The 57,373-nt window shown below is 53.3% G+C and carries 53 protein-coding genes (2 of these 53 cut by a window edge); 22 read left to right on the forward strand and 31 right to left on the reverse strand.

From position 1 onward, the window contains the following. Both KP702_RS11680 and KP702_RS11685 read right to left on the reverse strand, forming a co-directional pair. A protein-coding gene (locus KP702_RS11680) for an FGGY-family carbohydrate kinase (protein WP_202207892.1) crosses the window boundary here: on the reverse strand, positions 1 to 819 show its 5' portion. 813 nt of this gene lie to the left of the window's left edge; only the first 819 of its 1,632 coding nucleotides appear in the window; its start codon is at positions 817 to 819; the stop codon falls past the left edge of the window. 311 nt (positions 820 to 1,130) lie between these two features. Next, entirely contained in the window at positions 1,131 to 2,159 is a 1,029-nt protein-coding gene (locus KP702_RS11685) for an aldo/keto reductase (protein ID WP_202207891.1), read from the reverse strand. A gap of 259 nt (positions 2,160 to 2,418) precedes the next feature. Here KP702_RS11685 and KP702_RS11690 point away from each other — a divergent pair, with 259 nt between their 5' ends. Next, complete coding sequence (locus tag KP702_RS11690; protein ID WP_215768987.1) at positions 2,419 to 3,543, forward strand: class I SAM-dependent RNA methyltransferase; 1,125 nt, start codon at positions 2,419 to 2,421, stop codon at positions 3,541 to 3,543. Here the strand turns inward: KP702_RS11690 and KP702_RS11695 are convergent. Next, positions 3,522 to 4,430 (reverse strand): LysR family transcriptional regulator, encoded by a 909-nt coding sequence (locus KP702_RS11695; protein WP_237390001.1) that lies wholly within the window; start codon positions 4,428 to 4,430, stop codon positions 3,522 to 3,524. The two genes, KP702_RS11690 and KP702_RS11695, sit on opposite strands and share 22 nt — an antisense overlap. Before the next feature lie 510 nt (positions 4,431 to 4,940). Here KP702_RS11695 and KP702_RS11700 point away from each other — a divergent pair. Further along, positions 4,941 to 7,340, forward strand: a complete 2,400-nt coding sequence (locus KP702_RS11700; RefSeq protein ID WP_215768988.1) for a TonB-dependent receptor — start codon at positions 4,941 to 4,943, stop codon at positions 7,338 to 7,340. Between the two features lie 468 nt (positions 7,341 to 7,808). Here KP702_RS11700 and KP702_RS11705 read toward each other — a convergent pair whose 3' ends face one another. The 8 genes from KP702_RS11705 to KP702_RS11740 form a co-directional block, all read right to left on the reverse strand. Then, the gene (locus tag KP702_RS11705; protein WP_202207888.1) at positions 7,809 to 8,576 is read right to left on the reverse strand and encodes a cysteine hydrolase family protein; all 768 of its coding nucleotides are present in this window, start codon (positions 8,574 to 8,576) and stop codon (positions 7,809 to 7,811) included. After that, positions 8,573 to 8,998: a cupin domain-containing protein gene (locus KP702_RS11710; protein WP_202207887.1), complete on the reverse strand. Its 426-nt coding sequence runs from the start codon at positions 8,996 to 8,998 to the stop codon at positions 8,573 to 8,575. The genes KP702_RS11705 and KP702_RS11710 overlap by 4 nt, the downstream gene beginning before the upstream one ends. A 5-nt stretch (positions 8,999 to 9,003) precedes the next feature. Then, the gene (locus KP702_RS11715; protein ID WP_237390000.1) at positions 9,004 to 10,593 is read right to left on the reverse strand and encodes a CocE/NonD family hydrolase; all 1,590 of its coding nucleotides are present in this window, start codon (positions 10,591 to 10,593) and stop codon (positions 9,004 to 9,006) included. Between the two features lie 32 nt (positions 10,594 to 10,625). Continuing rightward, positions 10,626 to 11,912: a cytosine deaminase gene (locus tag KP702_RS11720; RefSeq protein ID WP_215768989.1), complete on the reverse strand. Its 1,287-nt coding sequence runs from the start codon at positions 11,910 to 11,912 to the stop codon at positions 10,626 to 10,628. Further along, positions 11,909 to 12,673: an ABC transporter permease gene (locus KP702_RS11725; protein ID WP_202207884.1), complete on the reverse strand. Its 765-nt coding sequence runs from the start codon at positions 12,671 to 12,673 to the stop codon at positions 11,909 to 11,911. The genes KP702_RS11720 and KP702_RS11725 overlap by 4 nt, the downstream gene beginning before the upstream one ends. Further along, a complete protein-coding gene (locus tag KP702_RS11730; RefSeq protein ID WP_202207883.1) occupies positions 12,670 to 13,467 on the reverse strand; it encodes an ABC transporter ATP-binding protein in 798 nt (265 codons plus the stop codon). The genes KP702_RS11725 and KP702_RS11730 overlap by 4 nt, the downstream gene beginning before the upstream one ends. Further along, on the reverse strand, positions 13,464 to 14,465 hold the full coding sequence (locus KP702_RS11735; protein ID WP_237389999.1) for an ABC transporter substrate-binding protein: 1,002 nt from the start codon (positions 14,463 to 14,465) through the stop codon (positions 13,464 to 13,466). The genes KP702_RS11730 and KP702_RS11735 overlap by 4 nt, the downstream gene beginning before the upstream one ends. Positions 14,466 to 14,588: 123 nt before the next feature. Beyond that, positions 14,589 to 15,113: a DUF2165 family protein gene (locus KP702_RS11740; protein ID WP_202207882.1), complete on the reverse strand. Its 525-nt coding sequence runs from the start codon at positions 15,111 to 15,113 to the stop codon at positions 14,589 to 14,591. Between the two features lie 219 nt (positions 15,114 to 15,332). On the opposite strand from KP702_RS11740, the gene KP702_RS11745 reads away from it, so the two are divergent. Further along, entirely contained in the window at positions 15,333 to 16,169 is an 837-nt protein-coding gene (locus KP702_RS11745) for a creatininase family protein (protein WP_202207881.1), read from the forward strand. Further along, on the forward strand, positions 16,166 to 17,512 hold the full coding sequence (locus KP702_RS11750; protein WP_202207880.1) for an FAD-binding oxidoreductase: 1,347 nt from the start codon (positions 16,166 to 16,168) through the stop codon (positions 17,510 to 17,512). The genes KP702_RS11745 and KP702_RS11750 overlap by 4 nt, the downstream gene beginning before the upstream one ends. Here the strand turns inward: KP702_RS11750 and KP702_RS11755 are convergent. The 6 genes from KP702_RS11755 to KP702_RS11780 are packed head-to-tail and all read right to left on the reverse strand — an operon-like array spanning position 17,504 to position 25,132. Further along, positions 17,504 to 17,830, reverse strand: a complete 327-nt coding sequence (locus KP702_RS11755; protein ID WP_202207879.1) for a hypothetical protein — start codon at positions 17,828 to 17,830, stop codon at positions 17,504 to 17,506. The genes KP702_RS11750 and KP702_RS11755 overlap by 9 nt on opposite strands. A 15-nt stretch (positions 17,831 to 17,845) precedes the next feature. Further along, on the reverse strand, positions 17,846 to 18,739 hold the full coding sequence (locus KP702_RS11760; protein ID WP_202207878.1) for a TauD/TfdA family dioxygenase: 894 nt from the start codon (positions 18,737 to 18,739) through the stop codon (positions 17,846 to 17,848). Continuing rightward, the gene (locus KP702_RS11765) at positions 18,736 to 20,031 is read right to left on the reverse strand and encodes an MFS transporter (RefSeq protein WP_202207877.1); all 1,296 of its coding nucleotides are present in this window, start codon (positions 20,029 to 20,031) and stop codon (positions 18,736 to 18,738) included. Before KP702_RS11765 ends, KP702_RS11760 begins: the two co-directional genes overlap by 4 nt. Position 20,032: 1 nt before the next feature. Beyond that, entirely contained in the window at positions 20,033 to 22,483 is a 2,451-nt protein-coding gene (locus tag KP702_RS11770) for a TonB-dependent receptor (protein ID WP_215768990.1), read from the reverse strand. A 52-nt stretch (positions 22,484 to 22,535) separates the two neighbouring features. Continuing rightward, complete coding sequence (locus KP702_RS11775) at positions 22,536 to 23,903, reverse strand: LLM class flavin-dependent oxidoreductase (RefSeq protein ID WP_202207875.1); 1,368 nt, start codon at positions 23,901 to 23,903, stop codon at positions 22,536 to 22,538. Beyond that, complete coding sequence (locus KP702_RS11780; protein ID WP_202207874.1) at positions 23,903 to 25,132, reverse strand: acyl-CoA dehydrogenase family protein; 1,230 nt, start codon at positions 25,130 to 25,132, stop codon at positions 23,903 to 23,905. Before KP702_RS11780 ends, KP702_RS11775 begins: the two co-directional genes overlap by 1 nt. Before the next feature lie 631 nt (positions 25,133 to 25,763). Here KP702_RS11780 and KP702_RS16215 point away from each other — a divergent pair. Further along, complete coding sequence (locus tag KP702_RS16215) at positions 25,764 to 26,219, forward strand: acyltransferase (protein WP_252348685.1); 456 nt, start codon at positions 25,764 to 25,766, stop codon at positions 26,217 to 26,219. Continuing rightward, positions 26,206 to 26,937, forward strand: coding sequence for an acyltransferase (locus KP702_RS16220; protein ID WP_252348686.1), 732 nt, complete (start codon positions 26,206 to 26,208; stop codon positions 26,935 to 26,937). Before KP702_RS16215 ends, KP702_RS16220 begins: the two co-directional genes overlap by 14 nt. A 160-nt stretch (positions 26,938 to 27,097) precedes the next feature. On the opposite strand, the gene KP702_RS11790 is transcribed toward KP702_RS16220, so the two are convergent. The 4 genes from KP702_RS11790 to KP702_RS11805 form a co-directional block, all read right to left on the reverse strand. Next, the gene (locus KP702_RS11790) at positions 27,098 to 27,823 is read right to left on the reverse strand and encodes an SDR family oxidoreductase (RefSeq protein ID WP_202207873.1); all 726 of its coding nucleotides are present in this window, start codon (positions 27,821 to 27,823) and stop codon (positions 27,098 to 27,100) included. A gap of 63 nt (positions 27,824 to 27,886) precedes the next feature. Further along, the gene (locus KP702_RS11795; RefSeq protein ID WP_202207872.1) at positions 27,887 to 28,225 is read right to left on the reverse strand and encodes a DoxX family protein; all 339 of its coding nucleotides are present in this window, start codon (positions 28,223 to 28,225) and stop codon (positions 27,887 to 27,889) included. Further along, entirely contained in the window at positions 28,218 to 28,877 is a 660-nt protein-coding gene (locus tag KP702_RS11800) for a TetR/AcrR family transcriptional regulator (RefSeq protein ID WP_215768991.1), read from the reverse strand. The genes KP702_RS11795 and KP702_RS11800 overlap by 8 nt, the downstream gene beginning before the upstream one ends. 484 nt (positions 28,878 to 29,361) lie before the next feature. After that, positions 29,362 to 30,768, reverse strand: coding sequence for a coniferyl aldehyde dehydrogenase (locus tag KP702_RS11805; RefSeq protein ID WP_237389995.1), 1,407 nt, complete (start codon positions 30,766 to 30,768; stop codon positions 29,362 to 29,364). A gap of 100 nt (positions 30,769 to 30,868) precedes the next feature. On the opposite strand from KP702_RS11805, the gene KP702_RS11810 reads away from it, so the two are divergent. Then, positions 30,869 to 31,477: a TetR/AcrR family transcriptional regulator gene (locus KP702_RS11810; RefSeq protein WP_215768992.1), complete on the forward strand. Its 609-nt coding sequence runs from the start codon at positions 30,869 to 30,871 to the stop codon at positions 31,475 to 31,477. A gap of 350 nt (positions 31,478 to 31,827) precedes the next feature. Here KP702_RS11810 and KP702_RS11815 read toward each other — a convergent pair whose 3' ends face one another. The 4 genes from KP702_RS11815 to KP702_RS11830 all read right to left on the reverse strand — a co-directional run bounded on the left by KP702_RS11815 (position 31,828) and on the right by KP702_RS11830 (position 35,638). Then, positions 31,828 to 32,436, reverse strand: coding sequence for a superoxide dismutase (locus KP702_RS11815; RefSeq protein ID WP_202207868.1), 609 nt, complete (start codon positions 32,434 to 32,436; stop codon positions 31,828 to 31,830). Between the two features lie 33 nt (positions 32,437 to 32,469). Beyond that, positions 32,470 to 33,012 carry a DUF2753 family protein gene (locus KP702_RS11820; RefSeq protein WP_215768993.1) on the reverse strand — a complete coding sequence of 181 codons (543 nt, stop codon included), beginning with the start codon at positions 33,010 to 33,012 and terminating at the stop codon, positions 32,470 to 32,472. 976 nt (positions 33,013 to 33,988) lie between these two features. After that, on the reverse strand, positions 33,989 to 34,873 hold the full coding sequence (locus tag KP702_RS11825) for a bifunctional 5,10-methylenetetrahydrofolate dehydrogenase/5,10-methenyltetrahydrofolate cyclohydrolase (protein ID WP_202207866.1): 885 nt from the start codon (positions 34,871 to 34,873) through the stop codon (positions 33,989 to 33,991). 9 nt (positions 34,874 to 34,882) lie between these two features. After that, positions 34,883 to 35,638: an IclR family transcriptional regulator gene (locus KP702_RS11830; RefSeq protein WP_215768994.1), complete on the reverse strand. Its 756-nt coding sequence runs from the start codon at positions 35,636 to 35,638 to the stop codon at positions 34,883 to 34,885. 153 nt (positions 35,639 to 35,791) lie between these two features. Between KP702_RS11830 and KP702_RS11835 the strand changes: the two genes are divergently transcribed. Genes KP702_RS11835 through KP702_RS11855 form a run of 5 tightly spaced genes read left to right on the forward strand, consistent with a single transcriptional unit; the run spans position 35,792 to position 40,665 of the window. Beyond that, positions 35,792 to 36,373, forward strand: a complete 582-nt coding sequence (locus tag KP702_RS11835; RefSeq protein ID WP_202207864.1) for an NAD(P)H-dependent oxidoreductase — start codon at positions 35,792 to 35,794, stop codon at positions 36,371 to 36,373. A 28-nt stretch (positions 36,374 to 36,401) separates the two neighbouring features. Beyond that, complete coding sequence (locus KP702_RS11840) at positions 36,402 to 37,256, forward strand: bifunctional 5,10-methylenetetrahydrofolate dehydrogenase/5,10-methenyltetrahydrofolate cyclohydrolase (RefSeq protein ID WP_202207863.1); 855 nt, start codon at positions 36,402 to 36,404, stop codon at positions 37,254 to 37,256. Continuing rightward, positions 37,253 to 38,122 carry a methylenetetrahydrofolate reductase gene (locus KP702_RS11845; RefSeq protein ID WP_202207862.1) on the forward strand — a complete coding sequence of 290 codons (870 nt, stop codon included), beginning with the start codon at positions 37,253 to 37,255 and terminating at the stop codon, positions 38,120 to 38,122. The genes KP702_RS11840 and KP702_RS11845 overlap by 4 nt, the downstream gene beginning before the upstream one ends. Beyond that, a complete protein-coding gene (locus KP702_RS11850) occupies positions 38,119 to 39,426 on the forward strand; it encodes a lipase family protein (protein WP_202207861.1) in 1,308 nt (435 codons plus the stop codon). Before KP702_RS11845 ends, KP702_RS11850 begins: the two co-directional genes overlap by 4 nt. Before the next feature lie 57 nt (positions 39,427 to 39,483). Further along, entirely contained in the window at positions 39,484 to 40,665 is a 1,182-nt protein-coding gene (locus KP702_RS11855) for an MFS transporter (protein ID WP_202207860.1), read from the forward strand. 3 nt (positions 40,666 to 40,668) lie between these two features. On the opposite strand, the gene KP702_RS11860 is transcribed toward KP702_RS11855, so the two are convergent. Next, positions 40,669 to 41,706 (reverse strand): isopenicillin N synthase family oxygenase, encoded by a 1,038-nt coding sequence (locus tag KP702_RS11860; protein ID WP_202208012.1) that lies wholly within the window; start codon positions 41,704 to 41,706, stop codon positions 40,669 to 40,671. Between the two features lie 297 nt (positions 41,707 to 42,003). On the opposite strand from KP702_RS11860, the gene KP702_RS11865 reads away from it, so the two are divergent. From KP702_RS11865 to nadC, 7 genes are all read left to right on the forward strand, one after another. Next, the gene (locus tag KP702_RS11865) at positions 42,004 to 43,011 is read left to right on the forward strand and encodes an ABC transporter substrate-binding protein (protein WP_215768995.1); all 1,008 of its coding nucleotides are present in this window, start codon (positions 42,004 to 42,006) and stop codon (positions 43,009 to 43,011) included. After that, a complete protein-coding gene (locus tag KP702_RS11870) occupies positions 43,008 to 44,366 on the forward strand; it encodes an amidohydrolase family protein (protein WP_202207859.1) in 1,359 nt (452 codons plus the stop codon). The genes KP702_RS11865 and KP702_RS11870 overlap by 4 nt, the downstream gene beginning before the upstream one ends. Positions 44,367 to 44,471: 105 nt before the next feature. Then, complete coding sequence (locus KP702_RS11875) at positions 44,472 to 45,542, forward strand: NAD(P)-dependent alcohol dehydrogenase (RefSeq protein WP_215768996.1); 1,071 nt, start codon at positions 44,472 to 44,474, stop codon at positions 45,540 to 45,542. Positions 45,543 to 45,643: 101 nt separating this feature from the next. After that, positions 45,644 to 46,525 carry an NrtR DNA-binding winged helix domain-containing protein gene (locus tag KP702_RS11880; RefSeq protein WP_202207857.1) on the forward strand — a complete coding sequence of 294 codons (882 nt, stop codon included), beginning with the start codon at positions 45,644 to 45,646 and terminating at the stop codon, positions 46,523 to 46,525. 81 nt (positions 46,526 to 46,606) lie between these two features. Beyond that, positions 46,607 to 47,590 (forward strand): quinolinate synthase NadA, encoded by a 984-nt coding sequence (nadA, locus tag KP702_RS11885; RefSeq protein WP_202207856.1) that lies wholly within the window; start codon positions 46,607 to 46,609, stop codon positions 47,588 to 47,590. A 2-nt stretch (positions 47,591 to 47,592) separates the two neighbouring features. Then, complete coding sequence (locus KP702_RS11890) at positions 47,593 to 49,062, forward strand: L-aspartate oxidase (RefSeq protein ID WP_202207855.1); 1,470 nt, start codon at positions 47,593 to 47,595, stop codon at positions 49,060 to 49,062. An 11-nt stretch (positions 49,063 to 49,073) separates the two neighbouring features. Continuing rightward, positions 49,074 to 49,931 carry a carboxylating nicotinate-nucleotide diphosphorylase gene (gene nadC, locus KP702_RS11895; protein ID WP_202207854.1) on the forward strand — a complete coding sequence of 286 codons (858 nt, stop codon included), beginning with the start codon at positions 49,074 to 49,076 and terminating at the stop codon, positions 49,929 to 49,931. Between the two features lie 61 nt (positions 49,932 to 49,992). Here nadC and KP702_RS11900 read toward each other — a convergent pair whose 3' ends face one another. Further along, entirely contained in the window at positions 49,993 to 52,071 is a 2,079-nt protein-coding gene (locus tag KP702_RS11900; RefSeq protein WP_215768997.1) for a phosphocholine-specific phospholipase C, read from the reverse strand. A gap of 243 nt (positions 52,072 to 52,314) precedes the next feature. On the opposite strand from KP702_RS11900, the gene petA reads away from it, so the two are divergent. From petA to KP702_RS11915, 3 genes are read left to right on the forward strand one after another with little or no spacing between them, the layout of a single operon-like run. Further along, on the forward strand, positions 52,315 to 52,971 hold the full coding sequence (gene petA, locus KP702_RS11905) for a ubiquinol-cytochrome c reductase iron-sulfur subunit (protein ID WP_202207852.1): 657 nt from the start codon (positions 52,315 to 52,317) through the stop codon (positions 52,969 to 52,971). Positions 52,972 to 52,979: 8 nt separating this feature from the next. Further along, entirely contained in the window at positions 52,980 to 54,176 is a 1,197-nt protein-coding gene (locus tag KP702_RS11910) for a cytochrome b N-terminal domain-containing protein (RefSeq protein WP_202207851.1), read from the forward strand. Beyond that, a complete protein-coding gene (locus KP702_RS11915; RefSeq protein WP_202207850.1) occupies positions 54,173 to 54,859 on the forward strand; it encodes a cytochrome c1 in 687 nt (228 codons plus the stop codon). Before KP702_RS11910 ends, KP702_RS11915 begins: the two co-directional genes overlap by 4 nt. Before the next feature lie 74 nt (positions 54,860 to 54,933). Here the strand turns inward: KP702_RS11915 and KP702_RS11920 are convergent, their stop codons facing one another. From KP702_RS11920 to KP702_RS11935, 4 genes are all read right to left on the reverse strand, one after another. After that, the gene (locus KP702_RS11920) at positions 54,934 to 55,392 is read right to left on the reverse strand and encodes a cytochrome c (RefSeq protein ID WP_215768998.1); all 459 of its coding nucleotides are present in this window, start codon (positions 55,390 to 55,392) and stop codon (positions 54,934 to 54,936) included. A gap of 150 nt (positions 55,393 to 55,542) precedes the next feature. Then, complete coding sequence (locus KP702_RS11925) at positions 55,543 to 56,439, reverse strand: cytochrome-c peroxidase (protein WP_215768999.1); 897 nt, start codon at positions 56,437 to 56,439, stop codon at positions 55,543 to 55,545. Beyond that, positions 56,439 to 56,957 carry a hypothetical protein gene (locus KP702_RS11930; protein WP_202207848.1) on the reverse strand — a complete coding sequence of 173 codons (519 nt, stop codon included), beginning with the start codon at positions 56,955 to 56,957 and terminating at the stop codon, positions 56,439 to 56,441. Before KP702_RS11930 ends, KP702_RS11925 begins: the two co-directional genes overlap by 1 nt. 155 nt (positions 56,958 to 57,112) lie before the next feature. Beyond that, a protein-coding gene (locus KP702_RS11935; protein ID WP_202207847.1) for a neutral zinc metallopeptidase crosses the window boundary here: on the reverse strand, positions 57,113 to 57,373 show its 3' portion. The gene runs 597 nt beyond the window's last position; the window shows 261 of its 858 coding nt (coding positions 598-858); its start codon lies off the right edge, out of view — the gene reads right to left on this strand; it ends in the stop codon at positions 57,113 to 57,115.

Below are 57,373 nucleotides of genomic sequence, written 5' to 3' on the forward strand. Positions count from 1 at the left end.
GGCATCAGAAATTGTGCCTTCCGCTTCGATACCCAGAATGCCAAGCCCCCCAGCATGAGCATCAATTGCTGAAACACCAACGGGAATACCAACTTCTAACCCTAGCTCCGCCGCGGCCTGAGGGCTCAAACCATCCCCGACGACACCCCCAAGCGGGCGAATATCATTGCCGATCCGGGCGTAGTTGTCAGCCGTGAGGTCTTCCAGACCGATAGCCTTGAAATATGTGTCATCCCATCTGTCTTCATGGGCCAGATAGGTCCATTTGCAAGCTGTTGAGCAGGCTGAACGGGACAGGGATCCGGTTGCGCGCCAGGTCAGGAAGTCGGGGAGGTCAAAGAAATGGCTGGCTCTGGCGAAAATGTCGGGAAGGTTACGTTTCAGCCACAGGAGCTTCGGCGTCTCCATTTCCGGAGAAATTTTTCCCCCGACATAGCGCAGGACATCGTATCCACCGTTATTAATTTCGGCAGTTTCATTCAATGCACGGTGATCGGCCCAAAGAATAATGTCCTGCTCTGGTGCACCTTGCGGGTCCACCGAGAGCGGCTTGCCGTTCCTATCAAGTACGACAAGGGAACAGGTTGCATCAAAGCCGATCCCGATGATGCGGAAAGGTTCAGTGAGTGTCGCGAGCGCAGTGCGGGTGGCTGTACAGACCGCAGCCCAGATATTTTCGGACGACTGCTGTGCAAAATCCGGGGCCGGTGACCACGTTCTGGTTGGCTGCACCGCAGAGGCCATTTTCTGCCCGGTCAGGGTGAAAATGCCAGCGCGTGCACTGCCAGTCCCAACGTCAATTCCAAGAACCAGATCCATACAGCACACCTAAAGCTGACAAACACACATAAAACACGCTGTTGGGTGGGGATAATCCAGAAAGAAGGACCGTCAAATCTCAAAGCGAACATTCTGGAATGTTACGTTCAATAAATCTGAGGTGTGCTTCTTTCGGCAGGAATAACGGCCACACAACAACATATAACGTTATTCATGTTACATATATCATTTTCACTGTCCAGCATACGAGATGGGATTTTCATCAACCAAAGGTCTGTCTCGCAAAAAGATGATGTTTTAACGCTCAGGATCCTCCGGGAACGCCAGGAAAAACCCTGAGCAGACAGATACTAGGATTGAGCCATTGCAGGCACTGGAGCACGTTCTGCAAGCAGGCCTTGTGACTTGAGTTCAGCCCAGAAGTCTTCAGGGATAGGCTGAGCAAACCACTCCAGGTTCTGCTTGAGTTGGGTCACATTTCGAGTGCCCGCGCAAAATGAAGAAATCGAGGGGTGTGCCACCACAAACTGAAGTGCGGCGGCAGGGAGTGAAACGTCATAATCGTCGCAGACTGCCTCGATTTTCTTGACGCGGTCCAGAATGTGTTCGGGTGCAGGGGAATAATTGTACTTCGCGCCCGGAACCGCTCCTGTTGCAAGAATTCCTGAATTGAAACCTCCGCCAACAATAAGGGTGGCGCCTCGCTGTTCACAGAGAGGTAGGAACTCGTTCAGCGCGTCCTGTTCCAGCAAAGTGTATCGACCTGCCAGAAGGAAGCAGTCGAAATCTCGTTGCTGGAGAGCGTTATGGCAGACTTCCCATTCATTCACACCAACACCGACGGCTTTGACGACACCTTCTGATCGAAGTTTTTCCAAAGCGCGCCAACTCCCATCCATTGCCTGCCGAAAGGCTTCAGGTTGATCGGGACCATGCGTAAATCGGTCGATATCGTGGATGAAAGCGACATCGATGTGCTCGAGCGCGAGCCTTTGAAGGGAGTCTTCAAAAGCTCGCATCGTTCCGTCGTAGCTGTAGTCAAAGGTCATTTTGTTGGGGGCTGCATTAACCCACGGAGCAAAGTCAATCTCAGTCCTGCGAGCAGAATGCAGCGTTCGCCCAACTTTTGTCATGACGATGAAATCATCTCTGTTTTTCCAACGGAGGGAGTGCCCGAGCCTGAGCTCTGCCAGCCCATGGCCATACATGGGGGACGTGTCATAAAGGCGAATGCCAGCACTCCAAGCCTGTTGGATCATTTCATCTGCCTCCTGATCTCCAACCTTCTGAAGAAAATTCCCCAGAGGGGCAGTGCCGAAGGCAAAAGCTGTAACGCTAAAGTCTTTTCGTCCGAATTTACGACGCTCTGAAGGGTTCATGGTCGCTCCTCCTGATGGGATGATCGTGCTGTGCGTGGGATCGTGATGGGGAAAGGCCGCTGGTCACAGGAGATCATCAGGGGGCTTCCGAACATCTGCAGTTTACGTTGTGATGAGGGGCTCGTTCGCGTGAGCACAGAAATTTTATTGCCGGGAAGGTTAAACTGTTGGAGTGGTTTTTAATGCTTCGGTTTTTGCTGTTAGCTGGAATGCGGAACTGGCGATTGCTGTTTGGCGCTCTTCCTGCCATTCAGGGCCCATGACGAATAACAGGCACTTTGAGATCTTTCTTGCTGCTCCTCCGGGACTGGAAGAAACCCTTTGCTCCGAAGTCCGGATGAAGGGCTTTCGCCAGCCAAAAGTCGTACCCGGCGGGGTGACACTGCGAGGAGGGTGGCCTGAAGTCTGGCGAGCTAATCTCTGGATCCGGGGAGCTAGTCGGGTACTGGCACGCGTGGCGCAGTTCAAGGCGGAGTATCTGTCTCAACTTGAAAAACGAGCACGGGAGATTAAGTGGTTGGAAGTGCTGCGTCCGGACGTTCCGTTCAAGGTGGACGTCTCCTGTTCGTCTTCACGGATCTATCATAGCGGTGCGGCGGCAGAGCGGATTTCCAAGGTTGTGACGGAAATCTTGGGTGCATCTGCTGATGCTGATGCTGATGCTGATGTAGTTCTACGTGTCAGAATTGATCAGAATTTCTGTACAGTCAGTGTCGATACGTCGGGGGATCTTCTGCACAGGCGAGGGCATAAAGAGGCGGTCAATCGCGCTCCCATGCGAGAAACCCTGGCTTCGCTTTTCTTGAGGAAATGTGGTTACGACGGTCAGGAAGCAGTGGTGGACCCCATGTGCGGTTCCGGGACCTTCGTGATTGAGGCCGCCGAGATCGCGTCTCGCCTCAATCCTGGGCGCTCAAGACACTTTGCCTTCGAGCAACTCGCGACGTATGACGAAGCTGCGTGGCAGACAATGCGCTCCGTCAAAAGTGAGCGTGCACCCGGTTTCCGCTTTTATGGAAGTGACAGGGATGCCGGTGCGATTGCCATGAGCGAGGCTAATGCTTTGCGGGCTGGGGTTGCGGAGTGCACGGAGTTTCGTCAGGCCACAATCAGTGAAATCAGCCCGCCTGATGGAAGTGCCCCCGGATTGGTTATTCTAAATCCTCCTTATGGGACACGTATCGGCGATAAGGCGAAGTTATCTGCGCTATATCGCGCTCTGGGGCAAAGACTTAAAGAACACTTTAAGGGATGGCGTGTAGGTATTCTAACGACGGAAGTTTCACTGGCCCACGCAACTGGGCTTCCGTTTCTCCCCACCGGGGCTCCAATTCCGCATGGTGGTTTGAAAGTGTTTCTTTTTCAGACAGAGGCGCTCGTGTAATCCTGGAGAAAGTACTCTACCCGTTCAATGAAGAGCGCGGTGAAGGGATTGGAAATCTTTGACCGCGCCACGATTGAGAGGGTCTGGGGTTGGGTCCCGTGCTCGTTGAGAGACAGGAACTTGAGCTTTCCTTCGGCTTTCTCCTGAATGATGTCCAATGGTGTCAGGAAAGTGATATGCCCAGGGGAGAGAGCCATCTGGCGCATTAGCTCAATCGAGTTGGTCTCGATGGCCGGCGTCAAGGTCAGATTTCGAGCTGCATAGAGATCTTCGAGGTGGGGTCGAATAGCCATACTGGCGTCAGCTACGGTTAGTGGCCACGCGTTGCATTCTTCGAGGGTAATGGATTCCTGATGGGCGAGGGGGTGATGGACGCCCATCACCACGCCTAGGGGAACCGTGCGCGACGTCTGCACAACGAGGCTGTTGTCCACGGGAATATCAAACCCGATGCCAATATCGGCCTGCCCATTTTTGACAGTCTCGACGAGATCATGCGTGCCGTAGGTGCTGACATGGATCCGCACGTTTTGATGTGTGTTGTGAAAATCAGCCAGAGCAAGCGGCAAAAAGGTCGAGATGGGACCTACCATCGTAGCGATAGAAAATTCCCCGCGTTTGAGACCTTTCAGATCTTCCAAAACTTGCCGCGTGAGGTTCATGTTTTTGAGCGTCTCGCGGACGTGAGCAAGCAGGATTTCTCCTGCGGCCGTCAAAACCAGTTTGCGGGGAAGTCTCTGGAATATGGGAGTGCCCAGATTATCTTCCAGCGTCAGGATCTGCCGATTAATCGCCGTTGAGGCAACGTTTAGCTGTTCGCCTGCCTTTCGGATGGATCCGCAGCGGGCAACCGTATCCAGATAGATGAGAAGGCGGCTATGGAGCATCGTAGTTTTCGCACCGAAAAGATGCAGACTAAGAACGTTCCGAAGATCTTTCAAGGAAAGATGGAAAACATCTTTAACGCCTCTGATAGCGACAGTTTTCGTAATTGGAAGAGAATGTGTTGCATTAAGAGCACACCCTGGAAGCCGTTCGCCTTATGCTGCCATTATGATTGTGATCAGCACACATCTGATGCGAAAAACAGCGAAAATTTTAGAGCTAAAAATTCCTATAATGGATTGAAATAAAACATATATTTTAAAAATAGAAGAGCAAGGTATGATCTATCGGGGGAATGTTGCAAAACATGTGGAGGCGTGTGTAAAAGACACATCAAATGCTCGGGATCTGCCTTGTGTCCTATTTTTGATGTCGGTGCGAGGCAATTATTCGCCTTCTGAGGTAGCGCTCGATTATGTTACGTTTTCGTTATGGGAAAGGATCTCTTCTGTACAGAGATCAGGTCCTGGCAGGAACGAAAATCGTTTTGCAGCAGGAGAAGCCAAAAGGTTATGTGTCCGTACCGATTTGAAAAACACTCGTCCAGGAAGGCGCTTCTTCTTCTTGTAACGTGTTTGGCTGGCTTTGGTTCGTCGTCTCTTGTTGCTTCCGCGCAGGCAGCTTCGAGTAACGCCGCTGTCCACCATAAAGCTCATGCGCATCACCCGCAGGCTGTGACGGGTCAAAAAGCTGAGATTGCAGCTGTTCCTGCTCATCCAAAAATGCGTCGCCCGGCATCGATCAACTCGACGGGGGATGAACACGTCACAGTGTCCACGTCCCGCCTGGCCAGAAGCCGTGGTGGCGGCATGATGCGTGTCGAGACTGCGCCTTACGCTATCCAGACAATCACGAAGGCATTTATCGAGGCTAAAAGCCCGACAAGCACAGCACTTGATCTTATCAAGAACCTGCCGAGCGTGAACGTTTCGACGCCTGATACGTCTGGTATGCAGGGTGGGCGTATTCAGAGCCGAAGCCTGACCGATGCTGATATGGCTCTTATGGTCGACGGTGCACCTGCAGCCAGTGCGGCTTATATGGCCGAAGACATTGATTCAGAAAATCTGGATAGTGTCAGCCTCACGCCGGGTTCGTCCGCCGTTGATCTGCCCGCCACGTCTGCTGCCGCGGGCGTCATGAACGAAGTATCTCATGATCCGTCGCATACATTCGGCGGCTTGATGGATTTTTCGTACGGCACGAATAACCTGTCTCGCGAATTCATGCGCTTAGAGACCGGTGATATCGGCAAGAGCGGCATTCGTAGCTACCTGTCGTTTTCGAATACACATGCTCGTTCATGGATGGGGGCGGGTATCAACGAGCGCCGTCATCTTGATTTCGGTATTCGCAAGGACTGGGAGAATGGTTCGTTTGCGAAGCTCTTCATGTCTTGGAACTTCGAAGACTTCACAATTGATCGGTATCCCACTGCTGCACAGTTCCACAAGTATAAGGACACAGGTGAGGGATACGGTCGTAAGGCTGGATTTGATGCAACTGGAAACGACTACTGGAAAAACAATATCGATCATTGGAACCAGCTCTTTCTGAGCGCTCCAATTCATATCGTCCTTACAGATAAGCTCCAGTTCGATCTGCGTCCGTATTATAACTGGGGCCAGGGATGGGATGGTTCGTCAGGTGGCTTTGCCAATGGTACAACAACATTTAAGTCTGGTCAGACCATTGCTGCTGGTACGCCGCTAACAAGCTACTTCCAAGAGAATGGAGCTCTTGACGTCGGTGCTACAGCCAAGTTGGGCTATGATATCGACAAGCATAACCATTTTGAGCTCGGGTACTGGTACGAAAACCAGGATTATACTCAGCACTTTCCTGTTAGCGTGACGAAGGCTGATGGTTCCAACCCGAGCCCGAACGATTCAACCTATCAAGTCTATTCTGGTGGTTCCCGCTCGTATTTCGGCAACACCACTGGTTATGAAATTCACTCCCTCTTCCTTCAGGATACAGCGAAATATTTTCATGACCGTCTGCTGGTCAATGGTGGTTTCAAATATGTGATGTCCAATGTCTGGTACACGACATATCCGGCACACAAGCAAATGGGCCAGAACCTGACGGCACCTCTGCCGCACCTGTCCGTCAGTTATCATTTCAACGAGCACCATCAGGTTTACATCAATGCTGAGGGTGACTTCCGTCAGCCTTCTGCATCGGCTCTTGGGAACACTACCCTCACTGGAAAGCTGCCCAAGAACCAGTATTCCATCAAGGAAGAGCTTGGATATCGGTATAATGATAAGTACGTTATCGTTGATCTTGATCTCTTCAACTATAACATTACGAACCGTCTCCTGAGCACGTACCTGGGCAATAATCAGTCGGGTGTAGTTAATGCAGGCAACCAGACTGCGCGTGGTTTTGATGCCATGTTCTCTACGCAGCCGATCTATGGTTTTAGCCCGTATGTTTCGTTCGAATACCTTAACGCGCGAATGGACACGAATATTGCCGCGTCCGATGCAAGTGGAAACCTGACCGCCTTCAGAACAAAGGGCACGCAGGCACCTCTGTCACCGCATGTTATGGCAAACTTCGGCCTGACCTATGTGAATAAAGGCTTCTTCGCTAACGCAACGGTTCATTACACAGGTCCGCAGTCCGTTTCGATTGCAGGCGATCAGCGTATTCCGGGATACGTAACGAACACACTATCTCTGGGTTATCATTTCAAGCCAGTTTGGTATGCAAAGTCTCCTACCATTCGTTTGAACTTCACCAACCTAACAGGTTCGATTGTTCGGACAGGCGTGGTTGGTGTAGGTACCAACGCTTCTGCCGTCCGGCTGATGAATGGGAATCTTTCAGGCGCTGGGTCTAGTGCTCAGTTCTACGTTGAACCGCGTTTCAGCATGACGGGAACGATTTCTACAGGGTTCTGATTTCTCTTCCGGCCTCACAAAGCCCTCAGGACATGATGTTCTGAGGGCTTTTTTTATGGTGATGTCTTTCCAGCAGGTTAAGGAGCGGTTGACGCCGTTCGAATTAAGCTGCAGTCAAATATAATTCTCTTTGCTCTAATTAATCAGAGGGATTGTAAAGCATTTTGAATTGGTGGCTGACGACATAGGCTTAATCTAAGCGTAGGGGCCTTCAATGACGGGCCTGTCATGAAGTTTTGAAGAGAAGAACTACAGACATGTCATCTTCTCTTTCAAAAAATTTAATACGGGTAACCCGCCTTCATAATACTAGAAAAAAGAAATTAAAGTATTCCGTGGATGGATAATTATACTAATTTAATATGAATAGGCGCTAATAATGTCACTGGAATGTATTAATTACATACACTCCAACGACATTTGACATGATCAGCTTTCGGGTGTCTTTAATCCTGAAAGCCGCTCATTTCATGTTTGGCTAGTAAGACGTTTTGTGAGATCTGAGCCTGATGCTACAAATCCATAGCACTGGCGAACGTTATAAACTGTTGCCTCTTGGCAGAACTCAGGAGAGGTCGTTGCGGAGCAATCGTCCAAAAAGATGCAGTCGTATCCGAGGCAGGCTGCATCTGTCAGCGTGCTCAGAACGCACTGATCGCTGTTCACCCCGGAGAAAAGCAATGTGTCCACGCGTAGGTTCTTGAGGATGCCTTCGAGGGGGGTGTCCCAAAATCCACTCATTCGATACTTGGAAACGTGAATATCTTCCGGATACACCGCGAGTTCGTTAACGATCGCAGCATTCCAGCTGCCATCTTCCAGAACTTTGCGATCTGCAGAACCTATAGCCGCTCCGATGCCCTTGTCTTCACCTGCGGGGTCATAAACATGCAGGATAGAAGGAGGAAGGTTGAGCTTATCTGGCCGATTTCCCCAGTTCAGCCAGATTACAGGGACATTATGCTCTCGCAGCGCGGGAAGGAGAGACTGAAGAGGCTTGATCGGACGACGGGCCGCCGTGATATCGACACCAATAGATGCTAACCAGCCATCAGGATGGCAGAAGTCGTTCTGCATATCGATCACGATAATGGCGGTACAAGCGAGATCGAAAGTCAGAGCCTGAGGCTGGGACGGAACGCTGACAGGCCGGGAAGGACGCTCAGGCCGTAAAAGGCTGATGGAAGACGTCGTGGCCCCCCAACTGTTGACGTGTGTACTGCCCAGACGTCTCATTGACTCCCTCCACACAGGACCGCCAAATCCTCCGCATCAAGCTTGACTGGAATTCCGCTGCGGATCAGCTTTCCGAAGTCTTCGTCTGGGGTCATCACTGTCAAAGTATAGAGTTTGTTGCTGCCTGTGTTTTCCAGAACGTGCTCGGATCCCGGCTTGACCAGAAGCGCGTCGCCAGCCTTGAGTTCGCAGCTCTGACCATCACACCAGGCGCGGCCTGTGCCGGACAGAACGAAAAACATTTCGTCCGCATCCGTGTGTGTGTTGGGCGGTGTTGCGCCACCAGGTTCAAAAATTTCGACAACGGCAATAGACGCGTAATCGCCAGCTGTCTTGTCAAACAAAATGGCAAAGTAATTGGTTGAATCCGGAGCAATCCGGAAGGCTTCAACGCTATCAGGGCTGCATTTTGCGAAAGGCATGAGAATTATCTTTCCTGTTTGATCCAAGGAAGAAGAAGGTAGGTTCCGGAGCCGCATTTGAAGTGAACTGTCGTCACCTGTTGTTGGTCCAGAGTGGCGGTAATAGGGCTGGCCCCTGTGCCGGGGTTGATCGGAAACACGGGAAAGCAGGAGAGAGACAGGGACAGCCTCAATCTTTCTCCGGCTTTCAATGTGACGCATGTTCCCCGCAACGGCAGAGATGTCTGACCAGGGGCAGTCAGCGCATATCCTTCTGCGAGAGGGTGTACTTTGCCGTTCTGATCGATACGCGAGACGCAGGCATGAAGGTCAAAACCGGCGTATTCACTTTCGATTTCAAAGCACCCTGTGATCGTTCCTGCGAGCAGCTGATCGAATTCGAGCGGGAGCGTCGTGAATGTCAGGACGTCCGAACGCGCATCGGTGCGGGCGCGATCTACGGGGCCTCCCGGAAACCCGAAGCTTCCACCACACGGACCCGAAGGGCGCCACGGATCGAGAGTAAGGCTCTCTGACGGTGCTGTAGGAGCTGTCGACGCGCTCAGAATGCCATCGCGTGTGTCAATCGCGGAGCGACCCGTCCCAACTGGATAGCTTGGAACTGTCCCTGTCGAGAGTGTCGGGAAGTTCTGCCAGCAACAGGCGCCCATATCGAAAAGGCGTACTGGGTTCGCGTCGGGTATAGGGGCAGCTTTTAGATATTGATCGAAGAATGCGATCTGCTGCTGATCGATGTCTGTAATGGCAGCCTCGCCGACGTCCACATCCCCGATATGTCGATCCCACGGAAAGTGAGACCAAGGGCCAACAATCAAGCGTGTTGGCATGTGGGGGGACAGAGCTCGATATGCTTCCAGCGTGCCAGGCAGGTGGCTGTCGTACCATCCCCCAATCAGTAGAACTGCGGGTGCTAGCTCCGAGATTTCGGTCAACCGCGATGCGGGAGAGATTTTGTCCCAGTAGGCATCTCCCGGAGGTGTCTCTCTCCAGCGGGTATAATGGCTATATTTCGCAAGAAGCGCTTCATGCGCAGGCACTGTGGGTTGTCGCCCATTGAAAGACATGCCCCGACTAGCCGCAAAGAGCGCCTGCTGGGCTTCGTAGTCTCCCTGAAGCCTGGCAGTTTCTGCTGCCAGTTGTGTCGCCCAACCAAGGTTGGCGCGCATCGGGAACGCCCCATTTTCATACGCCCAGTCCTGATCCAGCTGCCAGCCGATCATGGTAGGCGCTACCGCTTTGAGTGCTTCTGGTTTTTCTCCGGCTGCCAGAAGTTGGTTGCTCCCCTGAAAGGAGAAGCCAAACATCCCCACGCGACCATTGCTGCGCGGTAAGGATGCGGCCCAGGCGATCGTATCTGCGCCATCTGTCGCTTCATATTCGAACAGGACAAACTCACCACCAGAATCTCCGCGTCCCCGCACGTCCTGCATAATGACGATATAGCCGTGACTGGCATACCATTCTGGTGGTGCGTAGCAGAGCGACGTACCAATTTTGCGGCCGTAAGCCTGTCGCATCAGAAGAACGGGGAAGGGGCCGTCTCCTTCTGGTTCCCAGATATCAGCAACCAGTGAAACGCCATCCCGCGTTTGCATTGTCTCCGTCCGGCGAGATTTCAGCGCTAACATCAGATTTCAGCTCCCAGAGTTTCGTATGAAGGGGGAGTTGCTTCGAGAATGCGACCGTTTCGGAGAACTGTCCGTCCGGCCTGAGAGCGGCTCATCCATTCATTCATGGAACGAGCTTGAAAGATAATCAGATCCGCTGGTGCACCTTTTTCCAGACGATGGATCCTTCCCATCCAGGATCCCGGACGGCTTGTGACCGATTGCGCCCAAGGACGGTGAGTATGATCCAACTGGCCGATCCTCGTACCGCCTTGAAGAATTTCGTGCATGTCAAAGTCCCCGTAAGCGTAGAAGGGGTCTCGGACATTGTCGCTGGCAAGCATGACTGGAATACCCGCGGCATCGAGTTCCTGCAGTAAGGTTACACCTCTCCATCTTGGTGTACGCCCTGCGGTGCGGTCCTGAAGGTACATGTTGCAAAGTGGGAGACTCACAATGCCAATCCCGGCTTCGCCGAGCAGGGAAATAATGTGCGTCTGTTGCGTCTCGCTTTGAACGCTAAGGCTACAGCAATGGCCGCATAAGATCTTTTGACGAAACCGAAGCTTCAGAGCTGTCTGGGCGATCAGTTCCAGAGCCGTTCCGTCTGTTTCTCCATTCTCATCGACATGAAGATCCAGTTCGAGACCGTATTCTGTGGCCAGTCCAAAGAGAACTTCGAGGGCTTCGGGCATCGTGTTGTGCTTCATCAGGACGGCGCCCAGAACGCCCCCCTCTGTCTCGGCGACATTTCTAACGATGCCGTCCCGGTCTTCACCCATGTAGCGCTCAGGCATGGTCAGGGAGACGCCTTGCAGAGCAACTTTCCCGGACCATTTCTTTTGAAGGCGACGCAGAAGCGGCCAAACGCGGTTCCCGTGCGTTCCGAAGGTGTCTAAGTGCGTTCTTATGGCGCTGGTTCCGTGCGCGTAGGCACAGTTCAGACTGAACTCCATGCGGCGTTCAACGTCTGCGTCCGTCCAATACCCTTCTCGATCCTGAGTTGTGGCTTGCAAGGCCCCCATGAAGGTTCCATCAGGATTGGGTGCGCGCTCCCAGATGAAGGCCTTGTCCAGATGGGTATGAATATCTGCAAAGCATGGCCAGACCATCTGACCTTTCAGATCAATTGCGTCCCCGACGGAAGAAAGATTTCCTGCCGGTAGAATATCTGAGATCTTCCCTTCTGAGAGCGCGATATCGTAGCGCATGGTCTCATCAGTGAATGACGAAGGCCGCAGGCCTGCCGGAATAGTCGCATTCAGGAGGGCGCCTGGGGCGGTGCTAGAAGAAGCAGGAAAAATCATGAGCGATGTCTCAGAGCAAAGCGCTGGAGGCTGGCTGCTGCGGCATACAGGACGAGGCCTGCGACTGTAATAAGGAACAGTGCCGCGAACATCCGGGGAATATCCATCTGAAAGCCGGACTGAAGGATCTGATATGCCAGGCCAGCCGAATTGCCACCGGTTCCGGCAACAAACTCAGCTACAATGGCGCCGACAAGTGAGAGGCCTGTTGCAATGCGTAGGCCTGCCATGAACATGGGAAGAGCACTTGGAATTCGCAGTCGCAGCAGCATTTGAAGGCGGGTGGCTTTGTGCATCTGAAAGTAAGCCGCCAGATCTGGATCTACGCTGCGCAGGCCTTGCAGAGTGTTCGAGATCACAGGGAAGATCGCTACTAATGCTGCGCAGGCAGTTAGGGCGAGGGGAGTATTGTGGATCAGGATGATGATCAGCGGCGCAATGGCTACAATCGGGGTCACCTGCATGATGACCACATAAGGCATCAGGCACCGTTCGATCAGCGGGCTCTGCACCAACAGGAAGGCTATCAGAACACCCCCGAGGACGGCCACAACGAGCGCCGCAAATGTGATTTCCAGAGTGATAAGCAGCGCATGGAGTAATGACACGCCGTCCAGCATCAAAGCACGCCAGATGGCAGACGGAGAGGGCATCAGGTAAGGCGGGATATGCCAGAAGCGACAAATCGCTTCCCATGTTGCCAGAATGATGATTCCGAGAGTAATGGGAGCAAGGAGCGAGAGAGAACGGGATGTCATCATTGCTGCGCCTCCTGACCAATCATGCTGTCCCGACTGGCATCTTCGAGGAGGATCGCCAATTCTTTGCTGATGCCGGCGAACTGATCGGAAAGGCGGAAAGTTTCGTCGCGAACAATGCCACGGTCTATTTCGTATTGAGCATGAATACGCCCAGGGTGAGCCGCCATGACCATTACGCGGCTGGACAGAAATGCAGCCTCATGGAGGGCATGTGTGACGAACAGTGTGGTGAGGCCGTCTTCATAGCAAAGACGGGCCATTTCTTCATCCAAGCGGTTTCTGGTAAATTCGTCCAGTGCACCGAATGGCTCATCCATCAGAAGAAGATCTGGTTCGGTAACGAGTGCACGGGCAATGGAAACGCGCATCTTCATGCCGCCGGAAAGTTGTGCGGGATATTGATCGGCCACGTGACCTAGGCCAACGCGTTCAAGAGCGGCATGGGCACGCTTGTCAGCCGTTGTCCGATCCACTTTTTCCAAATCAAGCGGAAGGCGCACATTTTTCACGATCGTGGCCCATGGCATGAGCGTTGCGTCCTGAAAGACGAACGCCATACGGCGCCCTTTCTGACCTACGTCCCTGAAGCCGCCGCCCCACCAGTTCAGTGTGCCGGCCGACGGGGTATGAAGATTGGCGATGAGCTTGAGGAGCGTACTTTTGCCGCATCCAGATGGCCCAATCAGCGTAACGAAATCTCCTTTCTCCACACTCAGATCGACAGGAGAAAGACCGCGCACGCCGTTGGGGAAAATTTTCTCAACGCTGCTCAGGGAAAGAACGGGACTGCTCATGCGGGGACAGTTGCCAGGCTGTTGTGGACGACATCAAGGGTATACCCATCTTTCCATTTCGGACTGTCTGCAATGAGTTGAGCTGAAAGCTGGATGTCGTGAATGCGCTGCCAGCGCTCATCATTCATTGTCATGATGGGTGCTCCCGGTGCGCCCAGAGCTTTGATGTCGCGGAGTTTCTGACGGGACCACGCGAGTTGGTCCGCGCTCATATCCGGATTAGCTTTACGGATCGCAGCATCCCCCTTGGTGGACTCTCCAAAAATATAGCGTTTCCAGCCTTCGCTGCTGGCCGCGATGAACTTCTGGAGCTCGGGGCCACGTTCTTCGAGGGTCTTGCGGGACACCATCAGCACGTTTCCATAGGCAGCGTAGCCCACGTCATCGAGGAGAAAGAAATTGAATGGAATACCAGCTTTTTTGGCGCCGTAGGGCTCCGAGGAAACAAAGGCCTGCATGGCCATCTGCGGATTGAAAGCGAAGGGCTGGAGATTATAGGTGTAGGGATGGGCCTGGTCTTCCGTGAAGCCATAACGCTTCTTAAGCCACACCCAGAAGCTGGCTCGCCCTTCTGAACTGATCAGAATGGGATGGCCCTTGAGTTGGGCGATGTCGTGAATATCCGGGTGGGTCATCACGCCGCCAACACCTTTCTGGAAAGTCGTAGCGATTGCGACGGCGGGAATGCCCTGCACTGCACAGCGGATGGCTTCTTCACCCTGCATGATGGCGATGTCACATTGTCCCGCCATCAGAAGCTGGGTCATGTTCATCTGGGGGCCACCCATCTGAATTGAAACGTCCAGATTTTGAGCGCTGTACAGTCCGTCTTCGGAGGCCTGGTAGTAGCCTCCGTGCTCTGCCTGAGCATACCAGTTGGTCAGCAGGGTCAGGGGCCTGGATGCCGCTTTTGCTCGCCCAGAGGGTAGGGAAGACACCGCGCCCGCAGCCATGATGCCGCGGAGCATACTGCGTCGATCAAGCCTGTAAGGTGTCATGAGGTGCCTCCCAACGTCCATTTATAATTAGACCGTAACGGTTTTTTTGTCTCCGTGGGAAGAGCTATTCTGCTGCTGGACCGATACCTTTTTAACCCATTTGTGCGCGCAAAAAGGATGCACTCACTCTTTTTGCTGAGTGAAAATACAAACTCCCAACATGGTCATGAAAAACCGGAATGCGGCTTCCTGGCCGTTCCAGCTATGGGATTGCCACATCGCGAACCACTCACCTCCGACGACAGAGAAGCCGAAAAACCAGATGAGAAATCCTACGGCCGTCGCGACGGGAACAAGGGTATGAGCGGCCTTAAAGACCGGACTATCCATGTTGATCGCCTTCGCCATCTTCCAAGCCGCAAACGAAAAAAGAGCACCGGTTGCGAATTCAGCGCCAATAATCAGGACGTAAAAAATATGCCACAGCAGCGGGATCGAGATCGCGCGCCATCTGAGACTGTTGCCCGGGAACGTGGTATCCATCGACAGAACGTGACGAACAAATGCATAGTTTGAACCATAATCTGTAATATTATTAAGTGCGACGAGAAGGCCGAAGACTCCCAGAGACCCGACCATCACGGTTTTGGAGAGACGATTCAGGCGCACGGAGCGCGTAGGCAATGACTGTGTTGAAAGTTCGGACATAGCTGGCTCCTGTTTTTTGAAACGCTAGCGGAATGCCCGTGAAATTTGCGCCCTCTTTTTTGCATCGCTCCTGTCGAAAATAGATGCTTTAAAAGCTGCGATCTTCCTGTTTCATCTATCTTTTCGTTCCGGGATGATATCATATCGGAGCAGGGAATGTGTTGGCTCGTCCTCCCCGGGGCGTGTCATTCCACACAAGAGACAACGGAAGACAAGCCCATGACAAGCAGTTCCGAGACGGTTTTCTGGCCCAAAAAGCGCTGGTGTGACATGATTTCCCGCCAGTTTCGTCAGCTTCCCCCTGAGACCGTGGCCATTCTTCCTGTGGCCGCGGTGGAACAGCATGGCCCACATCTTCCGGTCTATGTGGATGCCTGTATCAACGAAATGCTGCTTGATAAGGCAATGGAGGCGCTCCCCGCGACCGTCCCCGCGACCGCACTTCCTATTCAGGCTGTTGGCAAAAGCGAAGAGCATGTTGCTTACCCTGGAACACTGACCCTCAGCGCGCAGACCCTTACGCAGGTTCTCATCGAAATTGGTGAAAGTGTTGCACGATCTGGTGTGAAGAGGCTGGTGCTCCTGAATTCTCATGGTGGACAGCCACAGATCTTAGACATTGTTGCCAGAACACTCCGCCGGACACATGGAATGTTTGTTGTCTGTGTGGGCTGGTCTCGTTTCGGTGTACCGGATGGCATGTTTACCGACGAAGAGCGCCGATATGGCATTCACGGTGGCGATATTGAAACATCCCTGATGCTTCACCTGCGTCCAGATCTTGTTGAGATGGAACGCGCTGATAATTTCGAGCCATGGCCTCAAAAGCTTGCTGAGACCGCCAAATGGCTGGAAGCAGAAGGGCGCGTCGGCTTTGGCTGGCTAACCCATGACATCCATCCGTCAGGCGCGGCAGGGAATGCTGGCATTGCTACGGCTGAGAAAGGCGAGGCTGTCGCTAATCAGTGGATCAAAGGCTTTCTTGAGCTTCTCGTAGAAATTGCGGAATACCCGTTGGATCGCCTGCGTCCGATTACGGAGGATCTTGGTCGATGAGTTCTGTTGGGACCTTCCTGTCGCTTCTTGGCGATATTCCCGTTCAGACGGTTCCAGCTCTTGTGAAGCGGAAAAGCCGTGATTTTTACTGGTATAGTCCGGTTCTGAAGCGGCAGCTTGATAGCTGTTTTGGCGATTGTATCGTTATGCCGCGCAATGAAGAGGACCTGCTTCACATTGCCCGAGCCGCCCGTGAGACAAAAACTTTCCTTACTCCGCGTGGAGGCGGGACCGGAAATTACGGCCAGGCTGTTCCCATGGAAGGAGGCGCTGTTGTTGAAATGACAGAGCTTAATAAGCTTCTTTGGGTCAAGGATGGTGTCGCGCGGGTGCAGGCTGGCATGAATATGCTGGATCTGGATCGTGCTCTGCATGAGCTGGGCTGGGAAGCCCGCATGTATCCGTCCACGAAACGGACGGCGACGATCGGTGGATTTATTGCGGGTGGATCCGGCGGTATTGGGTCTGTTCGATGGGGCGGTCTTTCGTCACCGGGGAATATTCTGGGGCTCCGCTTTGTCACTCTGGGTGAAAATCCGGAAGCTCTCGAACTTCGCGGCTCTGATGCGCGGGGCATGCTTCACACCTACGGTACGACAGGCCTGATTACCGAGCTGGAAATTGGTGTTGAGCCAGCCGTGGATTGGCAGGATATGGCCATTTCATTCGGCACGTTTGAAGAAGCGGCAGTTTTTGCGCGTGATATTGCTCTTCAGGCGGGCATTCAGAAGAAGCTGGTGTCTGTCGTTGACGGTGACCTGCCGCCATTCTTCGCATCCGTACGCGAGCACGTGCCGGATGGGGCGTCACTGGTCATTCTCATGGTTGCTCCGGCGGGCATTGAAACGGTCAAGGCGCTGGCTGAAGCTACTAACGGCCACCTTTGCTATGAAGCTAACACCAGAGAAGCTGAAGACACGGCAGGGGCAACCCCGCTTTACGAGTTGACGTGGAATCACACGACGCTTCAGGTTCTAAAAAAGGATCGTGGTTACACGTATCTTCAGTGTGGTTATCCGGCCGTCGGAACTTTGGAAAAAGTCGCGGAAATCCGTGCACTGTTCCCTGATGATCTGATGATGCATCTGGAGTTCTTCCCGATGGGCGGTCATGTAAGTTGTGCCGCTTTGCCGGTCATCCGCTTTACAGATGAGGCGCGGCTTAATCATATCATTGCTGAACATGAGAAAAGGGGTGTGAATATTGCGAACCCCCATGTCGTGACTATTGAGGAAGGCGGTATGCACCGTGTGGCATCACCGGATCTCGCAGCTATAAAGAAGCGATATGATCCGATGTTGCTTCTAAATCCCGGCAAGATGCTTAGTGCTGGGTCAGCCTGACAAAAGACCCCGCCCCAGATCCTTGCGGCGGCAAGATTGAGTAAACTTATAAAAAACCGATCGATCTTGTTGCCGCATGATAAAACGCAGTGATTGTCCGTCCTGTCTTCGGTGGATCCGGAAGGCCGGGCTGTTCATGGTATTGTGGTGGTCGATAAAGCGGTCGGCAATGCTACGCTGTTCGTCGATGGCGAGGATATTGATAACGGCATGGCTATGAAGGCCATTCGTCGGGATAATAGGGCTCGCGGCAGGAAGGGGCACCACGGCATCTCGAAACGTGCTTGCCGGTGCTCCCCTACTGCGGCGAGTATTCATAACTTACAAATCGAATCAGTGATCGAGGTTCTGACCATCATCAGGGCCTTTGAGTAAGCGACTTTGTTCACCCGTAACGCTGACAGGCGTGTCTCCGCGCACCGTAATGCGGCGCAGAAGGCGGGGATGCGTGTCAAAATCGGCTGTAGCGTAATGCTGCGTGGCGCGATTGTCCCAGATGGCCACATCACCGGGTTTCCAGTTCCAGCGGACGGTATTGTCAATCTGCGTGATGTAAGACTGGAAGATCTCCAGCAACCGGTTGGCGTGCTGCGTGGGGACGCCGCGAATTTCCTTGAAGAAATGGCCCAGGATAAGGGTGCGCTCACCGGTCTCAGGATGAACGCGCACGACCGGATGCTCTGTCTCATACAGGCGTGAAATGAAACGAGCGCGGAAGTCCGCAATTTCCTCGTGGCGCGTGTCGTATTTGTAGAAATTGGTGTCGTAATCGTTGCCATGAACGGCCCAAAGTGTGTCGGCAAGCTGCTGCAGAGGCGCGGGCAGATCGTCATAGGCAGTTGCTGTGTTGGCCCAGAGTGTGCTGCCGCCGTAGGGCGGGATCGTGATAGCGCGCAGGATCGAGGCCTTGGGATAGGCCGGCACGAAAGTGACGTCTGTGTGCCAGGAATCCGTTGAACGACCGTTGCGGGAATTCAGTTCGAACGTATAGGGCGTGCCGTCAGCGGCGGGGATAGTCGGGTGAAGGATCGGATCTCCGAAGACGCGGCTAAGCGTCTCGTGCTGGGCATCATCGAGAAACTGGTCGCGCAGGAAGATCACCTTGTGGCGCAACAGGGCCTCATGGAGAAACGCCTTGTGCTCGTCGGAAAAGGGCTCGCGGGCGTTGATGCCGTGAACGATGGCGCCGATACGGGATGTGACCTTTTCGATCGTAAGTTGTGTCATGAGGGAACTCCTTCGGATTGGGGGAGTGCCTGACTACTGGTGCGGTCAGGTCGCGTGAGAGACGGAGGCGTAATGAAAAAGGTCAGGATTGCGCTTGCCAGGAACAGAGCGGCGTAGATGAAGATAATTCCCTGCGTGCCTACGGCGCCTTCAAAAAGGTAAACGATGAAAGGCCCGATCCAGACGCTACTCCCTGCACCAAGATTCAGAAGGGACATGGCAATACCTTTGTGATCCGGCAGAAGAGACGGCGTCAGAGCCGAAAGCGGCACATATCCGGCAAGTGTCATGCCAAAAACTGCGGCAGAGCCATAAACCGCGAGCAGGCTACTGTGGGCGTACAGCAGCGGGATCCAATACAGACCAACGCAACTTACGGCGCTCCCGATACCGCCAAACCAGATGATGGTCTGCCGCCATGAAATATAGTCGCTGGCAAAACCGATCAGCAGGTTAAAGACGATGTTGCTGGCGAAGATGATTTCGAGAAAGCGGATCCATACATCCTGGGACAAGCCCAGACGGCCCGTGAAAAAGAACGGCATGAAGACGATCAGGCCATGCGTAGCGCTGGAATTGACCGCCCGCACGATGCACGCCAGACCGACGCCCGGATTGTGGCGGATCTGACGAACCGTTTCGCGCAGGGTTGGGCCGATGTCTTTCAGGCTGCCTTTCTCTGCACGTGGCGTAGTGGGCAGCGGCAGGACGGCAAGGAGGCCACCCGCTCCCACCCCGAGAAGGGCGATCCAGAGTGTAATGTACTGGCCGTAAACGGGGAGCAGGAGTTGCGCCACAATAGAACCGACCGTGGGCAAGCCGCAGGTAAAGCAGAACCAGAACAGACCGACAGCACGACCCAACCGGTCCTGACGGATCGTAGTGACGAGCAGGGTCAGCAGTCCATAGGAAAACAGCGGATACCCTGCTCCTCGCAATCCGTAGGTCAGGAGTAGCAAGGCTGAAGAATGAGCCGGAATGGCAACGCCAAGAAACAGGAGTTGCGGCACGATCCAGAATAACAGACCCGCCGTCATGACGGCGCGACTACCAAAGATGTCGCACAGCAAGCCCGAGAACCAGGCCGCCAAAGCAGCGAAAAGTCCGTAGGCTGTGAAGAGAAGGGCTACGAAGTGCTCCGTCTGCCCCGTCTGGACCAGAAACGGCGACAGATAGCCGACCTCGACGCCATCCCCGATCATAAAGACCAGAAGGCCGGCATACTGGAGGGCAAAGCTCCGGGGCAGGCGGCTGGCAGGCAGAAGCGGAGCGGCAGGAAACGTCGTCTGCATGTCAGAAATCCGCATGAACAGCGCCGAAATACTGGCGGGGCGCACCGAGGACGACAGACTGGTAATCACCAGCCATAGGGTAACCGTTCTGCCCCATGGTGGAGATGTATTTTACGTTCGTCAGGTTATAGACGTTCAGGTCTACCGAGAGGTGCTGTAGAAAGCCCGTGTGAGACAAGCGGTGCAACTGTTTGCTCAGGTCGTAACGTGCACCGAAATTAGTCAGCCAGTAGGACGGAACCTTCGTGTCGCCAGTGTAGCTAAGATTCCGCTTGCCGACATACTGGGCTTCGATATGCGCCTGAAGATCATGCCAGGTGTAGGACAGGTCAGCGTGATACATGAGACGCGGATAGGCCACGACCTGCTGGCCGCGGATATTGTAGGTCACCCGCGATCCGTTGACGGTCTGAGTAATGTTGTTGTCATAGACGGCATGGTTGTAGCTGATGCTGTTGGTCAGGCTCAGCCCCTTAACGGGTGTGAGCGTGACGGCACCATCCACACCGGTCATCGTTACGCCACCGACGTTCTGGATGGTGGTGTACGGCTGGGTTGTCGGACCGGTGGAGATGCGCTGCAGCCGGTTGGAAAAGATCGTGTGGTAGCCATAGAGCGAGCCGCTGATGAGGCGGCCGGTGTAGCGATAGCCTCCCGCAAAATTCCAGTCGGTTTCGGGGCGCAGCGTGCTTTTCGAAGCCAGATAGGCGGCCTGGGTGGTCGAGAACGGGGATGAACCGCTGTTATAGCCCGAGACAGGATAGACCTTTACGTTTTCTGCGATGTCAAAATAGAGCTGGTGGCCAGGAGCGAAGCGCCATTCCCCGCTGAAATGCGGCAGGAAAGGCTTAGTGGACGTCAAGGAGTTTCCGCCCGCGATAGCGGTCGTGCGGGTGTAAGTTTCCCAGTTGGCCAGCGCGCCGACGCGGGTCGTGTTCAGGACGGACCGGAAACCAGCATGAAGCGCGATGGTGCTGGTTACGTGATACGTATCCTGGAAATAAGCGACAAACGTGTTGGTATTAAAGACCTGTCGGTAGCCATTCTGGAAAGGGTTCTTGAGGTTGTCGAGCCCGTTGACGGGTGTTGCGGTCCCGTCGAGGACGTCCTGCAGCAGCGGCTGCTGGTAAAGCGGCTTACTAATGTCGAAATGGGTATTTTCATACCACAGACCTGCATTCAGCACGTTATGCGCGATGCGATAGGACAGGGACGTCGTAAAGCCGAAGCGGTTCGTATCGGGCTGCGTAACCTGATCGATCAAAGGCGCTCCGTTAGGAGACGAGATCAGAGGGCTGGCGACTGAACCGCGCTGATAGGAGCGATGCCCATAGACGGTACTCTGCCAGCGCAAGCGATCAGTCAGAGCAAGATCGGCCGATACACCCCCGACATAGGAATGCTGCATTTGGGCGCCCTCGTAGTAGGACGCGGTGTAAGGGCTCTTGAGGTTGGCATAGGCTGCAGGAACCTGCCCTCCCGGAAGTCCACGCTGGGCCAGCGCGAGACGATATGCCTTTTCATAGCCGCCAGGCTGCCCAATGAAGTTATCGATCGCGTAGCCACCGTTATTGAACATATCCAGGCTGTAGTCCTGATAGTTCTGCATCTGCATATCGGTGTAGTCGAAGTAGGCCGTAATACGGCTGTCCTGCCCGATAGGGTGCAGAACCTTGGCGTTGACCTGCTGCATGAACTGGTCCTGCCCACCACGCCATTTGGTGGTGTCGTTGCGGGCATAGGAGACATAGAAGCGCGTCCCCTGGCGGTTCAGATCGCCGCTTTCAAGACGCACAAACGTCCGGTAGGTCGCATTACTCCCGAAGGTCTGGTTCACACTGGCCCCACGTTTGTGAGACGGATCGCGTGAGATAAACTGCACCGTACCGCCCAGATTGGACGTACTGGCCACGCTCTCCGAACCAGTGGACGCCGAAACATCCATACGCTCAATGTTTTCAGACGAAATAGCGGAGGTCGGGCTCAGGCCGTTAACGTTACTGAATTGCTGGTCTCCAAGCGGAATCCCATCCAGCGTCATGCCGATCTGGCTCTGATCGAAGCCGTGCATCAGGAATGAGTTCTGCCAGGTGTTCACACCCTGCGGATCACCGGAATTGAACAGAACCCCAGGTAGTCGGGTGAGGGCCTTGAGCGGATTGGTCCCGGCGGCATATTCGCGAATGGTAACCGCAGAAACGGGATTGGATACCCAGTTAGCCTGCCGGTGTCCCTCCACCCCAATGCTCTCGGTTGCTTTGGCGCTGATGGCGCGGGAGGGAGCCGGTTTGTGAGCAGGCAGTGCAGGCGTGCCGTGACGCGGATTTGTGCCCACCTTGGTGGCCGGAGAAGCGGTATCAGCGAAAGCGTAAGTATTAACCGAGAGGGTCAGCAGGGCAATCAGAGAAACAGAGCCACTGGCGCTACGGCTGGAAAATGAAAAAGCGGGCATGGAAATACACTCACAAGATACAGGAAACAGGGATTTTCAGGTCTTGGGAGGATCAACAGCCCCAGGCCGGATGGTCGGGAGCTGGATGTGCGGACATATTCTGCGGAAAAAGCCTTTCACGCAGGGTCTTGCCGTCCTTGGGCTTGATACGGCCACGACGCTTCAGTTCCGGCAGGACGAGGCGGATGAAGTCGTTATAGCTGTCCGGATTAACAAGCTGGATCAGATTGAGGCCATCGGTCTCGGATTCCTCGAGCCATTGCTCAATCTGATCCGCGACGGTTTCACCTGTACCGACGAAAGTTTTGGCACGGCCAAAGCCTTCTGCCGGGCTTGTGGCTTCTGCAATAGTCCATGAACGACCACTGATGGCAGGGTCAAACTGTTCAAGGACAGACTGGCTGGCTTCTGTCGGACGATAGGTCAGGACCTCGTCTGTCTGGTTCTTCGAGAAGTCCACACCCGTCATTGAGGAGTAATGAATGAGCGATCCGGTGGCATCGTAGAAGGCTTTGTATTCCGCAAATTTGCGAATAGCGTCTTCCTCAGTCTCCCCGACCACGACTGCAGCGGCGCAAATGAAGCGCAGGCTGCCTGGATCGCGACCTTCGCGAGCAGCGTCCTCACGAATACGCCGGACATTTTTGCGTGTCCCTTCTGCGCCTGCACCAACGACAAAAATAACCTCGGCATGTCGCGCCGCGAATGCGCCGCCCCGGGCTGAAGCGCCTGCCTGAAGCAGAACGGGAACCCGTTGCGCGCTGGGCTCGGCAGTATGGCTGTCCGGAACGCGGTAGTACTGGCCATCATGCCGTATAGGGTGAACTTTTGCCGGATCGGTGTAGATCCACTCACCTGAAGCCGTTTGGCGTCGGATGACAGCATCGTCTTCCCAGGATTTCAGCCACAGTTTGTAAACGACGCTCATGAACTCGTCCGCCCGGTCATAGCGTTCGTCATGGGGTATCTGATGGTCCAGCCCAAGATTGCGCGCCGCACTCTCCTGCTGCGACGTCACAATGTTCCAGCCCAGACGGCCCTTTGTCAGATGGTCGAGCGTCGTCAGCTTGCGGGCGAGAAGATAAGGGTGCTCGTAAGTGGTAGACAGCGTGATGCCAAAACCAAGCGTCGTCGTCGCGGCGGCCATGGCGGACACCAGCAGAAGCGGATCGATCAGTGGGGACTGGATACCGTGCTTCAGGGCAGCATCTGGACTACCGCCGTAAACATCAATCTGGCCGAGGGCATCCGCGATAAACAGGGCATCGAACCCAGCGTCATCGAGCGTGCGTGCCAGATCAGTCCAGTAGCTGATGTCCTTGTAACGATGTGTCTGGTCAGCGGGATGGCGCCACAGGCCGTAATTCAGGTGCGAAACCGTAGCCATCGTAAAGCCGTTGAGGATGATGTGCTGTCCCATTACGCCACCCCCACGCGCCACTGAGGGGGGGGCAGGGTGCCATTGACTGCGTAGTCCCCAACGACGCGCGTGCGATAGACACGGGGGTTGTGATTACCCAGTGTACGAACGTTGCGCCAATGTCGATCCAATCCGACGACGCGCAAGGTTGCACCACCGCTTAGCGCGTCGAACAAAGCGGTCGTGGCTTCCAGTACCAGCGGCAAAATCCGATCCTGTACCTGCCAGACTTCGAGTTCGGCACGAGCAACCGTGAGATCGAGCTCTGGGGCAGGGCTGTCTGCAACGGCTTGAATAGCGCGGGTGGCACGTTCAACAGCCGCACCAGCGATATAGGCGCCACTGAAGACATGACCGACAATTTCGAGGATCTGAGGATCTTCCGCCGGAAGGTCTGCATTCCCGTGGCTGAAAGAGCGTTTGCGGCGGCGCACGGCATCCGCAACGTCCGTTGCAGCAGCGCGGGCAATCCCGGCGACAGTGGCTAAATGATAGAGCTGAAAGAAGGCCTGAGAGTACGGGAAGGCTGTGTTGCCGTAGTGCAGGTCGGCTTCTTCTGTGTGAACATTTCGGAAATACGCGGTGCCACTGGCGGTCAAACGCTGTCCAACGCCATCCCAGTCATCGACGATTTCGAGGCCGGGATCATTGCGGGCAGCCAGTGTTTTAACGGTCTGGCCATCTTCCGTGGTGCCCGTGACGGTTAGCCAGTCTGCGTAAAGGGAGCCGGTCGTGAAGAATTTGGAGCCGTTGATGACCCACTGACCATCTTTCTGGGACAGGGTCGTACTGAAAAGATCACGCTTGGACGCTGGGCCTTCTGCTGCTGCTGCGCCTGCGGTCTGTCCAACTCCAAGGCGGTCGAGCCATTTTGTCCGGTAAGACCCGGCAGGTTCGAACAGGAGATGCTCAACAAAGCCAAAATGGGCCCGGAGCGCCTGTGCGACGTTTGAATCAGCTCTGGCCAATGCGGTGACAAGCGAGAACAGGTCTTCAAGGCTGGCACCAAGGCCACCATGCGCAACGGGAACGCGGAGGGCCGTGAAACCACTCTCTTTAAGAAGGCGGATCTGCTCGAAGGGTAGTTCGCGGTTCAGTTCAGCCCGAAGTGCCTTCGTGCGGATCTGCTCGAAAACAGGAGCAAAGCGGTCGTGAAGATGGCTGGCTTCACGAGCATCCTGGCCCCAGAGCAGGGAGAGATCAGGAAGCGGAGCGGAGATGAAGGTCATGATATCTGCCTGTGACGTGCGGTCCGAACAAGGGGAATGAGAGCGGGGAGGAACCCGGCATCATCGGTGGACAGGGACAGGACAGCATTACAGACATAGAACTAGATCATTTCGTGTTTATGTAAGACATGAGAATTAGTGTAGTGATTCTTTTGTTTCGTCAACATGATAGTTATTTATAATAAAAACTATATTATATAGTTATATATCTAAGGGGTAGTTTATGCTTGGAGCAAGATTTGCGGGTGTCTGGAGTTGGCCGTTTCAAGACGGGCAAGGGGCAGCATCTTCTAAGCGGCTTAAGGAACCTTATGATGGCCTGTCCGGTCCCAGTCAGATACGGAAGGACTGCCTTCGTTCGAGCATTTGACGTTAACCAGGATCGTAGCCGTAGAATTTAACTGTTCTGGAATTCTTCGGCTGGGTTTTGTCGGCTCCAAAGTGAACAAACGTGCTCTTAGAGCGACTTTATAAGTAACTACAGCGAACAAGCTCTAATCAAAGCACAACATGAGGAGCCGACGCCATTTTATGTGGCAATATTACTGCATTTCTCGTGTGTGAGGCCACACTATTACCATAATTACGATAACAAACTAATTATCGCCATATTCAATTATGCAGAGGCCCTATGCCGCTTCCGATCCCAATAAACATGAAGCACTTAGCGGAACGTAATGGCGGGATAGATATCCTTCGCGGCCTTACTGTTGTTCTGGTGGTCATCCATCATATGGCGCTACGGATCCCTCTGGCGCAAACCGGCCTTGCCACTATTTTTCCGTTATGGCTGCTCAAAGTATTTAGTGGGAATGGTCGAAGCGCTGTAACCATCTTCTTCGTCATTTCCGGCTTTATCATCACGTCTCATACCCTCAAGCGATGGGGTACTTTGAGCCAACTGGATTGGCGAAATTTTTACCGACGACGGGCGGCACGCATCTTACCCTGTCTGGTGACCCTCGTTGTGGTCCTTTCAGTGCTTGATCTTACTCAGGTCCCGGACTACACGATTGAACATACCGATCAGTCAGTCTCTTCCCCGAGCAATCCTGGCTGCTTTTGGAATGCACATGAACTGGTATGAGGGCCAAACGGGCTATCTCCCTTGCGGATGGGATGTCCTCTGGTCCCTATCCATTGAAGAAGCCTTCTATATCGACTTTCCTTTATTCTGCCTGATTACCGCTCATTTTAGCCGATTTCGGGCATTCATGTTTTTCTGTCTCGCGTTCTCGATGCCGCTCAGCTTGGCTGCACTAACACACGCCTCGCCAATCTGGCAGAGTAAGGCCTATCTACCGGGCATGTCGGCTATCGCGATGGGCGTCTGCAGTGCTTTGCTCGCTCATCGCGTATCGATAAAGCGGCGCACAGCATTGCGCTCATTGATCGGAGTAACAGGTGCCATTGTTCTCTCATCCTATCTGATAAATGCGCCCTTCTTCTGGAACATATTGGGCAGCATCGGGGCTCTCGCTCTGACTATCTCGACAGCATTTCTGCTCATTGCGTTTTCGTGGGGATGGATGGCTGATTACACAACGCGTGGCACCAAGTGGCTTCGATCCTTCGGGTTTATGAGCTACGAAATTTATCTGAGCCATATGTTCGTGGTTTTCCCACTCATAGCCCTGTTCCGCATCAGCGGTGGAAATATGTACATAGGCTGGCTATGGTTTGTACCTGCGATCAGTCTTTCGTGGATACTGGGCTATGGCGTGGAGCATCTTTTATCCCGTTCTGCCGACCGCCGGTTGCGTGATCGTCCAAAACCGCAGGTTATTGATCCAGCTACAACCTGACAGGCTTGTTCATTGTAGATGGATGTTAGTCTCCTATATTCCGACCACACATGATATTTAAAGCGCTCAAAAAGCGAATACTCCAAGTGTCGCGAATTAGGAACGATCCGATTTGCATATGAAATGCAAATCGGATCAAATGCTTGTAGCTGCCCTACACTTACCAGCCCAGAGCTCCACCCTCATTGATGAATGTTCCTGTTGGCCCATCATCGCCCAGCAAAGCATACTGGATCGCGATCTTAGCAGCCTGATCAGGCTTCCGATCTCCATAATGGTTGGTAGCATCCGTCGCGGTTAGGCCGGGACAAATCGCATTCACCTTGATATTCTGGTCAGCGAGAAGTTTGGCGTAGCTGAGAGTCAAAGAGTTCAGAGCAGCCTTGGATGCCTGATAGGTCGGCATGGCCACGTCCTTGTAAACCCAGTCTGCTTCTCCCCGGCTCGAAAATGAGGCGAGAACGGACGACACATTAACAACCCGCCCATGCGCAGATTTTTCAAGCAACGGAATCATCGCGTCGGTGAGCGCCGCTGTGCCGACAACATTCGTTTCAAATGTTCTCGATAGTTTTTCCCGAGCCGACAGATCTGGATAGAAATCTAGGCTGATGCCGGCATTGTTTACCAGAATGTCCAGCCGACCATACTTCTCACGGATCAGCGCTGCCAGACTGTCAATGGTGGCCTGATTGGTCGTGTCGAGCTCAACAGCTTCTGCCTGAGCATCTGGTGCGCTGATTTCTGTTGCGGCTTCCTGACCTATCTGAAGGTTTCGGGCACCCAGCAAGACCTTGACGCCTTGATGGGCGAGCCCCTGTGCAATGGCGCGACCAATACCACGCGTTGCTCCACTGACGAGTGCAATTGGTTGACTTTGAATCATGATAAACTTTCCAAAGATTTGAGAGAGGAGGAAAACTCGGTGTTGACTATGGCCCTGAACGCGTCATTTTTTGTGCAGATAAACAGACAATATCAGGAGGCTGAGCACGACGAGTGGGGCAATCGCGTGAGAGTATTCGCCATGGAAGACCACCGTGGCGATCGCTGAAGCCATAATGCAACCGCCAAGGACGCTACCAACAATCCGGCTCGCCGATCGCGCCATCAAAAGGGCGGAGGTTAACTCAAGGCATCCGGTTACCAAATGGAACCAGTGCGGATAGCCCCATCGCGCGTACTCTTCTGCAATGGTCTTTGGCGCCATAATATTCCCGGCAGCTCCTATAAGAAAGAAGCCCACCAGAACATACGCTAGAACCTGTTTCGCTGTAATATTACGCATGATCTGTCTCCTGAGCTGCGGAAAGAAAAAGCGAGACGGCCAGAGAAACCGTGCTTCTGTCCTGCTCTTCGGTCGTGCAAGGGCCACCACTCAGCAACTGCAACTGGGCCTCCCCGGTGACCATATGGATGAAAGCGTAAGCCAGTCCTGACGCATCTAATGCAGATCGAAGTTTGCCCTGCTCCTGCTGCCTCCGGATCCAGGCGGCAAGGACTGATTTTGCGTTATGATGACCGGCGAACCGTATGGTCTGCGAAAGTTGGGGAAACCGCTTTCCTTCCGCGATCATTAGGCGGTGCAGTTCAAGTACGCGGGGCTGTTTGATGATATGCAGGATTTCTGCACCGAACTTTTCCAATGTTTGTCGGACGCAGCGATCTTCCAATATGAGGCTTTCAAGCGGCGCAGCCAGTTTTACGCACTCTTCCGCGATAACGGCTGAAAAAAGCCCTTCCTTGCCCCCAAAGCGCTCATAGATATTGCGTCGCGATCCGCCGACCTTCTGGATGAGCATATCCATGGAAGTGGCTTCATAACCATGCTTAAGGAAAAGCTCGGTGGCAGAGTACGTAAGTCTTCTGAGGCGCTCGACACCCTTGGGGTGCAATCCCTTTTCGGACGCAAGAGGGAAGGGGAGATCACTAGCCACCATATTCAAACAAGCCCTTCATGCTTTTGAAAGGTATGGTAATATACCGTACCATAATTACAAGAGGCTAGTGCGTGAACGGTTTGCCATCACCATCCTGGTTATGAACCTGAGTTTTCCAGGTATCAGGGCTCACCCGTCAGGTTATGCCATAGGAGGAATGGATCCCTGAAGTTTTGGGAACGTGTTCAGCATCAACTCGACATCAAATATGAAACATACGGTATTAAAGATGCTTAACGAACACGTGCTGATCGGTTGTAAAATGTTTGGTTTTCCGCAGGGGCAGTCGTTTTACCCTTAACAGCATGGACAATTAAAGCATCCGAAACTCGACTGATTGGCATGGGTCATTGGACCGCATCATAGATGGCCGAAATACAGGTTTCTACCGCCTGTCCCCTTAAGGTCTTCGGCCGCTTGGCAAGCCCCGTATCAACAAGACGTCCGATAACACTGGCCCTTCCGATAAGCGGTATACGCGTCATCATCGCAAAATCAGATTTGTAAGGACGTCCGTGAGCTTGCCAAATGGTGGCTGAAGCAGTGTCGCCGCATTGAAACGGCCCTGTCGGTACACACCACGGGCATGTGTGAGCGCGACGAAGCCTTCCTTTCCATGATATGCTCCGATGCCACTGTCTCCCACGCCGCCAAAGGGCAGATCGTCTTGCACATAATGCATCAATGTGCCGTTGATCGTCACGTTGCCTGAAATGGTGCGTTTCAGAAGCCTGTCGCGTTCAGCGCGGTTGTTGCCAAAATAATACAGGGCCAAGGGCCGGGGACGAGCATTAATGAAGGCGATTGCTTCATCATAGGTCCTGTAGGTCAGCACAGGCAGGAGAGGTCCGAAAATTTCCTCCTGCATCACCGCTATGTCAGGCTGGGCATTTAGTATGAGAACGGGCGACAGAACATGACTGGCGGTTGAATCGCTACCCATCCTGATGACCTGTGCGCCATGCTCCTCAGCATCACGGATCAGACCGCTCAATCGCTCGTAATGATGCGTGTTGAGAATTGCAGTATAATCGGGAGAGCCCACATAACCGCCCGGATGCAGCTTCTTCACGGCGGCCTGATAGGCCGCAGTAAAAGCGTCCTTATCGCCTTCATGCACCAGCACGTAATCCGGCGCGATACAGGTCTGTCCCGCATTGGTCAGCTTTCCGAACGCCACACGGTCTGCCACCCGCTGCATGGAAAAACCGGGCTCGATCACTACGGGAGATTTGCCGCCCAGTTCGAGCGTGACGGGCGTCAGATTGCGCGCCGCAGCCTCAGCGACCTTCTTGCCGACGGCTGTACTGCCAGTAAACAGGATATGATCGAAGGGTAGAGCCGAAAACGCAGCCCCCACCTCGCTACCGCCAGTCACGACAGAAACTTGTTCGGGTGTAAAGACAGCCCGAACAATCTCTTTGATCAACGCAGATGTTGCGGGCGTGAACTCCGACGGTTTGAGTATGGCGCGGTTGCCGGCGGCAATAGCCGTTGCCAATGGTACGAGAGCCAGAGAAACCGGATAATTCCACGGGGCGATAATTCCTACGACGCCCACCGGTTGCCGGGTTATCCAAGCGCTACCGCACTGGAAATAGGCCGATATATGGCGGCGTTCCGGCTTCATCCAATGCCCCAGATGCACGATCATGTAATTGATCGACCGCACTAGCGGGATCAGTTCCACAATGGCGCTCTCGCGTTCGGACCGCTGGCCGAAATCTGCTTTCAGGGCGCGCACGATGTCAGTCCGCCGCTTCAGGATCTCGGCTTTCAGACAACGCAGATGGGTCCGGCGCTGTTTCAGGTCAGGTGGTCCGGCATGCAGAAACGCAGCACGCTGGCGGTCGAGAATGCGGCGCAGCTCGGCAGGCGTAACATCGGACATTGCGTCCTCCATGTTTACAAGGGAAACTTATGCAGGCAAGATATTGAGCATGACGTTCCAGTGTCAATAAAAGTTTCTTCTGTAAACATGAGCCTCACGAATGAGTGAAACCAAAGACCAACCCTATCATCACGGTGATTTACGCCGCGCTCTGATCGACACGGCGTTAGCCATGCTAGCAGCAGATCAGAACTGGACCTTCACCTTGCGGGAGGTGGCTCGGCGCACGGGAGTCAGCCATGCAGCGCCTTACAAGCACTTCCGCGACAGGGAAGCGCTGCTTCGGGAACTAGCCCGAATTGGGTTCGTCAGGCTTGAAAAGACTATGACCGAGGCCATGCGCCCGGATCTTCCTTCCACACGCGCGCAATTCATGGCCGCAGCGCAGGCCTATATCGGGTTCGCCTGTCAAAACCCCGGACTTTATCGTCTGATGTTCAGTTCTGATGCGGATAAAACGATAGATCCGCAGTTACATGACGCGGCCATGAGCACATTTGGAATTCTTCTGAGACTTCTGGAAAACGGACAGCGAGACGGGAGTTTCCGGACAGTCGCCATAAGTGCGCAGGCAGCAGCAAGCTGGGGGCTGGTGCATGGTCTCGCCATGTTGGCGATCAGTAACCAACTACTGGAAGAGAAGGTCGGGTCAGCGCCAGTCCCCGCCGCACTGGATGTGCTGCTTGACGGCATATGCTGCCGCAATTGACTCAGCTATCGCACGATATACGTAATCCTTCATCGCTTTTAAAACGTCCAGCAGCCGTTGGGACAATCAGTTCTTGAGCATATTAACCGTTTTGCCGCTCGTGATCATCACATCGAAAAACGGCCTCTTGTACCGCCAACCCCTCGTCTGAGCCGGGCTAAAGCACAATTATGACTGTCTTTTCTCACTCCTTTAGCATCGGCAGATCATAAGAAATGTTCTCCTGTGATCTGCCGATCGATCCCATGAGGACATTCTGGTTCGTACGTCCAACCACGGCGCCTCTGTGATGCAGGCCCGAATGGAGAAATACGAGAATATCCTTCATGACATGACTTCTCTGGAAGGGCTTATTGTGCGGAGAGGGCGACCTGATAACGCTGTTCGACCATCTCCCAATCCACTAGGTCCGTAAGGAAAGCCTCCACGTATTTCGGGCGCATATTGCGATAATCGATGTAATAGGCATGTTCCCATACATCACATGTCAGCAGCGCTGTTTGCCCATGTACCAGTGGAGTATCGGCATTGGCGGTCTTTGTAATAGCCAGTTTTTCACCGTCGTGCACCAGCCAGCCCCAGCCGCTCCCGAACTGAGAAACGCAGGCATTTTTGAATTGGGCCGTGAATGCATCCAGAGAACCGAAATCCGCGATAAGCTGCTTTTCCAAGGCGCCGGGGATAGATCCACCGCCTTTTGCTTTCATGCTCTGCCAGAAAAAGGAATGGTTCCAGTGCTGGCCTGCCTGATTGAATAATACTTTCTGGGCGGCATCCTGAGCCGATTTTCGGATTACCTGGTCCAGATCAAGTCCCTGATATGAACCGCTGGCGGTCAGTTCGTTCAGCTTGTCGACGTAGGCCTTATGATGCTTGCCATGATGATACTCAAGTGTCTCGGCTGACATGTAAGGCGCCAGCGCGTCCAGAGCGTAAGGTAGCTCGGGAAGTTTGAACATTTTCTCTCCAATTCTGTTTGACTAGACCCTCGTCTATGAGGGGTCTCCTTGGGGTGGGACGTCTTCCAGTGAGGTTTGTGCTGCGTAGCCAGAAATCCGATAAACGGCGAGCGCCACAGTTCGGGCATTAAGCACCAGCATCTGGGTTTCCTGCTGCTCGGACAGCGCACCGCCCTTACACCCCATCAGTGCAACAACGGCGGGGCGCAGCTGCTCCACGCAGACCAATCGAGCCCGCATGGGCAGGCTAGGCAGTTCGGCTAGGCGAATTAGTTCTGTACAAGCGCGACGCAGAAAGAGAACTGCATGATCAGGCTTTTTCTCCACGACATACAGATCGGATAAATTATGGCAGGAAACGACAAAAATAGTGGGGGCCGAAAGATGCAGCCCTGTTTCCTGAAAATGATCCAGAAGTTCGGAGGCTTTCGTCATGGCGTGCGCATAAAGAGTCCGTGCCTGTTCATGATCGTGAAGTAGGTAAGCCTGATTTGCCTGCTGGGTCAGCTCCTGCCAACTGATACTGGGTTCTGATAACTGATCGAACTGCGACATTTTTACGACACTTCGTTCCATGGAGCTCCACCACCTAACGCTAGGAAATAAGCAATCACTTTACTTTATGCAATATGCTATATTTATATGCGTATTGAAACCGCATTGGTAGGTCCAGTTGCCCACAGATTCATGAAGTTGCTACGCGGCAATTGGTTGATAATTTTACGGTATAAAATCGTGGTTAATGTGTGTCCGTTCGTACCAAGTGATAAATATTTAATAAATATATTTAAATTTAATAGAAATCTGTTCGATATATAAAATTAATATTTATAAATAATTATATTTTTATATTAAATGTTATATGTATACTACATCGTCCATTATGGCATCAAATAACTTGATAATTTCATTTAACTACAAGACGTTATTATCCGGTTTGCGAATGGGCCGGGCGATATGCCTATCATATCTCGTTCGGAAACGGTCTTCCGTAATGATAATCTGTTCCTATTCAAGATAACGCAGCAGTTCTGCTTTGCCTTCAACACAGAAACCCGCAGCGTATAGCCTGCGGGTTTGAGAAGAACACTCATAAGAATGCTCCCGGCTAGGTTTGGTATAGAACCGTTTAGAGACGTCACGCGAATGCCAATATGATCAAATGTCAGGTCAGAAAAGTTCATTATTGGCCCTCATTTCCAGGTCAACCACGGTTTTCTGGAATGGAACAAATCACTCCAGACTTTCTACTTGAGGCAGCCAAACAGCAATCACGTTATATTCGGACAAATCGACATCGCCCGCCTCTTCCTCGAGGGGATCAACGTGAGTGTATAATGATCCAAAGCACAATGCCTTTCGCTCTGCCCAAAACGCAGAGCGAAAGTCCATCACCCAGAACCGTTAATCAGCAGTTGCTCGGTTCCTCTAGATGGCCCAGTTGCTTTTTATCGGTATTTTTGCCACTAGCATGTCGCCCATTTCAATGTGCATTAGAACAATTCTCTAGAATGAGAATTTTCATGGGAGCTAAACGGGGAACATTTTCGTATTATTGGCTAGGAAGGGAGGGGTATATAAAGTTTACTCCCATTCGATCGAAAGCGCTTTTCACAGTATTAGCCAACAAGGTGCAGGTTGTAAGTGGTCCAACACCATCCGGAACTGCGGTAACCGTATGCGCGACACCTTTGACAGATTTGAGGTCGACATCTCCCACAACACGCCCCTCATCCGGGCAATAGCTGATCCCGATGTCGATGAGACAACTTTTTGGCTTGATCCAGTCCGCAGTGACTAATCTGGCTTTTCCTACCGCTGAAAAGAGAACATCCGCTTTCCTGCAATGCGACTTGATGTCCTGAGTATCGATGTGAACAACAGAAACCGTCGCGCCGCGATCCAGAAGAAGCATGCTCAAAGGGCGCCCGACAACGGGCGAACTGCCAATGATGACACAGTCTTTTCCGCGCAGATCTCCAACGAGATGTTCTGCCGCCATTAAGGCGCCTGTTGCCGTGCAGGGCTCGAAGTATGGAGTTCCATTCATGATGCTTCCAAGATTGAGTGGATGGAGACAGTCCACATCTTTCTCCGGGGGAAGAGCGTCTATGATGGCTTGGCGGGAAATTTCTTCCGGGAGTGGGAAAAGGATCAGAATTCCGTCTATCTTCTTGTTAGCGCCAAGCTCTCGGACTGTTTGGCAAAAATTGCTTTCGTTTTGTCCCGCAACGTCAACAACTTGTAGGTTAACGCCGGCTTGTTCCGCCAGTAAGTCAATGCGGCGCAGATAGGCCGATGGGCCTGCGTCAGAAGAGCCTATGACGACCGTCAGAGTGGGCGTATGGTCCAGAGTTTTCTGCTGTGAGCGGATCTGTGCTTTGAGGCCGGCCAAATAGTTTTGGGCAAGCTCAGAAGTATGCAAGATGATTGTCATTTGTGGGTCTCACAGGGCGCTGACAAGATAGGTCGCGCATCGCTGAAGGTGGGGAACCAGATCCTTCTGAATCTGTGTCATGGAGTATCGACTGGTTGGAAAGACGATGCTGAGCGCACCAGCAATTTGGCCATTTACATTAAAGGCAGGCACCCCAAGGGCACGCAGATCGCTTTGCGGAGACACATCTCTCAAGGCGAAACCCTGAGAGTGAACGTCTTTAAGACTCTTAGCCACGCGTGCCGCTTCTGTTTCAGAAAGGCCTGAGGTGGCCAGTATGGTCTGTTGTCTGATCTCGGGTAAAAAGGCGCAAATGGCTTGGCCAGTTGCGGTTCTGGCAAGAGACATGCTGCTGCCGATAGTATGCCCGGACATTTCGGCAGATTTGTCTGCGGGATTATGGAAGACATAGATTGCCTCGTCTGCGTCCAGCAGAGCGAGAGAAATGGATTCTCCGATAACAATGGATTCAGCTCGCAGAACCGGCCCGACAAGATGACCGATGGAGCGACTTTGTAGAAAGCCAAGCCCCAGTTTCAAGGCGCGTGCTGTGAGTCTGTATCGCTGATCAATGCTCCGGACATATCCCAGGGATTCCAACGTTCTGACAAGTCGCCGCGTGGCAGCCCGTGTATGACCGACCAACCGAGCAATGTCGGCAACAGTCATGTCTGTCTGACCATTTTCAAATGCTCGCAGAACTTCAAGACCCTTAACAAATGTCAGGGAAATCTCGGTATCGGGCACAGGCGAGGGTTGATCCATGGACAAATCCGTTCTTGGACAAAAAACTATGCGTAGACGTTACGAATATCATTGCAGGCTGAAAATGATTATGCCTAAAATAATTATAACGAACAAGAGTTCGAATATCGAACGAAACTCTTTTAATAGAACCAGAAAAACAGGAAGCACCGCGTGAAAATCCACGTCATTTTTGCCCATCCTCTGGAAGATAGCTTCAATGCTGCGCTGTTCAGGCTTGTTAAGCAGACGCTGGAAGCTGAAGGACATGAAGTCGACGCTCTGGACCTGTATCGGGAAAATTTCGATCCTGTACTCAGTCCACAGGATCGTATTGAATACCATGATGTCACCATCAATCAGCATCGCGTGGCAGATTACGTGAAGCGCCTTCAAAGTACGGATGTGCTAATTCTCTGTCATCCCGTATGGAATTTTGGCTGGCCCGCCATTCTCAAGGGATATTTTGATCGGGTTTTCCTGCCGGACGTCTCTTTCAAACTGATAGACGGAAAACTTTCTCCCGGTTTTACAAACATCAAAAAGGTCATGACTGTCACCACTTATGGTTGCCCAAGGCACCGTGCTTTCGTTCTTGGTGATCCGCCAAGGAAGAATGGGACACGCTTTCTGCGGGCTGTCATGAACCGCCGTGTTAGTGTCGATTACTTGGGGCTTTACAATATGAACAACACCACGTTGAAGGCCCGTCGGACGTTTATGAAAAAAATCGTTCGTCGTCTGAAAGCCATCTGAGACCTTTGCCAACCGGGGAGTAAATGCGGTGACTGCTCGTTTCTTTGACCTGGACGCCCTGGGCCTCACACTTCTAGAAGAGAGCAAGGGCAGGGCCGCAGCGTTGACGCGAAAGGGGATTATTCCCTGTCTGGCGCTAGTGGAGGTCGGCGATGACCCGCATAGCGCTACATACGTCAGTCGCAAAATTGAGGACTGCAAAAAGGTTGGGATTGCAGTCCAGAAGATTGTTTTGTCCGAAACGGTTACGCAGGCTGACCTTTTGGACCAGATCCTGCGGCTTGATAGAGACACATCTATTACCGGAATTTTGGTTCAACTTCCTTTGCCCGCACATTTGAATGAGGGACAGGTTCTTCAGGCGATCAGCGCCGAGAAAGATGTTGATGGTCTTCACCCTGTGAATTTGATGTCTCTGACGACATCAGATCCGTCTGTTATTCCCTGCACTGTGAGGGGAATTGATGCAGTGTTGCAGCAGACGGGCCTTGTCCTGGAAGGGGCAAATGTCTCTGTTTTGGGGCGAGGGCGCCTTGTCGGAGGTCCGGCGACACTCTTGCTTTCTGGAAAGAGCAGGAATGCAACCGTTACGTCATTGCATCGTAAGAGTAGAAATTTTAAGGATGTGCTTAGGAATTCCGATGTCATTATAGCAGCAGCGGGTTCAGCGCATCTTGTGACACCTGATATGGTTCGCGCCGGAGCGGTGGTCATTGATGTTGGCATGAGCTGGCCCGAAGGCTCTTTGCAAGGCGATGTTCACCCTGCGGTTGCTGAGATTGCGAGCTGGATGACCCCGCCTGATCGAAGCTTTGGCGTGATGACACGCATGATGCTTCTCAAAACCGTTCTGGACCTCGCGGAAAAAAGGATTGCTGCATGACTGTATCGGTCGGCCGAGTGCGTGCGGAGCTCATGAAGGAAAGCTCCATTGAGCTTCTGCCGTCCCGTATTCTGGAGCTTTCGGGTGTTCTGCCCGATCTCGCCTGTGGGTCGAGGGTTTTCGTCACCTGGCTTCCAGGTGTTCCCTTTGCAGACGTCTTGGCTGCCTGTGACCTGCTAAAACTATGTGGCTATCTACCTGTTCCTCATGTAGCGGTCCGCTCTATCCGCAATAAAGACCATTTGCAGGAAATCTGCACTGCGTTGAGTGAGCGGGATATTCCGCGGATGCTCCTGATCGCAGGGGGAGCAGAGAAACCTGCTGGCATCTTCGCGGATACAGTACAGGTTTTGGAAACAGAGATCCCTGTTCGCACGGGCATTCGCACTGTCTACGTTGCGGGGCATCCTGAAGGGCACCCGCAAGCCTCCGAGGCAACATTGCTGGAGTATATGCGCCGCAAACAGGATCTTGCACGGGCGCAGGGTTTGAATATGCAGATCGTAACGCAGTTCTGCTTTGATGCTGCTCCAGTCCTTGCTTGGGAGAAACGGCTAAGGGAAGAGGGCATTACACTGCCAATCAACCTGGGAGTTTACGGGCTGACAACGCCAAAAACGTTGGTGCGGTATGGTCTGGCCTGTGGTGTTGGGCAATCTTTGCGTTTCATGCAGCGTCAACGTTGGAAACTTCATCGCTGGTTTATGCCGTGTAATCCGCTGCCTCTTGTGGATGCCGTTGCCCGAGAAGTTGCCGAAACACCTAACACCAATTTCCGCGGACTACACTTTTACCCGTTTGGAGCGATTGCTCGCACGCTGGAGTGGCGTCGTACACTTTCTCTCAGCACTGGAGACCATTCATGACAAAAAAACTGTCGGGCCTGACATGTGCGGCGGGTGCGCTTCTATTGGGGCTTGGAGGGTGTTCAACATCACCGCATGCGTCCTCTTCAAATCTCCCGGTTGATGACCGGTACGGTGACGGGGGCGTGAGTGCCTTTTACAGGGCCACTTCAGCTACTCCGCCAATACCGGGACAGCTGATACAGCATGAAGAAATGGATCCGACCAAACTCCCTCAAGGAGCCAGTCATGGGGTCAGGATCCTGTACTCTGCCAATAATGGGATGAAAAAAGGCGATCTCGTAACGGTTTCAGGGCAGGTCCTTTTCCCAAAAGGTCAACCGCCAGCCGGGGGATGGCCTGTTGTCGCCTGGGAACATGGAACAACGGGAATTGCGGATGTCTGCGCTCCATCATGGCGCGGCTATTCGAGCCGGGATAAGGCTTACCTCTCACGTTGGCTGTCTGAGGGGTTTGTTGTTGTCGCGACCGATTATCAAGGTTTAGGGACACCGGGACCGCATCCATATCTGTTTTATCGCCCCGAAGGGTACAGTGTTCTGGACGGGCTACGAGCTTCCCTCAAAGGTTTTCCCGACGAGATCCGGAACTGGATTGTGCTCGTTGGGCAGTCTCAAGGCTCTGGCGCAGCGCTGGGAGCAGCGTGGCTGGCCCCCTCATATGCTGCTGAGTTGAATATTCATGGTGTGGTTGCAACGGGTCTCGTGACAGGCTTTGCTGTGCCGCCCGGAGCCAGACATGCTCCCATCCCCGAAGTCTATACAGATGCTAGCAAAATGGATTCCGCATTTGCCATGCTTCGGGTCGAAGGTTCTGATCAATCTTTACAGCCCGAAACAGACAGTCATACGGTCATGACAAGCGCGGGGCACCACATGTCCCAGATTGCCCGACATGCGTGCCTTCATGATCTTTTCGACAAGGCGGATCAGTTAAAAGTGCAGAGTAGTGCACTGTTCAACGAGAAGCTTTCTGCTTTTGAAGCAGGCCATGATGCAGCATTCACGATCCCGAACGCGAAGATCAGCTTTCCCGTTTTTGCCGGGACAGGTCTGGCCGATGATGAGGCCGGGGTGAACGGGCAGTATAACGCTGTGGCAGCCATGTGCGATGCAGGAACGCATGTCTTCTGGAAGCGCTATCCGGGCATGACCCATAATGGTGCAGTCAATGTGTCTCTCAAGGACTCCGTTCCCTTTGTGAAGAGACTTCTGGCTGGCCAAAAGCCTCAGCAGAACTGCGCTTCAATCAAGCCTCCCGGACCTGTAGAGGCAGCCCTTCCGAATGTTCCATGGAATAACTGAATCGACTGAATAGCCCTTAGCCGGACCCGTGGCCGGCCTTTTCAAGGATATGAGACTATGCAGACCACGAGCGACAGATCAGGCTATCATCTCTTTCTTGTTTTGGTGATTTACGTTTATTCGGCAGTATCCATGGCCGTTGTCGGACTGGTGGTTCCGTTTATCAGTGCGATTGCGGAAGCTCGACATGTTTCTCCGGGACCTGTGGGCACCAGTTTGTCCTTCTTTTCCGTGCCCGCAGCCTTCACATCCTTCCTGTTCGGCATGGTGGTTGACCGTATTGGCGTAAAGCGCGCCTTTCCAATTTCCATTGTTCTTACGTTGATTGGTGACAGTCTTCTCCTATCAACATCCACGTTGTGGAGCCTACGGATCGGGCTTATGTTGTGTGGATGTGGGTTTGCGTTTGCGACAGCGGGTTCTCCGGTGTTGTTTATGCGCTATCTGCCGGAAAAAAGTCGCTCCAAAGCTTTGGCATTTTGGTCCACTTTTGCCCCGGCCGGATATTCAGCCGGTCTTCTGCTCGCCATTCCTTTTTTGAATGGGGGACGCTGGCAGGCAGCCTGCACGGCCCATATGGCGCTGATGGTTGTTATTCTTGCTGTTGGTGTTCTGACACTAGCTGGCTTGAAAGAGCCGCCGGTTGTCTTGACTGAAAGCGGTCCGGCCAAGCGACTGTCACCTTGGCTGGTCACGGCTCTCGGGCTGTCAGTAACGCTCCCGAATGGGATTGCTTATGGAACCAGTTTGATCGCGCCGTCTTACCTTGCGCGCGTTCACCATGTGAGTTTGGCTGCGTCTGCCGCAGAAGTCGCGATCATCAAGATTGTCGTCATGCTGGCTGGTGGGCTGATTGTCAGTCTGTGTGTCGGAACGGAGCGTCGTTCCCGGGTGATGTTCTGCATCATGGCGGCTATTGGCATGCTGGCTCAATGGCTGCTGCTTTTCCCGGGAAGCACGATGCTGGTCGCGTCTGCCGGGCTATTTCTTTGGACATTCGCCTATAGCGGCCTAAGTGGTGCAGGGATGTCTTTGCTGCCGGTGGTTGCGACAGACAGGAAGACCCGTGGCGTTGTTGCAGGCACGGTCGGCCAGTTTATTTCCGTCTCGGCAGTTCTGATGCCTTACCTGTACTTCTCAACAACGCTCTGGACCAGTTATGCCCTGTTTGCGTTCTGCGCCCTGGGAATGGGTTGCCTGACAATTTTCCAGGTCAGGCAACGTAAGGCGCTGGCTTGATCTTTAAAGGGCAGCACCAGTTACTGTGGTACTGCCTTTCGATTCAGTCGCCGCAAAATTAGCCTTCAGGCGTTCCAGAAGATAGTTCTGGGCCGAGATCGGAGCATATTTCTTCTCTGGCCCCTGAATGATTGCATCCCGATTGGCTTGGCAGAAAAAGGGGATGGAGAGACGCTCACCAAGATATTCGCCCGGTTGTGGCATGCGAACACGATGAAGCGTGGACAGTAGCTTGTCGTCGCTCCACCGCATCAGCATGTCACCAATATTGCAGGTCACATATCCTGAGACGGGTTCAACGTCGGTCCATGCCCCGCTCTTTGCATCCTTCCCAGGGCAAACCTGAAGGCCGCCTTCGCCTGTTCGCTGATGAAGAAGTGTCAGGCAATCAAAATCCGAATGGGCGCCTGCACGCCAGCGTTTGAAGTCCTCCGGCAGAGCATTCTCCATGCTCATATAATGAATGAGACGCAGGGTGCACTGGTAGTCAGAAGAGGACGGGTCGTGCAGTTCGGTGAAGAACTTTTCGTCAAATCCGAGTTTGATGGCAAAGCAGGACAGGATCTTCATACCCAGAAGCCAGTTCTGGTGCTCGAAGTGAGACAGGAATTCCTTGAAGTTCGGCGCGTCATGCTCTGTTGGCCATAGAGCCGCCATTCTGGGAAGGGTGATCTGAAATGATTCTTTATGGTCAGGTGTACCTGTTGAGGGCCGCACCTGTTCCTGAAACTCCCATCCGGCGTTCGTACCAGGTTTGAGGGGAAGGCGGGCCTTTGCCTCTTTAGGGAGGGCAAAGAAGGCTGTTGCCAGTGAAAACGCTCGATCTATGTCGTTCTGCGGAATGCCGTGATTATAAACCTGAAAAAAACCGATTTCCGTGGCTGCAGACCAAAGTTCGTCGGCAATCTGGTATTTCCGCTCTTCAAAAGAGGACAGATCGATCCTGGGAATTTGACGGGCGATATTCGTCCCCATTCCGCCAATATGGCGTTCGGTTTCAAGTTCGCTCAGACCTGTCGGGACCATACTCGTTTTCTCCATAAACGTATTGAAGACAACAGAGACGGAACTACGGCAGGGTGAGGGGCTATAGCGATCAATCATGGCAAATGCCCCCAACCAGAGCCGTGATCCGGATCTGTTGGAGCAATGCCCAAAGCCTGTAACAGGGCTTCGACCGCTTCTACTCGTTTTCAACACAAAACATGGTGGGCATTTGCCTGTCAATTATAAAAGCCGTTCTCATAAAAGCATTTCAATATTCTCAAATTAGGCACTTTCATGAAAACCATTTCGATTCATAAACTATGATTGAATGAAGAATGGAGAACGCTCCGTATGTCCAGGATGTCTCTCAGTCGCAGGCAAACCCTTTTGGGGTTGGCTGGAAGTCTCGGCGAATTATCCATGCCGCTCACCAGTAGGGCGCAAAATGCGGGGACGCCCGTCAAGCTTATAACATCCTGGTATGCACAAGCTGAGTTTGGTGGGTTTTATCAAGCTCTAGCCAAGGGGTATTACGCACAGGAAGGACTGAACGTTACGATAGAGGCTGCCAGCCCGCAAATGAATGTTCCTCAGCTTCTGGCTGCCGGCCGTGCAGATTTCATTACTGGCTACGACTTCCAGCTTCTTTCCGCCGTCGCCTCTGGAATTCCTCTTGTTGCGGTAGCCAGTACATTTCAGCACGATCAGCAGGGCCTGATGACTCATGCTGGCGTCAAGGATCTCAGCCAGCTCCGTGACCACCCAATTCTGATAGCAGCGTCTTCCCATGCGACGTTCTGGCCATGGCTCAAAAATCGCTTTGGTTACAGGGAAGAGCAGGCGAGGCCTTATTCTTTCAATCTCCAGCCATTTTTTCTAGATCAGGAAATGGCCGTTCAGGCTTATGCATCCTCCGAACTGTGGGATGCCAGACAGAAAGGAATGCCGGTCGAGTTTTTCCTGTTCAAGGATCTGGGTTATCCGCCCTATGGCGCCCCTATGGTCACCACTCAGCAGATGGTTGCGACGGATAAAAAAAAGGTAAGCAGCTTTGTAAAAGCGTCTTTGATGGGATGGCGGGATTATTTTCAAAATCCCAATCCGGGGAATGCTCTGATCCTCAAAGCTAACCCCAACATGACGCTGGAGCACTTGGCTTTCGGCTATGCGGGGCTGAAAAAAGCAGATGCTCTGTCATCCCCAGATGTCAAAGAGCGAGGTCTTGGCGCGATGACGCTTGCCCGGTGGCAGGCCACACGGGACTTTATGGTCAGCCAAAACCTTTTGCCAGCCGATGCTGACTGGAAAAGTGCCTTCACCACAGAGTTTGTGGATACTCTCCGGGTGATGCCAGCATGAGCTTACTGATACAGAATATCGGTGGAATTTTAACTGGACTACGCGGCGATGCCGCTAGACGTACCGGTGACATTCGCATTCGCGACGGCAGGATCACTGAAATCGGTCGTTTGGCACCTGGCTCTGGAGAGAAGGTTCTGAACGCCAAGGGAGGAATTGCAACTCCCGGGCTTATAAGCACGCATCATCACCTTTTTCAGAGTGTGCTCAAAGCGGTTCCCACGGCCATTAATAAGCCATTGGAGCCATGGCTTCGCCTTGTGCCCAATACTTACTGGAACCGCATAGATGAGCGGGCGCTCAATGTGGCGGCCCGGGTTGGAATGGTGGAACTGCTCTTGTCAGGATGCACGACGGTCGCTGATCATCATTATCTGTTTGCAGATATGTATGCATATGATCCGGCTGCCGTTCTGTTTGAAGCCGCTGAAGATCTGGGTCTGCGCTATGTTCTGGCACGTGGTGGCACCACGCGCGCCAGGAAATTTGATACGGACGATATTATTCCAGCCCCGACGGAAACGCTGGATGTGATGATGAAACGTGTCGAAGGGCTTGTCGGCCGGTATCATCAATCGGGCCCGAACGCGAAACGCCGAATTGCTCTGGCCCCTAACACACCAACCTGGGGCGTCACGCCGGACGAGCTTCGGGAAATGGCTATCGCTGCCCGAAGTATGGGTATTTCGCTACACTCGCATCTGTCTGAAACGGAGAACTATGTCCGGTTCTGTCTGGAAACTTACGGAATGCGACCCCTTCAGTTTGTTGCCGAGCATGGTTGGGTTGGAGAGGACGTCTGGTTTGCGCATCTGGTTCATCTTGATGAGAGCGAACTAGCGCTTATGGCCCAAACCGGGACCGGTATGGCGCATTGTCCTCAGAGTAACTGCCGCCTTGGTTCAGGGATCGCGCCTGCACCAGCCTTGGACGCTCTGGGCGGGCGCGTATCGCTGGCAGTTGATGGGGCAGCATCCAATGAAGCCTGTGACATGGGGGCAGAGATGCATTGTGCGTGGATGATTCATCGCGCAGTTCACGGTGCTGATGCTGTTACGGCCGAGGATGTTATGCGCTGGTCAACATCCGCGGGAGCGCAAATCCTGGGGCTTCCTGATGTCGGCCGAGTTGAGGTCGGCGCAGCGGCGGATCTGGTTATTTATGGTCTGGATGCACCCAGATGTGCTGGATTGCATGATCCACTGATTGCTCCGGTCGTGTCAGGTGCCACAACTGTACGTCATGTCCTGATGGATGGTGTGCCCGTGGTAGTGGATGGTTCTATTCCCGGACTGGATCTTGAGGCTTTACTGGCAGAGGCTCGTGACGTTGTGGGTTGTCTTACGCGTGCCTGAAGAAACCTGTGCCAACTCAGCATGGGTACAGTTCAGCGGGACTTCCTGTTAGAGTGGATCAATCGTTTTGACGCTTTGATTCTTCTGTCTCGACAAGGACCTGCAATGCTTACCTGTGTTGGTTACGCGGCCTCCAGCCCGACATCTCCCTTGGCTCCCTTCGCTTTTGAGCGCCGTGACTGCGGTCCTTTGGACGTGCAGATTGACATTACCCACTGCGGTGTCTGTCACTCTGACATCCATACCGCACGGAGCGAATGGGGGCCTGCTTCTTATCCATGCGTGCCGGGGCATGAGATTATTGGACATGTCAAAGCGGTTGGCCCAGACGTAACACGCTTTAAAGTCGGTGACCGTGTGGGCGTGGGGTGCATGGTGAATTCATGTCGAACCTGCGCGTCCTGCGAGGCTGGTCTGGAGCAGTATTGTGATACCAGTCCAACATGGACATACAACAGCCCCGATCCGGCATTCCCGGCAGAAGGCGCCTACACGTTCGGCGGATATTCGCGCGCTATCGTTGTCGATGAAGGTTTCGTCCTGCGTATTCCTGAAAATCTTGATCCGGCGGCGGCAGCACCATTACTTTGCGCCGGGATCACGACATGGTCTCCGTTGTCTCACTGGAAAATTGGAGCCGGGCATCGTGTTGGTGTTGTCGGGCTTGGTGGACTTGGCCATATGGGGGTCAAATTTGCCGTTGCGCTTGGTGCCGAAGTGACCCTGTTCACAACGTCTCCGAGTAAAGTTGAAGATGGGAAGCGACTTGGTGCACACCGGGTTGTCATTTCCCGCGATGAACAAGCGATGGCTGCCGAGGCTAACCGCTTTGATTTCATTCTTGATGCTGTGTCGGCAGATCATGACATCAATGCCTACCTGTCCCTGCTGAAGCAGGACGGACATATGGTGCTTGTAGGACTGCCGGAAAAGCCGATGTCTGTTGGGGCGTTCAGCCTTGTTGCCAAGCGCCGTAGTCTGGCTGGCTCCGCTATCGGCGGTATTCAGGAAACGCAGGAAATGCTTGATTTCTGCGGGCAGCATAACATCGTCAGTGACGTGGAAATCATTCGGATGGATGAGATCAATCAGGCGTATGAGCGCGTCCTGCGTTCAGACGTCAAATACCGCTTCGTGATCGATATGGCGTCCATGCCAGACAGCATCGCAGGCTGAAACCTTAGGGAGGGGAGGTGGTAGCAAGAAACTCCCAGCCTCCTTCCTAAGAAAAGCTTTACTTCTGGAGTTTCTACCCAACGGGAAGACATGATTTTAGAATGAATCATCACGTTGCGACGTGTCGGGCGGAACTGGTTGCCGTCCTGACTACACTCCAGAGCGGAACACCAGAAGTTCTGACCGTTCAGAACGGAGCCTGCTTACCTGCCGGTGCCTTGGAAACGGAACACTCATCACTGCAGCGTGGTGTGCGCCATTGGGTAGAAGAACTTACGGGGTTCCGCCTGGGCCATGTTGAGCAACTCTATACGTTCGGCGACTCTGTTCCTGCTGAAACTGAACGGCTTGTGCGTATTTCCTACATGGCTTTGACGCGCGACAGTGGTGATCAGGCGGGATGGAGGGGATGGTATCAGTACTTTCCCTGGGAAGACCGCCGAACAGAAGGGAGTGTTACGCTTCTCAAGTCCATTGAGCGAGCACTTCTTGAGTGGGCTGCCCATGAGGAGGAGAGGCTGGACCGCTGCAAGGTCACGTTCGGTTTAAACGGAGAAAGCTGGAACGACGAAGCCGTGCTGGAGCGTTATGAGCTACTATGGGAGGCTGGTCTGGTCCAAGAGTCACCCCATTGTAGCGCCGGGCTGGGAGAGACTCCCATGCTCTGGGATCATCGGCGTATTCTCGCAACGGCGATGTCTCGTTTAAGAGCAAAAATTCGTTACACGCCTGTCGTGTTCGAGCTTGTGCCCGAAGAATTTACGCTTCTTCAACTCCAACAGGCGATGGAAGCCCTTTCGGGGCGTTTGATGCACAAGCAGAATTTTCGTCGATTGGTACAAAATCAGGATCTGGTCAGCGAAACCGATCGCTACGAGAGCGGGGTTCAGGGAAGACCTGCGCGGCTTTACAGGTTCCGGAAGGACAATTCTGAAAACTGCTATCTGACAGGGGCCAAGCTTCCACTGGGAACCTTCTCCTGAAAACGTGTTGACCGACAGGCTTGTGAATACTGTAAGATACATTATGCTCAATGGGAGCATAATGTTATTACGGAGTCCGTCATGGGCCGTCAGCATGTCTTGGAAAGCCGTGACAGGCTTTACGAACCTGTCTCCCGCCTGATGGCGCGGGAGGATTGGGAACGTTTATACGCGGATGACATCGAGGCTATTCTTCGCCTGAAACGCGAACGAAATGCGGTTATTCTGGCTCATAACTATCAAACGCCGGAAATTTTCCACTGTGTCGCGGACATCCGCGGAGACAGTCTGGCTCTGGCTCGTGATGCCCAGAACCTCGATGCAGACATCATTGTCATGGCGGGCGTTCATTTCATGGCGGAAACTGCCAAGCTGATGAATCCCGACAAGACGGTTCTAATTCCGGACGATCGGGCTGGCTGTTCTTTGGCAGAGAGCATAACGGCGGAAAACGTCCGGGAGATGAAGCGGCGCTATCCGGGAGTTCCGGTTGTCACCTACGTGAACAGTACAGCGGAAGTGAAAGCGGAAACAGACGTCTGCTGCACATCCGGCAATGCTAAACGCGTTGTGGAAAGCCTGGGTGTTCCGCGCGTTATCATGATTCCAGACGAATTTTTGGCTCAAAACATCGAGAACGAAACAGGCATCGAAATGCTGACCTGGGCGGGTCATTGTGAAGTGCATGAACGCTTTACACCGCAGGAAATTCGGCAGTATCGGCGAATTCATCCAGGTGTGACGGTCATAGCGCATCCTGAATGCCCGCCAGACGTGGTTGCCGAGGCGGACTATTCCGGTTCCACCGCCAATATGATTGACTACGTCGCGACCCACCGCCCGGAAAAAGTGTTGCTGGTGACAGAATGCTCGATGAGCGACAATCTGGCCGCGCTGAATCCGGAAACCGAGTTTGTTCGCCCGTGTAATCTTTGCCCACACATGAAGCGCATTACGTTGGCAGGAATCCGCAGAGCGCTCGAAAAACTCGAAACTCCGGTAACCATTCCGTCCGAGCTTGAAGGGCGAGCCCGCATGGCGGTCGAGAGAATGCTGGCAATCTAATTGTGAAGGACATTCTTTTAAGTCACCTCGCTGGGCAACCCGTTATCGTAGGGGCAGGACTGGCAGGTCTTTCCGCTGCCCTGCACCTTCGCCAGCCCTGTGTTGTTCTCAGCCCGGCTCCGTTAGGGCACGAGGCGGCGAGTTCTTTGGCTCAGGGGGGAATTGCAGCCGCAGTTGGAGCAGAAGATTCACCGGATCTGCACGCTCAGGACACGTTAGCCGCAGGTGCCGGCCTCAGTGTTTCCCACATAGTGAAACTGATTACGAGCTCGGCACCTGACGCCATCAGGACCTTGCTCGAGTGGGGCGTCCCTTTTGCAAAGAAGGGCGAAGCACTGGACCTGCATCTGGAGGCCGCCCATTCCAGACACCGTATTCTCCATGTCGGCGGAGATGGAAGCGGTTCTGCGATCATGCAGACGTTGATAAAGCGTGTTCGAAGTCTCGATACCGTCACTGTTCTGGAAGGAGCGCGATTAGAGGGCTTGGTTACGGAGGAAGAGCGCCTTGTTGGAGTCAGAACCTCACAAGGTTTTCTGTCCACCTCATGCTGCGTCATCGCCTCCGGAGGCATTGGCGCTCTTTACGACTGTACCACTAGTCCTGAAACATTGACCGGGAACGGTCTGGCTTATGCTGCACGTGCCGGCGCCAGATTAATCGATATGGAATTTACCCAGTTTCATCCAACAGCTCTTAAAGGCGTCGGGCAGACTGGCCGCAGACCTCTGGTGAGCGAAGCGGTACGCGGGGCGGGTGCTCGTCTGGTCGATGAAACTGGAAACAGATTTACGGAAGAACTCCAGCCACGCGATATCGTCGCGCGAGCGATTTCGGCTCATATTCAAAGCGGACACGACGTTTTTCTGGATGCGCGGGCAATAGGAAAAACGCCCTTTAGTCTGAGGTTTCCGGGCATAAAAGCGTCATGCATGGCCATGGGGATTGATCCGGACGCACAGCTCATCCCGGTCAGTCCAGCAATGCACTATCACATGGGTGGCCTAGATGTTGATGAGCAGGGGCGTACCTCTGTGCCGGGTCTGTGGGCCTGCGGAGAAGCGGCTTGTACCGGCCTTCATGGCGCTAATCGCCTGGCGAGTAATTCATTGCTCGAAGCCTTCGTAACCGGGAAATGGGTCGCAGAAAGCATCGACAGCAGCATGCTTCCAAAGGTGCCGTTCGGGACGATTGTGCCGCGCGAAGTCAGCAATGCTCCTGCTGTGCATGATTTGGCCTCACTCATGAGCCAGTATGCCGGACTGCTCAGGGACGAGCGTGGATTGCAGGCCCTTTTTGAAACAATTCTTCCTGATATCCACGTTAGTAATGAAGCGCTCATTGCCGCGTTCGTTGCATCGTCTGCCCTGAAACGTAAGGAGAGCCGTGGAAGCCACTGGCGCACGGACTTTCCAAGTCAAACGATGCCTAACCGAACTGTGCTGACCATAACTGATCTTCCTTCGCCATAAGGACACATTGCATGACCTTTCAGACCTTTCTGCCTGATCTTCTCTGGGAACCTGTAGTTCGTGCCGCGCTTGTTGAAGACCTGGGAACGGGCGGAGATCTGACGACACAGGCTCTTCTTGATCCTGAACAGCCCCTTCAGGCAGTTTTTCGTGCAAGACAAAACGGCGTTCTGGCTGGGTTGCAGGGGGCCCACCTTGCATTCAGTCTTCTTGACCGCAAGGCTGAGTTTATTTCTCACAGACAGGATGGCGACAGGATTGGGGCCGGGGATGTCCTGGCCGTCATTGACGGGTCTGCGAGTACGGTTCTGGCAGGCGAACGCACGGCGTTAAATCTACTCTCGCACCTGAGCGGTATCGCTACAGCGACGCGGGCGATCGTGGATGCCGTTCATGGCACGGAGGCTCGGATCTGCTGTACACGCAAAACGCTTCCTGGCCTTAAAGCGGTTCAGAAATATGCGGTACGTGCAGGTGGTGGTGCCAGTCATAGATATCGGCTTGATGACGCCATCCTGATCAAGGACAATCATCTGGCTTTATGCGGGGGCGTCTCAGCAGCTTTGAAGGCGGCGCGTCAGCGGGCGGGGCATCTGATGAAGATTGAGCTGGAGGTCGATACGCTCGATCAGCTCGAAGAAGCCCTCGCGGCTGGCGGAGCAGATGCTTACCTTCTCGATAATATGGGTGTGGAAACACTTCGTAGAGCTGTCAGACTTATCGATGGTCGCGCTATTGCTGAGGCATCCGGTGGAATTACACCGGAGACGGCACGCCCGATTGCAGAGACCGGGGTGGACGTTTTGTCGTTGGGCTGGCTTACACATACGGTCAAAGCGCTGGATATCGGCCTTGATATAAGCGGCTAAGCTGGTTTTTCCGGCAAGAGCATTCCAAAGTATGCTCTTGCCGAGAGTATGACTGTGTCCGTCAGGCCAGGACGTTGCCCATGGCAGGGTCTGTGATGCTCGTTTGTCCGGTTTCTACATGCCCGGCAAATCGAGCTTGATTGCCCGGTTCATCGGAGCAGGAGAGAACAAGATCATACCAGTGATGACTGGCATCGAGATCAACGGAGACGGATGCCGACTGATTTCCTTCAAGGGTAAGAAAACGGTCTTCCGCACCATAAGCGTTATCCTGGATCCTGACCTTCTTTTCTGTGGACGCAGTATTCTTGAGGTTTAGGACCAGATTGCCGGTTCGAGCGTCTCCCCGCGCTTGAACGTGGATATCCATAGGTTTCGCGTTCTGGAAGTAACGCGCAAAACCATTTGGCCCGAGAATGGTAAAGTCGTGCTGTCCTGCGCTCTTTATTTTCCAAATGTCAGTGATGGCTTTTCCCGGCTCCAGAGTATGCCGGCGAGGGGTCTCCTCGGTTCCGTCACGATAAACGTAAAAACACGCCCCGGATGTGCCGTCATTGCGGATTTCGAAAGTCACGCTGTCTGCACTGGTCTCCAGGAGGTCTGCAGAGAGTTTGTATGGCAGTGGTCTTGCCAAGCGTGCCCCTCGTTCCTGGTTGCCGATATCGTCGAGGGTGCTCTGATGAGGAATAACGGGCGAGGGAAGCTTGCAGGATGCGTCAGCAATTTTCCTGTAGGCGGCCGTGTCCGGAAGCGGCGGCTTAACCGTAGTTTTGCGCGAAAAATCGAACGCACTGGTTAAGTCGCCGCAGACTGCGCGGCGCCATGGCGTAATATTGGTTTCTTTGACGCCAAAACGGGCTTCGATGAAGCGTAGCACAGAGGTGTGGTCAAACACTTCGGAGCAGACAAAGCCCCCTGTGCTCCAGGGAGAGATAACGAAAGCGGGTACACGCGGCCCCAGGCCATAAGGAAGATCGTCTGCCTTGTAGCGGTCTGGCCTGAAGCTCTGGAGATGATTGTGAATTTCGTCTCTGGTCGTCACCGTGCTCTGACCTGGGAGAACCGGTGTGGGAGGCTGTGGGGGCGGCATATGGTCAAAATACCCGTCGTTCTCATCATACATCACGAGAAAAACGGTTTTGGCCCAGACATCCGGATTTGCCGTCAGGGCATCGAGCGCGTGAGCAATAAAGGTTGCACCGTAGCCGGGCGTCCACCGGGGGTGTTCAGAATATGCCGCCGGAGGCAGGATCCATGACACCTGTGGCAGCCGATCCGCCAGAACATCCTGTTTCAAGTGATCAAGGGTTCGCGCAGTCATGGCGCGCTCATGCAGGGCTGATCCCGGCTTGGCGTCAGCGAAATTCTTGAAACACATCAAAACGTTTGTGCCGAAATTACCATTCTCAACATCGGCGCCAGACAGGCCCTGCTGGTAAACCTGCCATGACACACCGGCCTCCTGAAGGCGCTCAGGGTAGGTCGTCCAGGTGAAAGGCTCAGGCACTTTGGGATAAAAATCTCTGTCTACCCAATCCACATTGTCGAGGATCGGGCCACCGCCTGTCGCATTGGGATCAACGGTGCCAGACATGAGGTAAAAACGGTTGGGGTGTGTCTGGGTCGGTGTGGAGCAGAAATAGTGATCGCAGACCGTGAACGCGTCAGCCAAAGCGTAATGAAAGGGAATATCTTCCCGTGTGTAATAGCCCATCGTCATATCTTTCTTGTGACGAGGCCATTGGTTGTTCCAGCCTTTGTTGATCGCTGCGTGAGTAGGAGCCCAACTGTGGTCCAGATCAATCACGCATTCTGCACTGGTAGTTTGTGTCGGGAGATGGAACGGCGTGATCCAGCCATTTTCGGCTTTCTGCCGTTGCTGCCACCAGATCGGTTCGCGGTTTGGACCACGCACGACATGCCGGTCTCCATACCCTCGAACGCCTGACAGATGACCAAGATAGTGATCGAAAGATCGGTTTTCCTGCATCAGTACAACAATATGCTGGACGTCTTCGATCGTTCCTGTGTCCCGACGGGCAGGGATGGCACGGGCACGCTGAATGGATGGAAGAAGCGCACTCAGGGAAAAACCTGCTCCCAGACCCAGCACGCCGCGACGGTTCAGTTTTGTTGCCACCGTTGATCTCTTCCATACACTCGATTGTGATAAGACGCTTATCAGCCTCCGGAGATGAAATCATCAAGGAAATTCAGGATGTTTCATGTCACTTTTGTGAACGGGCATGGCGTTGAAGAGCGGACGTCGGCACCCGCAGGTGAATGCGCGGAAACAGGCCGCCGTTTGGTTCAGAGTGTGTTTGAGATTGACTTCGCCTATAGGGGCTTGAATGATTTGTGCTGGTTATTTGAGTAGGACACCATGACACAGGATGATGCACCTCCTTCCTCATCCCAACAGGGATTGGAAGAGGAAAACCACCCTCGCCGACGCGATGTGCTCGCGACAGTTACGCTGGGGATGGGCTGTGCAGGGGCCTGCGCGCTGGCATATCCGTTTCTCAACAGTTTGAATGGTACGCAGAGCAGTCGCATTGGCGAAGATGATACTGTTGAGGTTGATTGCTCGAAGCTGGCGCCGGGGCAGCAGCTTGTGGTGACGTGGCGTGGATGGCCGGTGTTCGTTCAGCGGCGCACACCAGAAATGCTGGCTTCGCTCCGTGTTCCTGAACTAGCGCATCGGCTGCGTGACCCAGAGTCCAAAATGCACCAGCAACCTCAGGATGCGATCAACTGGCATCGCTCTGTTGTGCCTGAGATTGGCGTTCTGATCGGGATCTGTACGCATCTGGGGTGTGTGCCATCTTTTGACGCGCCATCGTCAGGCGATCGATCCGGGAAATATGCCTGTCCCTGCCATGGGTCCCAATTCGATATCGCAGGGCGGGCGTATAAGGATGCGCCAGCGCCCTATAATCTTCCTGTTCCGCCCGTGACGATAATTTCTGATCAGCACCTTCTCATTGGGAAGAGTAAAGGCGATCCAGATTTTGATATCGCGACTATCCAGCAGATCTGATTGTCCTCATGACCGATAAATCTCAAGATCTCTCCCGGTGGGTAGAGAAACGTCTCCCGATTGTTTCTTCTTTTCGGCGTGAATACGTTGATTTCGCAATGCCGAAAAATCTCAATTATCTATGGAATTTCGGTGCTTTTGCCACGGTTTCGCTCGGGATGCTTTTGCTGAGCGGGATCTTTCTTGCTCTCAATTATACTCCGACAGTGTCAGATGCATTTTCCAGCATTGAGACCATAGATCGGCAGGTAGCATCGGGCTGGCTGGTTCGATCCATTCATATGGGCGGCGTTTCCATGCTGTTTGCCGCTCTCTACGTTCATGTCGCAAGAGGGCTCTATTACGGATCTTACAAAGCGCCTCGTGAACTGATCTGGCTCACTGGGCTCGGACTGCTTTTAATGGTCATGATAACGGCTTTTGCGGGATATATTCTCCCGTGGGGGCAGATGTCCTATTGGGGCGCAACAGTTGTCGTGAATGCGCTCAATACTGTGCCATTGATCGGCAAAGCCCTGACGTCCTGGCTAATGGGAGGGGAGGGCCTTGGTAATGTTGCTTTACACAGAATTTACGTTCTTCATTTCCTGACAGCATTTTCTATTATTGGCGTCGTGGCGCTTCATATTGCAACATTGCATGTTGCGGGATCAAATAACCCGACAGGAATAGATCCTGAATACTCTGATGAAACAGTCCCATTTCATCCCTATTATACGTCCAAGGATGGGTTGGGGCTTTGTTTGTTTCTTATCGTCTATGCAGTAGTTGTTTTCTTCGCTCCGGATTTTCTGACTCTTGCAGAGAATTACGTACAGGCAAACCCGCTTGTGACGCCTCAGGACATTACGCCGGAATGGTATTTTGCACCGTTTTATGCGATTTTAAGGGCGGTTCCTTCCAAACTTGGAGGCCTCATCCTCGCGACAGGAAGTATAGGCGTATTATTTGCGGTGCCATGGCTGGATAAGTCCCCTGTCAGATCTGCACGGTATCGACCTCTCCTTCGACCTGCGCTTTTATTGCTTTTCTTCTCGTTTGTTGCTCTAGGTTTTGCGGGAATGCATCCACCAGCAGGGGGATGGCTATGGCTCAGCCGTGTGGCTGTTTGCTACTGGTATTTATATTTTTTGGTACTTCTGCCGTTTCAGTCGCGACGTGAAACATCACCATCCCCGACCGTCCAGCACGAGGGCTCGGAATGAAATATCTTTTCGTGGCTTTGCTTGCTCTTTCGCCTTTACAGGCCATGGCTTCTACGCCTGAACAACGTGGGTTTCAGGTATTCAGGCAGGTCTGTAGTAGCTGCCATAGCCTGAATTATGTCGCTTACTCGGATCTGTCAGAACTCGGCCTGTCTGTCTCGGCTATCAAGGACTATGCGGCACAGCATCAGGTTGCTGATGGTCTGGATGACGATGGAGACCTCAAAACGCGTCCAGCCCACCCATCCGATAAAATTGGGTCACCCTATCCGAGTGAAAATCTGGCCCGTATGGCCAATCATGGCGGCTTGCCACCGGATTTTTCACGGCTTGCCCTCACGCAGAAGGGCGGAACGGCCCGTATTATCCAGATTTTGGAATCTTACGCCTCGGCACCGGAAGGAGCGGTGCTCCCCCAAGGGTCTTATTACAATCTGGCCATGAAGCATCGTCATATTGCAATGCCTCAACCTCTGCATGCTGGTCAGGTCAAGTACTCAGACGGGACGTCGGCAACCATTTCCCAGATGGCACAGGATGTAGGCACATTCCTGGAATGGACAGCTCGTCCACACCTTCAAACCCGGCATAGAATAGGCATTTATACGTTAATTTATCTTATTGTGATGAGTATGTTGGTATTCGTTCTCAAAAATAGAATATGGAAAAAGGTGAAGGAATAGGCTGTGACTTCCAATATAGTTTTTAAAGGGAAGTCACAGGAAAATAAATTTCGTTTTCAGAAAATGAATTCCTCTTACGGCAGCGGATGAAGAGCGTTCAGCGCTGCTCGTTCCGACACAATTTCTTTCGCTTTTTTGGGAGTAGCGCGAGCAGCCTTGATTTCATCATCAGAAAAGACCGGGGCCGTACCAGACGTATTCAGCGACGAGACATACGTAAGAACAGCAGCAATCTGGCTATCTGTAAGCGCTTTGAAAGAAGGCATAAAGCCCATGTATGTCTCGTCGGAAACGTCAATCGCACCATGCAGCCCATTTAGAAGAACATCTGTAAGATAAGCCTTTCCCTCAGGAGAAGAGGCGATTTTACCAACTCTTCCGCTTAAGGGGGGAAACTGCCCCGGCGATCCAATTCCAGCGGCCTGATGGCACACGCTGCACTTGCTGCTGTAGAGTGCCTGGCCATCTTCTGCATGAGCTATGGGCGCGGTTCCGAATAGAAATCCCATAACAAGAACTGTGCGTTTGATCATGGATGGCTCCCGACAGATCATCTGAGTGAAACAAAAACAAATTGATGTAACAGTATCAAAGCCTCGTACCAAGTCATTGGCCCAGCTCCAGGGAAACGCCCGGTCGATTTTACCTTCATCGTGCAAGTTAGCCGCATCATCAGGCCTCGATCACAGTGTGCTCAGGGGGCATTTTTCAGATGGCAAGCCTAGCTTGGCGTCGGAGAGGAAATCCTGATCCGTCAGCAGCCTGAGGAATGCGGTGAGATCTGTCAGTTCGGCTTGTGACAGTATTTGGCCTTTTGGGTGGGCCAGAATGGCGTCCTTGAGCGTAGAAGCAGAACCGTCATGCAAATAAGGTGCGGTTACCTCGACATTTCGTAGAGAAGGGGTCCGGATAGGTTCGGAATAAGATATCGACAGTGCATGGAATTTTTGGTCAGTGAATAGAGGTGGTTGGTGGCATGAGCTACACTGTCCCTTACCAAGAAATATCTCTTTTCCGTTTATTCGTGAGCGTGTCGCGTCAGATAATCCCAAGTCCCACGGCGACTTATAGGAAGTTAGCTCTCGCTCGAATGCTGACACCGCCTCGGCAACAGAGCGGGCATCAATCGGAGTGTGTTTTTCAGGAAAAGCTTTCGAAAACAAAAGGCGATAGCAAAGGTTTCGGGAAAGCCGACGAGAGAGTTCTGACATGTTGGTCATACCCATTTCCACAGGGTGATGGCCACTCAGCGGAATAAAAAACTGATCTTCCAGTGTTATGACATGTTGGTTGATCCAAGTGAGCGTATGAAATTGCCCGACATTCGCGAGTGGTGGAACATTCCGGATTCCGTCCTCATCTGTTACGCCGGGATGGGTCGGATTTCCATCTGAGAAGGCATGACGCTGCTCATGGCAGGTTGCACAGGACATACTGCCGTCAAGAGAGAGGTCTGCGTCGTAGAAGAGTCTGTGCCCTAACTCGATTTTTGCATCGAGTGGGGAAATATCCGTGGCAACCGCTGGTAATGCTATCCCGGTTATAAGAAGCCCTAGAGATAGCAGTAGCTGATGGAGCATCAGGGAAGCGCAGAGACCATGACAGGCATGTCTTGCAGGCCGCTTCCCGCAAGTTGAACTGTATATTTTCCCGCCGAAAGCTGAAAGTCCACCATTTTGCGGATGCCAGAGCAGTCGGGACCATGCTGATGATGTGTTGAAGTAGCTGGGCCACCCTGTCCAAGAACATCGATCCACGTTTTATTTGGCAGCATGATACGATAGGTCCCACCCTTGGGAGCCTCGAAAGCAATCATCCCTCCGTAACTGACACTTCCGCCCGGTTCAGCGGGCCTCTGCAGAAAATGAACGTCAGGAGTGTGGTCCAGATGAACGGTGGCCGCGTGATTAAGCGTCAGGTAACCGTTAGAAAGACCGGCTTGATTTGTGGCGGCCGTCAAGGGAGTGGGATGGCTCCAGCCCTCATACCCAGCAGGCAGAGAGGTTGTTCCAGGTTTGCAAGCTGCGGGGTCAGCCAACGCTGTACCGGCACTAAAAAGCATGGCTAAGGAGAGGATACCGGGCAGGGCACGCTTCATGGTTATGTTTTCCAGCAAAGCTTTCAGGTGCGTCTATTGAAGCACCTGAATATGGAAGTTTGCCAGAGGTATGACGGCATCGAAACGTGTCAGATGGCCAGCCCATAAAAGCGCGGGCATGGTTGGGAACGCCATACCCGCAATACCAGAGAAGGTTAGAGAGCAGGGGCGTTGAACGTGTCGCAGCGTTTGATATCGCCGCTTTCCAGCCCGCGCTTGAACCACGCTACTCTCTGCGCAGATGTTCCATGCGTGAAGCTATCCGGGACAACGTATCCCTGGGCTTGCCGTTCCAGGCGATCGTCACCAACCGCTGAGGCTGCGTTCATACCTTCTTCGATATCTCCCGTCTCAAGGAAATGGCGGGTATCATTCGCGCGCTTGGCCCAGACACCAGCGAAACAGTCTGCCTGTAG

This window comes from Gluconobacter sp. P5B12 (assembly GCF_018812035.1).
In the GTDB taxonomy this organism is placed as follows: domain Bacteria; phylum Pseudomonadota; class Alphaproteobacteria; order Acetobacterales; family Acetobacteraceae; genus Gluconobacter.

Coding starts and splice junctions, on each gene's coding strand:
- KP702_RS11725 (WP_202207884.1), bottom strand. CDS start 12,673: ATGATGACATCCCGTTCTCTCTCGCTCCTTGCTCCCATTACTCTCGGA.
- KP702_RS11765 (WP_202207877.1), bottom strand. CDS start 20,031: ATGCAGACGACGTTTCCTGCCGCTCCGCTTCTGCCTGCCAGCCGCCTG.
- KP702_RS11865 (WP_215768995.1), top strand. CDS start 42,004: ATGTCCAGGATGTCTCTCAGTCGCAGGCAAACCCTTTTGGGGTTGGCT.
- KP702_RS11875 (WP_215768996.1), top strand. CDS start 44,472: ATGCTTACCTGTGTTGGTTACGCGGCCTCCAGCCCGACATCTCCCTTG.
- KP702_RS11780 (WP_202207874.1), bottom strand. CDS start 25,132: ATGACCTTCATCTCCGCTCCGCTTCCTGATCTCTCCCTGCTCTGGGGC.
- KP702_RS11800 (WP_215768991.1), bottom strand. CDS start 28,877: ATGGTGGCTAGTGATCTCCCCTTCCCTCTTGCGTCCGAAAAGGGATTG.
- KP702_RS11685 (WP_202207891.1), bottom strand. CDS start 2,159: ATGAACCCTTCAGAGCGTCGTAAATTCGGACGAAAAGACTTTAGCGTT.
- KP702_RS11815 (WP_202207868.1), bottom strand. CDS start 32,436: ATGTTCAAACTTCCCGAGCTACCTTACGCTCTGGACGCGCTGGCGCCT.
- KP702_RS11740 (WP_202207882.1), bottom strand. CDS start 15,113: ATGTCCGAACTTTCAACACAGTCATTGCCTACGCGCTCCGTGCGCCTG.
- KP702_RS11930 (WP_202207848.1), bottom strand. CDS start 56,957: ATGAAGCGTGCCCTGCCCGGTATCCTCTCCTTAGCCATGCTTTTTAGT.
- KP702_RS11855 (WP_202207860.1), top strand. CDS start 39,484: ATGCAGACCACGAGCGACAGATCAGGCTATCATCTCTTTCTTGTTTTG.
- KP702_RS11820 (WP_215768993.1), bottom strand. CDS start 33,012: ATGGAACGAAGTGTCGTAAAAATGTCGCAGTTCGATCAGTTATCAGAA.
- KP702_RS11745 (WP_202207881.1), top strand. CDS start 15,333: ATGACAAGCAGTTCCGAGACGGTTTTCTGGCCCAAAAAGCGCTGGTGT.
- KP702_RS11735 (WP_237389999.1), bottom strand. CDS start 14,465: ATGACACCTTACAGGCTTGATCGACGCAGTATGCTCCGCGGCATCATG.
- KP702_RS11870 (WP_202207859.1), top strand. CDS start 43,008: ATGAGCTTACTGATACAGAATATCGGTGGAATTTTAACTGGACTACGC.
- KP702_RS11810 (WP_215768992.1), top strand. CDS start 30,869: ATGAGTGAAACCAAAGACCAACCCTATCATCACGGTGATTTACGCCGC.
- KP702_RS11860 (WP_202208012.1), bottom strand. CDS start 41,706: ATGGAGAAAACGAGTATGGTCCCGACAGGTCTGAGCGAACTTGAAACC.
- KP702_RS11790 (WP_202207873.1), bottom strand. CDS start 27,823: ATGATTCAAAGTCAACCAATTGCACTCGTCAGTGGAGCAACGCGTGGT.
- KP702_RS11845 (WP_202207862.1), top strand. CDS start 37,253: ATGACTGTATCGGTCGGCCGAGTGCGTGCGGAGCTCATGAAGGAAAGC.
- KP702_RS11700 (WP_215768988.1), top strand. CDS start 4,941: ATGTGTCCGTACCGATTTGAAAAACACTCGTCCAGGAAGGCGCTTCTT.
- KP702_RS11850 (WP_202207861.1), top strand. CDS start 38,119: ATGACAAAAAAACTGTCGGGCCTGACATGTGCGGCGGGTGCGCTTCTA.
- KP702_RS11825 (WP_202207866.1), bottom strand. CDS start 34,873: ATGACAATCATCTTGCATACTTCTGAGCTTGCCCAAAACTATTTGGCC.
- KP702_RS11705 (WP_202207888.1), bottom strand. CDS start 8,576: ATGAGACGTCTGGGCAGTACACACGTCAACAGTTGGGGGGCCACGACG.
- nadC (WP_202207854.1), top strand. CDS start 49,074: ATGACCTTTCAGACCTTTCTGCCTGATCTTCTCTGGGAACCTGTAGTT.
- KP702_RS16215 (WP_252348685.1), top strand. CDS start 25,764: ATGCCGCTTCCGATCCCAATAAACATGAAGCACTTAGCGGAACGTAAT.
- petA (WP_202207852.1), top strand. CDS start 52,315: ATGACACAGGATGATGCACCTCCTTCCTCATCCCAACAGGGATTGGAA.
- KP702_RS11795 (WP_202207872.1), bottom strand. CDS start 28,225: ATGCGTAATATTACAGCGAAACAGGTTCTAGCGTATGTTCTGGTGGGC.
- KP702_RS11925 (WP_215768999.1), bottom strand. CDS start 56,439: ATGCTCCATCAGCTACTGCTATCTCTAGGGCTTCTTATAACCGGGATA.
- KP702_RS11715 (WP_237390000.1), bottom strand. CDS start 10,593: ATGCAAACGCGGGATGGCGTTTCACTGGTTGCTGATATCTGGGAACCA.
- KP702_RS11710 (WP_202207887.1), bottom strand. CDS start 8,998: ATGCCTTTCGCAAAATGCAGCCCTGATAGCGTTGAAGCCTTCCGGATT.
- KP702_RS11770 (WP_215768990.1), bottom strand. CDS start 22,483: ATGCCCGCTTTTTCATTTTCCAGCCGTAGCGCCAGTGGCTCTGTTTCT.
- KP702_RS11830 (WP_215768994.1), bottom strand. CDS start 35,638: ATGGATCAACCCTCGCCTGTGCCCGATACCGAGATTTCCCTGACATTT.
- KP702_RS16220 (WP_252348686.1), top strand. CDS start 26,206: ATGAACTGGTATGAGGGCCAAACGGGCTATCTCCCTTGCGGATGGGAT.
- KP702_RS11920 (WP_215768998.1), bottom strand. CDS start 55,392: ATGATCAAACGCACAGTTCTTGTTATGGGATTTCTATTCGGAACCGCG.
- KP702_RS11915 (WP_202207850.1), top strand. CDS start 54,173: ATGAAATATCTTTTCGTGGCTTTGCTTGCTCTTTCGCCTTTACAGGCC.
- KP702_RS11910 (WP_202207851.1), top strand. CDS start 52,980: ATGACCGATAAATCTCAAGATCTCTCCCGGTGGGTAGAGAAACGTCTC.
- nadA (WP_202207856.1), top strand. CDS start 46,607: ATGGGCCGTCAGCATGTCTTGGAAAGCCGTGACAGGCTTTACGAACCT.
- KP702_RS11775 (WP_202207875.1), bottom strand. CDS start 23,903: ATGGGACAGCACATCATCCTCAACGGCTTTACGATGGCTACGGTTTCG.
- KP702_RS11695 (WP_237390001.1), bottom strand. CDS start 4,430: ATGCTCCATAGCCGCCTTCTCATCTATCTGGATACGGTTGCCCGCTGC.
- KP702_RS11720 (WP_215768989.1), bottom strand. CDS start 11,912: ATGATTTTTCCTGCTTCTTCTAGCACCGCCCCAGGCGCCCTCCTGAAT.
- KP702_RS11750 (WP_202207880.1), top strand. CDS start 16,166: ATGAGTTCTGTTGGGACCTTCCTGTCGCTTCTTGGCGATATTCCCGTT.
- KP702_RS11760 (WP_202207878.1), bottom strand. CDS start 18,739: ATGACACAACTTACGATCGAAAAGGTCACATCCCGTATCGGCGCCATC.
- KP702_RS11805 (WP_237389995.1), bottom strand. CDS start 30,768: ATGTCCGATGTTACGCCTGCCGAGCTGCGCCGCATTCTCGACCGCCAG.
- KP702_RS11880 (WP_202207857.1), top strand. CDS start 45,644: ATGAATCATCACGTTGCGACGTGTCGGGCGGAACTGGTTGCCGTCCTG.
- KP702_RS11690 (WP_215768987.1), top strand. CDS start 2,419: ATGACGAATAACAGGCACTTTGAGATCTTTCTTGCTGCTCCTCCGGGA.
- KP702_RS11755 (WP_202207879.1), bottom strand. CDS start 17,830: ATGAATACTCGCCGCAGTAGGGGAGCACCGGCAAGCACGTTTCGAGAT.
- KP702_RS11730 (WP_202207883.1), bottom strand. CDS start 13,467: ATGAGCAGTCCCGTTCTTTCCCTGAGCAGCGTTGAGAAAATTTTCCCC.